At 66.6% G+C, this 55,912-nt stretch carries 52 protein-coding genes (1 of these 52 only partly in view); 34 read left to right on the forward strand and 18 right to left on the reverse strand.

All coding sequences use genetic code 11. From position 1 onward, the window contains the following. The 3 genes from HMPREF2716_RS26300 to HMPREF2716_RS26310 all read right to left on the reverse strand — a co-directional run. On the reverse strand, positions 1-732 hold a 732-nt coding region (locus tag HMPREF2716_RS26300), incomplete at its 3' end, for a lipotoxin F family OmpA-related lipoprotein LptF (protein WP_070622053.1). A 48-nt stretch (positions 733-780) separates the two neighbouring features. Then, a complete protein-coding gene (locus HMPREF2716_RS26305) occupies positions 781-1,185 on the reverse strand; it encodes a DUF4398 domain-containing protein (RefSeq protein WP_003092495.1) in 405 nt (134 codons plus the stop codon). A gap of 379 nt (positions 1,186-1,564) precedes the next feature. Beyond that, a complete protein-coding gene (locus HMPREF2716_RS26310; RefSeq protein ID WP_003117471.1) occupies positions 1,565-3,781 on the reverse strand; it encodes a heavy metal translocating P-type ATPase in 2,217 nt (738 codons plus the stop codon). A 113-nt stretch (positions 3,782-3,894) separates the two neighbouring features. Here HMPREF2716_RS26310 and cadR point away from each other — a divergent pair, with 113 nt between their 5' ends. Then, a complete protein-coding gene (cadR, locus tag HMPREF2716_RS26315; RefSeq protein ID WP_003103716.1) occupies positions 3,895-4,365 on the forward strand; it encodes a Cd(II)/Pb(II)-responsive transcriptional regulator in 471 nt (156 codons plus the stop codon). 8 nt (positions 4,366-4,373) lie between these two features. Here cadR and HMPREF2716_RS26320 read toward each other — a convergent pair whose 3' ends face one another. Further along, positions 4,374-4,718, reverse strand: a complete 345-nt coding sequence (locus HMPREF2716_RS26320; protein WP_003092488.1) for a hypothetical protein — start codon at positions 4,716-4,718, stop codon at positions 4,374-4,376. Positions 4,719-4,924: 206 nt separating this feature from the next. Between HMPREF2716_RS26320 and ppc the strand changes: the two genes are divergently transcribed. The 9 genes from ppc to HMPREF2716_RS26365 all read left to right on the forward strand — a co-directional run bounded on the left by ppc (position 4,925) and on the right by HMPREF2716_RS26365 (position 14,204). Next, positions 4,925-7,561 carry a phosphoenolpyruvate carboxylase gene (ppc, locus tag HMPREF2716_RS26325; protein WP_003103713.1) on the forward strand — a complete coding sequence of 879 codons (2,637 nt, stop codon included), beginning with the start codon at positions 4,925-4,927 and terminating at the stop codon, positions 7,559-7,561. Between the two features lie 161 nt (positions 7,562-7,722). Beyond that, entirely contained in the window at positions 7,723-8,370 is a 648-nt protein-coding gene (gene adk, locus HMPREF2716_RS26330) for an adenylate kinase (protein WP_003092485.1), read from the forward strand. Between the two features lie 103 nt (positions 8,371-8,473). Further along, on the forward strand, positions 8,474-9,154 hold the full coding sequence (gene tsaB, locus HMPREF2716_RS26335; protein WP_003110619.1) for a tRNA (adenosine(37)-N6)-threonylcarbamoyltransferase complex dimerization subunit type 1 TsaB: 681 nt from the start codon (positions 8,474-8,476) through the stop codon (positions 9,152-9,154). 73 nt (positions 9,155-9,227) lie between these two features. Further along, the gene (locus HMPREF2716_RS26340; protein ID WP_003098661.1) at positions 9,228-9,575 is read left to right on the forward strand and encodes a hypothetical protein; all 348 of its coding nucleotides are present in this window, start codon (positions 9,228-9,230) and stop codon (positions 9,573-9,575) included. A gap of 18 nt (positions 9,576-9,593) precedes the next feature. Continuing rightward, positions 9,594-10,460 (forward strand): DUF72 domain-containing protein, encoded by an 867-nt coding sequence (locus tag HMPREF2716_RS26345; protein ID WP_003143219.1) that lies wholly within the window; start codon positions 9,594-9,596, stop codon positions 10,458-10,460. A 72-nt stretch (positions 10,461-10,532) separates the two neighbouring features. Then, positions 10,533-11,357, forward strand: a complete 825-nt coding sequence (locus HMPREF2716_RS26350) for an isocitrate lyase/PEP mutase family protein (protein WP_023088108.1) — start codon at positions 10,533-10,535, stop codon at positions 11,355-11,357. A 4-nt stretch (positions 11,358-11,361) separates the two neighbouring features. Beyond that, entirely contained in the window at positions 11,362-12,057 is a 696-nt protein-coding gene (locus HMPREF2716_RS26355) for an extensin-like domain-containing protein (RefSeq protein ID WP_016263167.1), read from the forward strand. A gap of 55 nt (positions 12,058-12,112) precedes the next feature. Then, positions 12,113-12,898, forward strand: coding sequence for a class I SAM-dependent methyltransferase (locus HMPREF2716_RS26360; RefSeq protein WP_010793368.1), 786 nt, complete (start codon positions 12,113-12,115; stop codon positions 12,896-12,898). A 28-nt stretch (positions 12,899-12,926) separates the two neighbouring features. Beyond that, positions 12,927-14,204 (forward strand): cytochrome P450, encoded by a 1,278-nt coding sequence (locus HMPREF2716_RS26365; RefSeq protein WP_017148395.1) that lies wholly within the window; start codon positions 12,927-12,929, stop codon positions 14,202-14,204. Between the two features lie 6 nt (positions 14,205-14,210). Here the strand turns inward: HMPREF2716_RS26365 and mexL are convergent, their stop codons facing one another. Then, positions 14,211-14,849, reverse strand: coding sequence for an efflux system transcriptional repressor MexL (gene mexL, locus HMPREF2716_RS26370; RefSeq protein ID WP_003092468.1), 639 nt, complete (start codon positions 14,847-14,849; stop codon positions 14,211-14,213). 95 nt (positions 14,850-14,944) lie between these two features. On the opposite strand from mexL, the gene mexJ reads away from it, so the two are divergent. Both mexJ and mexK read left to right on the forward strand, forming a co-directional pair. Beyond that, positions 14,945-16,048 (forward strand): multidrug efflux RND transporter periplasmic adaptor subunit MexJ, encoded by a 1,104-nt coding sequence (mexJ, locus tag HMPREF2716_RS26375; RefSeq protein ID WP_003113855.1) that lies wholly within the window; start codon positions 14,945-14,947, stop codon positions 16,046-16,048. A gap of 4 nt (positions 16,049-16,052) precedes the next feature. Further along, entirely contained in the window at positions 16,053-19,130 is a 3,078-nt protein-coding gene (gene mexK, locus HMPREF2716_RS26380; RefSeq protein WP_003092464.1) for a multidrug efflux RND transporter permease subunit MexK, read from the forward strand. A 40-nt stretch (positions 19,131-19,170) separates the two neighbouring features. On the opposite strand, the gene HMPREF2716_RS26385 is transcribed toward mexK, so the two are convergent. From HMPREF2716_RS26385 to plsB, 3 genes are all read right to left on the reverse strand, one after another. Further along, positions 19,171-19,851, reverse strand: a complete 681-nt coding sequence (locus tag HMPREF2716_RS26385) for a DUF4197 domain-containing protein (protein ID WP_003098644.1) — start codon at positions 19,849-19,851, stop codon at positions 19,171-19,173. Between the two features lie 136 nt (positions 19,852-19,987). Next, complete coding sequence (locus tag HMPREF2716_RS26390) at positions 19,988-20,386, reverse strand: YbaY family lipoprotein (protein ID WP_003092458.1); 399 nt, start codon at positions 20,384-20,386, stop codon at positions 19,988-19,990. 142 nt (positions 20,387-20,528) lie between these two features. Beyond that, a complete protein-coding gene (plsB, locus tag HMPREF2716_RS26395; protein WP_023517932.1) occupies positions 20,529-23,033 on the reverse strand; it encodes a glycerol-3-phosphate 1-O-acyltransferase PlsB in 2,505 nt (834 codons plus the stop codon). Positions 23,034-23,316: 283 nt separating this feature from the next. Here plsB and HMPREF2716_RS26400 point away from each other — a divergent pair, with 283 nt between their 5' ends. From HMPREF2716_RS26400 to HMPREF2716_RS26415, 4 genes are read left to right on the forward strand one after another with little or no spacing between them, the layout of a single operon-like run. Further along, positions 23,317-24,240 (forward strand): ABC transporter ATP-binding protein, encoded by a 924-nt coding sequence (locus tag HMPREF2716_RS26400; protein WP_003138001.1) that lies wholly within the window; start codon positions 23,317-23,319, stop codon positions 24,238-24,240. Next, the gene (locus tag HMPREF2716_RS26405; protein WP_023517931.1) at positions 24,237-24,971 is read left to right on the forward strand and encodes an ABC transporter permease; all 735 of its coding nucleotides are present in this window, start codon (positions 24,237-24,239) and stop codon (positions 24,969-24,971) included. The genes HMPREF2716_RS26400 and HMPREF2716_RS26405 overlap by 4 nt, the downstream gene beginning before the upstream one ends. A 10-nt stretch (positions 24,972-24,981) precedes the next feature. Further along, positions 24,982-26,829: a GldG family protein gene (locus HMPREF2716_RS26410; protein WP_023517930.1), complete on the forward strand. Its 1,848-nt coding sequence runs from the start codon at positions 24,982-24,984 to the stop codon at positions 26,827-26,829. A 3-nt stretch (positions 26,830-26,832) separates the two neighbouring features. Further along, positions 26,833-27,813 carry a DUF4340 domain-containing protein gene (locus HMPREF2716_RS26415; RefSeq protein ID WP_023517929.1) on the forward strand — a complete coding sequence of 327 codons (981 nt, stop codon included), beginning with the start codon at positions 26,833-26,835 and terminating at the stop codon, positions 27,811-27,813. A gap of 6 nt (positions 27,814-27,819) precedes the next feature. Here HMPREF2716_RS26415 and HMPREF2716_RS26420 read toward each other — a convergent pair whose 3' ends face one another. The 5 genes from HMPREF2716_RS26420 to HMPREF2716_RS26440 all read right to left on the reverse strand — a co-directional run bounded on the left by HMPREF2716_RS26420 (position 27,820) and on the right by HMPREF2716_RS26440 (position 31,586). Then, entirely contained in the window at positions 27,820-28,242 is a 423-nt protein-coding gene (locus HMPREF2716_RS26420) for a SufE family protein (protein ID WP_003092439.1), read from the reverse strand. Further along, positions 28,239-29,444, reverse strand: a complete 1,206-nt coding sequence (locus HMPREF2716_RS26425) for a cysteine desulfurase (RefSeq protein ID WP_003098634.1) — start codon at positions 29,442-29,444, stop codon at positions 28,239-28,241. Before HMPREF2716_RS26425 ends, HMPREF2716_RS26420 begins: the two co-directional genes overlap by 4 nt. Before the next feature lie 94 nt (positions 29,445-29,538). Beyond that, positions 29,539-30,573, reverse strand: a complete 1,035-nt coding sequence (gene dapD / locus HMPREF2716_RS26430; RefSeq protein ID WP_070622054.1) for a 2,3,4,5-tetrahydropyridine-2,6-dicarboxylate N-succinyltransferase — start codon at positions 30,571-30,573, stop codon at positions 29,539-29,541. Positions 30,574-30,602: 29 nt separating this feature from the next. After that, positions 30,603-31,226: a LysE family translocator gene (locus tag HMPREF2716_RS26435; protein ID WP_023517928.1), complete on the reverse strand. Its 624-nt coding sequence runs from the start codon at positions 31,224-31,226 to the stop codon at positions 30,603-30,605. A 12-nt stretch (positions 31,227-31,238) separates the two neighbouring features. Then, entirely contained in the window at positions 31,239-31,586 is a 348-nt protein-coding gene (locus HMPREF2716_RS26440; RefSeq protein WP_003098619.1) for an ArsC family reductase, read from the reverse strand. A gap of 302 nt (positions 31,587-31,888) precedes the next feature. Between HMPREF2716_RS26440 and HMPREF2716_RS26445 the strand changes: the two genes are divergently transcribed. Further along, complete coding sequence (locus tag HMPREF2716_RS26445; RefSeq protein ID WP_003098616.1) at positions 31,889-32,242, forward strand: YkgJ family cysteine cluster protein; 354 nt, start codon at positions 31,889-31,891, stop codon at positions 32,240-32,242. Positions 32,243-32,256: 14 nt separating this feature from the next. Here HMPREF2716_RS26445 and HMPREF2716_RS26450 read toward each other — a convergent pair whose 3' ends face one another. Further along, positions 32,257-32,550, reverse strand: a complete 294-nt coding sequence (locus HMPREF2716_RS26450; RefSeq protein WP_003098613.1) for a hypothetical protein — start codon at positions 32,548-32,550, stop codon at positions 32,257-32,259. Positions 32,551-32,871: 321 nt separating this feature from the next. Beyond that, positions 32,872-33,231: a hypothetical protein gene (locus tag HMPREF2716_RS26455; protein WP_003092416.1), complete on the reverse strand. Its 360-nt coding sequence runs from the start codon at positions 33,229-33,231 to the stop codon at positions 32,872-32,874. Positions 33,232-33,468: 237 nt separating this feature from the next. Here HMPREF2716_RS26455 and HMPREF2716_RS26460 point away from each other — a divergent pair, with 237 nt between their 5' ends. Continuing rightward, positions 33,469-35,214, forward strand: a complete 1,746-nt coding sequence (locus HMPREF2716_RS26460; protein ID WP_003119343.1) for a Na+/H+ antiporter — start codon at positions 33,469-33,471, stop codon at positions 35,212-35,214. 50 nt (positions 35,215-35,264) lie between these two features. Here the strand turns inward: HMPREF2716_RS26460 and dapC are convergent, their stop codons facing one another. The 3 genes from dapC to map all read right to left on the reverse strand — a co-directional run bounded on the left by dapC (position 35,265) and on the right by map (position 40,145). Next, positions 35,265-36,473: a succinyldiaminopimelate transaminase gene (gene dapC / locus HMPREF2716_RS26465; RefSeq protein ID WP_003122142.1), complete on the reverse strand. Its 1,209-nt coding sequence runs from the start codon at positions 36,471-36,473 to the stop codon at positions 35,265-35,267. Positions 36,474-36,490: 17 nt separating this feature from the next. Further along, a complete protein-coding gene (locus HMPREF2716_RS26470; RefSeq protein WP_003098610.1) occupies positions 36,491-39,193 on the reverse strand; it encodes a [protein-PII] uridylyltransferase in 2,703 nt (900 codons plus the stop codon). A gap of 166 nt (positions 39,194-39,359) precedes the next feature. Further along, the gene (gene map / locus HMPREF2716_RS26475; RefSeq protein WP_003092395.1) at positions 39,360-40,145 is read right to left on the reverse strand and encodes a type I methionyl aminopeptidase; all 786 of its coding nucleotides are present in this window, start codon (positions 40,143-40,145) and stop codon (positions 39,360-39,362) included. A gap of 264 nt (positions 40,146-40,409) precedes the next feature. Here map and rpsB point away from each other — a divergent pair, with 264 nt between their 5' ends. The 16 genes from rpsB to HMPREF2716_RS26555 form a co-directional block, all read left to right on the forward strand. Then, entirely contained in the window at positions 40,410-41,150 is a 741-nt protein-coding gene (gene rpsB / locus HMPREF2716_RS26480; RefSeq protein WP_003092394.1) for a 30S ribosomal protein S2, read from the forward strand. A gap of 130 nt (positions 41,151-41,280) precedes the next feature. After that, positions 41,281-42,150 carry a translation elongation factor Ts gene (gene tsf, locus HMPREF2716_RS26485; RefSeq protein WP_003092393.1) on the forward strand — a complete coding sequence of 290 codons (870 nt, stop codon included), beginning with the start codon at positions 41,281-41,283 and terminating at the stop codon, positions 42,148-42,150. Between the two features lie 198 nt (positions 42,151-42,348). After that, a complete protein-coding gene (gene pyrH / locus HMPREF2716_RS26490) occupies positions 42,349-43,086 on the forward strand; it encodes a UMP kinase (protein ID WP_003092391.1) in 738 nt (245 codons plus the stop codon). A gap of 2 nt (positions 43,087-43,088) precedes the next feature. Then, a complete protein-coding gene (frr, locus tag HMPREF2716_RS26495) occupies positions 43,089-43,646 on the forward strand; it encodes a ribosome recycling factor (protein WP_003092390.1) in 558 nt (185 codons plus the stop codon). A gap of 15 nt (positions 43,647-43,661) precedes the next feature. Beyond that, positions 43,662-44,417 carry a polyprenyl diphosphate synthase gene (gene uppS / locus HMPREF2716_RS26500; protein ID WP_003129937.1) on the forward strand — a complete coding sequence of 252 codons (756 nt, stop codon included), beginning with the start codon at positions 43,662-43,664 and terminating at the stop codon, positions 44,415-44,417. Beyond that, positions 44,411-45,226: a phosphatidate cytidylyltransferase gene (cdsA, locus tag HMPREF2716_RS26505; protein ID WP_023099294.1), complete on the forward strand. Its 816-nt coding sequence runs from the start codon at positions 44,411-44,413 to the stop codon at positions 45,224-45,226. Before uppS ends, cdsA begins: the two co-directional genes overlap by 7 nt. Continuing rightward, positions 45,223-46,413: a 1-deoxy-D-xylulose-5-phosphate reductoisomerase gene (gene ispC / locus HMPREF2716_RS26510; RefSeq protein ID WP_003113864.1), complete on the forward strand. Its 1,191-nt coding sequence runs from the start codon at positions 45,223-45,225 to the stop codon at positions 46,411-46,413. Before cdsA ends, ispC begins: the two co-directional genes overlap by 4 nt. A 25-nt stretch (positions 46,414-46,438) precedes the next feature. Then, positions 46,439-47,791: a sigma E protease regulator RseP gene (gene rseP / locus HMPREF2716_RS26515; RefSeq protein ID WP_016253077.1), complete on the forward strand. Its 1,353-nt coding sequence runs from the start codon at positions 46,439-46,441 to the stop codon at positions 47,789-47,791. A 70-nt stretch (positions 47,792-47,861) separates the two neighbouring features. After that, positions 47,862-50,246, forward strand: coding sequence for an outer membrane protein assembly factor BamA (gene bamA / locus HMPREF2716_RS26520; RefSeq protein WP_003098590.1), 2,385 nt, complete (start codon positions 47,862-47,864; stop codon positions 50,244-50,246). A 50-nt stretch (positions 50,247-50,296) separates the two neighbouring features. Further along, positions 50,297-50,803: an OmpH/Skp family outer membrane protein gene (locus tag HMPREF2716_RS26525; protein ID WP_070622055.1), complete on the forward strand. Its 507-nt coding sequence runs from the start codon at positions 50,297-50,299 to the stop codon at positions 50,801-50,803. Then, positions 50,803-51,864, forward strand: coding sequence for a UDP-3-O-(3-hydroxymyristoyl)glucosamine N-acyltransferase (gene lpxD / locus HMPREF2716_RS26530; protein ID WP_003098585.1), 1,062 nt, complete (start codon positions 50,803-50,805; stop codon positions 51,862-51,864). The genes HMPREF2716_RS26525 and lpxD overlap by 1 nt, the downstream gene beginning before the upstream one ends. A gap of 45 nt (positions 51,865-51,909) precedes the next feature. Continuing rightward, entirely contained in the window at positions 51,910-52,350 is a 441-nt protein-coding gene (gene fabZ, locus HMPREF2716_RS26535) for a 3-hydroxyacyl-ACP dehydratase FabZ (RefSeq protein ID WP_003092375.1), read from the forward strand. After that, a complete protein-coding gene (gene lpxA, locus HMPREF2716_RS26540; protein ID WP_003092373.1) occupies positions 52,347-53,123 on the forward strand; it encodes an acyl-ACP--UDP-N-acetylglucosamine O-acyltransferase in 777 nt (258 codons plus the stop codon). Before fabZ ends, lpxA begins: the two co-directional genes overlap by 4 nt. 3 nt (positions 53,124-53,126) lie before the next feature. Next, positions 53,127-54,263 carry a lipid-A-disaccharide synthase gene (gene lpxB, locus HMPREF2716_RS26545; RefSeq protein WP_009876918.1) on the forward strand — a complete coding sequence of 379 codons (1,137 nt, stop codon included), beginning with the start codon at positions 53,127-53,129 and terminating at the stop codon, positions 54,261-54,263. Continuing rightward, entirely contained in the window at positions 54,263-54,868 is a 606-nt protein-coding gene (gene rnhB / locus HMPREF2716_RS26550) for a ribonuclease HII (protein ID WP_003098580.1), read from the forward strand. Before lpxB ends, rnhB begins: the two co-directional genes overlap by 1 nt. Positions 54,869-55,084: 216 nt before the next feature. Further along, positions 55,085-55,912, forward strand: partial view of an alanine/glycine:cation symporter family protein gene (locus HMPREF2716_RS26555; protein WP_003092370.1) — the 5' portion only. The gene runs 588 nt beyond the window's last position; the window shows 828 of its 1,416 coding nt (coding positions 1-828); its start codon is at positions 55,085-55,087; its stop codon lies off the right edge, out of view.

Below are 55,912 nucleotides of genomic sequence, written 5' to 3' on the forward strand. Positions count from 1 at the left end.
GACTTCCACCCGACGGTTCATGGCACGGCCGGAGCTGGTGCCGTTGCTGGCCACCGGATATTCCTTGCCGTAGCCACGGGTGGCTACGCGTTCCGGGCTGATGCCGCGGCTGAGCAGGGCCATGCGCACCGAGTCGGCACGACGCTCGGACAGGCGCTGGTTGTAGTTGGCGGAACCGGTGCTATCGGTGTAGCCCTCTACGATCACCTGGCGCTCCGGGTTCTGCTGGAGGAACTCGGCCAGTTGCTGGATGTTGCGCATGGCGCCGGGCTTCAGGTCGGACTTGTCGAGATCGAACAGAACGTCGCCGAAGGTCACCATGGTGCCGCGCGAGGTCTGCTTGGCATTCAGTTGGCTACGCAGCTTGTCCAGTTGCGCGGTGCGCGCGTCGAGGCGGGCCTGGGCGCGCTGGGCGGAGGCGTTCTGCAACTGCGCCTCGGCATTGCGCAGGACGATGGTCTGCTTGGCCAGTTCGATGCGCTGGTTGGTCAGGTAGGCCAGTTGGTCCACGTCGCGCTGGTCTTCGCCATCCTGGTAGGCCTTGTCGGCCTTGGCCAGCCAGTCGCCGGCGTCCTTGGTTTCCAGGGCCGCGACCTTGGTCGCGTCGGGCTGCGACTGCAGCGCGGAGAAGTTGCTGCGGGCCTGTTCCAGGTTGGCGTTCGGCGGCGTGGAGCAGGCGGCCAGCGCCAGGGCCAGCAGGGATACGGCGGGGAGGGCAATGTACTTACGCATAGGGGTCATCCTTAATCACGAATCGACGAAAGAAGGGCGGAATCCGGCTTAGTGCTGCGTATCGCGCATGCCTTCCTCACGCAGTTCCATGACGCCCTGCTGGGCATCCTTCACGGCTTTCTGCGCCTTGGCGGCCTGGGTCTTGCGCTCGGCGACCCGGGCGTCCCACTCGGCCTGCTGCGCCAGGCGCTTGGCCTGGTCGTATTCCTTGTCGTTCATGGCGATGCGCGCCTGGCTCAGCTTGTCCTGAGCGGACTTCATCTCGACCGGGGCATATTCCGGGCCGCCGGCGCTCACCGCGTTATTCACCGCGGATTCGGTCACGGCGAACTGCTCGGTCGGCGGGTTGCCGGCGCAGCCGGCCAGGACCAGGCTGCTGCCTACGGCCAGCAGGGCCAGCTTGAGGCCACGCAGGGAACCGGTGTGTTGCTTGCTCATCGCTTTTTGCTCCATGGGAAATTTCCTCTGACAGGGATGCTGATTCCTTGGCTTTCATCTCTGGCCATTACCGTGGGCGCGTTTCCGGCCCTCCGGTCTTTTCTTCCTGCTCACTGAGCAAGCCTCTGCCAGGCCTCTGTTTCAGGGGCTTGGCGATTGGCCATGTACTTTTAGTGACTCCCCCGCTGGTTCAGGGGTTCAAAAAAAAATCTGAAATTTTCTGACTGAACAGTCGGCTTCCGGCGTGGTCGCAGAACGCCACCTCTGCTCACTAAAGCCCGTCCTACAGGGCTCTAGTCCACGAAACGCACAACTGCCGCAGCGCTCCAGGACGGAACACTCGGGCAGAAAAAAGCCCCACCTGAGTGGGGCTGGAGGAGGCCAGTGGGGCCTTTTAGAAACGCTTGCGCAACAGTCGCAGACCGTTGAACACCACCAGCAGGCTGGCGCCCATGTCGGCGAATACCGCCATCCACAGGGTGCCTTCGCCTGCCAGGGTAAGGGCGAGGAACACCGCCTTGATGCCCAGGGCCAGGGTGATGTTCTGGACCAGGATCGCGTGGGTGGTGCGCGACAGCCGGACGAATTGCGGCAACTTGCGCAGGTCGTCGTCCATCAGCGCGACGCCGGCGGTCTCGATGGCCGTGTCGGTGCCCGCCGCGCCCATGGCGAAGCCGATGTCGGCGCGGGCCAGGGCCGGCGCGTCGTTGATCCCGTCGCCGACCATGCCGACCCGCGAGCCGTCGGCCTGGCGCGCTTCCACTTCACGCAGCTTGTCCTCCGGCAGGAGGTTGCCGCGAGCTGCGTCGATGCCTACCTGGGCAGCGATGGCGGCTGCGGTGTGCGGGTTGTCGCCGGTGAGCATCAGGGTCTTCACGTCCAGCGCGTGCAGCTCGCGGATCGCCTCGCGGCTGCTGTCCTTGACCCCGTCGGCGACGGCGAAGAGGGCCCGCACGCGCTGCGGATCGCACAGCGCGATGACCGTCTTGCCCTGGCGCTCCAGGGCGTCCAGGCGCTCTTCCAGGGCCGGCGAGCAGAGGCCCAGTTCCTCCACCAGGCGATGGTTGCCGAGGTGGTAGAGGACGCCGTCGATGCGTCCGCTGACGCCTCGTCCCGGCAAGGCAGCGAGGTCCTCGACCACGCCCAGGGCAAGGCCGTCCTCTTCCGCTGCGTTGGCCACGGCGCGCGATACCGGGTGGTCGGAACGCGCGGCCAGGCTGGCGGCGAGCAGGCGCGCATCCGTCCCGTCAGCCTCCGCGATCGGCAGGTAGTCGGTCTGTTGCGGTTTGCCATGGGTGATGGTGCCGGTCTTGTCGAGGGCGACCCAGGACAGCTTGCGCCCGAGTTCGAGGAACACCCCGCCCTTGATCAGGATGCCCAGGCGCGCCGCGGCGGAAAGGCCGCTGACGATGGTCACCGGGGTGGAGATCACCAGCGCGCAGGGACAGGCGATCACCAGCAGCACCAGGGCGCGGTAGATCCAGTCCAGCCAGGCGCCGCCGAATAGCAGCGGCGGCAGCACCGCGGTGGCGAGGGCGATGAGGAATACCACCGGGGTGTAGACGCGGGCGAAACTGTCGACGAAACGCTGGGTCGGTGCGCGGGAACCCTGGGCTTCCTCCACGGCGTGGATGATCCGGGCCAGGGTGCTGTCGTCGGCGCGGCGGGTGACGCGGTACTCCAGCGCGCCCTCGCCGTTGATGCTGCCGGCGAACACCGGCTCGCCGACCTCCTTCTCCACCGGCAGGCTTTCGCCGGTGATCGGCGCCTGGTTGACGCTGGAGCGGCCGCTGGTCACCTCGCCGTCGAGGGCGATGCGTTCGCCGGGCTTCACGCGCACGGTGGCTTCCAGTTCCACTTGCTTGGCCGGCAGCTCCTTCCATTCGCCGCCGACCAGTACCGTGGCCTGTTCCGGAGCCAGTTGCAGCAGGCCGCGGATGGCGTTGCGCGCGCGATCCAGGGACTTCGCCTCGATCAACTCGGCGATGGCGAACAGCACGCTGACCATCGCCGCTTCCGGCCACTGGCCGATGAGCACGGCGCCGGTCACGGCGATACTCATCAGGGCGTTGATGTTCAGGTTACGGTTCTTCAGTGCGATCCAGCCCTTGCGGTAGGTCGGCAGGCCGGCGCCGAGGATGGCCAGCAGGGCGAGGCCGGCGACCACCCAGTCCGGCGCCAGGCCGAACCATTCGACGATCTCCGAGGCCAGCGCCATCGCGCCGGCCAGGGCCAGCGGCCACCAGGGCTTCGCCGGCGCTTGCGAGGGGCCGTCGGTATTTTCGCCGGCATCCAGCGGCACCGCCTGCATGCCGAGGCCGGCGATCAGCTTCTGCAGCGGCTCGACGCTGTCGAAGCGATGCTGGACGCGCAGCAGGCGCTGCATCAGGTTGAATTCCAGCGACTCCACTGCCGGCTGGCGACCGAGGGCGTCGCGGATCAGGCGTTCCTCGGTCGGGCAGTCCATCGCTTCGATGCGCAGGTCGCTCCAGCGCAACTCGGCGTTGCCGGCCAGGGTTCCGATGGCGGCCACCGCCGGGCGAGGCGCGTGGCGGTGCCCATGATCATGTCCGTGACCGTGACAGCAAGTGTCGGCGTGTTCGTGGCTCATGGAAACAATTCCCGTTTGACGTGTTGGGTGCGATTGCACACCCTGTAGCAACTACAGAGTCAAGCGGTACTGCCAATTCGGGTAGCCGCGTCGGCGATTGGAGGAGGGTTGGCATGAAGATCGGTGAGCTGGCGAAGAGAACCGGTTGCCCGGTGGAGACCATCCGCTACTACGAGCGCGAAGGCCTGTTGCCCGAGCCCGCGCGTAGCGAAGGCAACTATCGGCAATACACCCTAGCGCATGTCGAGCGCCTGTCGTTCATCCGTCACTGCCGCTCGCTGGACATGACCCAGGAGGAAATCCGTACCCTGCTGGCGTTGCGCGACCGTCCCGAGGCGGATTGCGGCACCGCCAACCGGTTGATCGACGAGCACCTGCATCACGTCGAGGTGCGCATCGCCGAACTCCAGGCATTGCGCGAGCAACTGCGGGATCTCGGTTCGCGCTGTACGGTCGCCGGCAACAGCCAGGCCTGCGGCATCCTCCGCGAACTGGAGCAGCCCGCGCCGCTGTCGCCAATCGCCGAGGAATGCGCCGAGGCCGGGCACATGCACGTCCCCGGCGTGCACCGCCGGCATGGCTGAAGCCGCGCTCAGTGACTGGAGGTGTCCTGTTGCGCGACCAGTTCGTGCAGGTACTTGCGCGAGAGCGACAGGAAGCGTGGGGTAGGGCCGACATCCTCATAGAGCGGATCGCCCTGTTCGTCGGTGGCCACCACCTGACTCCCCTTCACGTAGGGAAAGCTCGCCTCCAGTTCTTCCAGGGCGGCGCCGACCAGCTCGCCCAGTAGTTCCTCGACGCTGCGCCGCGGATACATCTCGTGCAGCGCGGCGAGGCGCGCGGCGCTTTCGACGTCCAGCGGGATGCTGTAGTGGTTGCGGGCCATGCGGCCCTTGGCGGTGTGTTCCCAATGGCGGACAAGCTCACGGATCTTCATGCTGACCTCTTCAGCCCGGTCGTGGCGGGCGTGCTGGGGGGCCCTCGTGGGGCCGTGCCTCGGTGCGGGCACTTCCTTCAGACTAGACCCGATCGGCGCCGGCAGCCTCGCTTCCGGCCCGGCGGCGCCGTACTGGCACCCTGCGGGCTTGTAAGCGCGGGGGCGCCTGAGCCAAGCTGGTTTCCCACCCGCAGTGGAGACAGGTCATGCCGGAGATCGATGCGCGCCTGCGCGAGGACGTCCACCAACTGGGCGAATTGCTCGGCGACACCATCCGCGAGCAGTACGGCCCGCGGTTCCTCGACAAGATCGAGCTGATCCGCAAGGGCGCCAAGGCTGCCCGCCGCGGTTCCGCGGAGGGCGCCCAGCAGCTCACCGCCACCCTCGACGGGCTCGAGGAAGACGAACTGCTGCCGGTGGCGCGGGCCTTCAACCAGTTCCTCAACCTGGCCAATATCGCCGAGCAATACCACCGTATCCGCCGGCGCCGGCCGAACGAGCCGGAACCCTTCGAGAACCTGGTGCTGGAAGAGCTGCTGGGGCGTCTCAAGGACGCCGGGCATGCCCCCGGGCAACTGGCTCGCCAGCTCGCCGGGCTGGAGATCGAACTGGTGCTGACCGCCCATCCCACCGAGGTGGCGCGGCGCACGCTGATCCAGAAATACGATGCGATCACCGCGCAGCTGGCGGCCAAGGACCATGCCGACCTGCTGCCGGAGGAGCGCAGTCGCATCCAGCAGCGCCTGCAGCGGCTGGTGGCCGAGGCCTGGCATACCGACGAGATCCGCAAGGTCCGGCCGACCCCGGTGGACGAGGCGAAATGGGGCTTCGCGGTGATCGAACATTCTCTCTGGCAGGCCTTGCCGAACGTCCTTCGGCACGTCGACGAGGTACTCCTGCGCAGCACCGGCGAACGCCTGCCGTTGACCGCCGCGCCGCTGCGCTTCGCGTCCTGGATGGGGGGCGACCGCGACGGCAATCCCAACGTCACCGCCAGCGTGACCCGCGAGGTCCTGCTGCTGGCGCGCTGGATGGCCGCCGACCTGTACCTGCGCGATATCGACCGACTGGCCGCCGAGCTGTCCATGCAGCAGGCCTCGCCGCAGCTGCTGGCGCGGGTCGGCGATAGCGCCGAGCCCTATCGCGCCCTGCTCAAGCAATTGCGCGAGCGCCTGCGTGTGACCCGCAACTGGACCCACCAGGCCCTGGCCGGCGAGGTGCCGGCCGCGGAGGGCGTCCTGGAGCACAACCGCGACCTGGTCGAGCCGCTGCAACTGTGCCACGAGTCGCTGCACGCCTGCGGCATGGGCGTGATCGCCGATGGCGCGTTGCTCGACTGCCTACGCCGCGCCGCCACCTTCGGCCTGTTCCTGGTACGCCTGGACGTGCGCCAGGACTCGGCCCGCCATGCCGCCGCGCTGAGCGAGATCACCGAGTACCTGGAGCTGGGCAGCTACGACGAGTGGGACGAGAAGACCCGCCTGGAATTCCTTCTCGAGGAACTGAACAGCCGCCGCCCCCTGCTGCCGGCGCACTACCAGCCTTCGGCGGATACCGCCGAGGTGCTCGCCACCTGCCGGGCGATCGCCGCCGCGCCACCGGCGTCGCTGGGTTCCTACGTGATCTCGATGGCCGGCCAGCCGTCCGACGTGCTGGCGGTGCAACTGCTGCTCAAGGAAAGCGGCGTCGACTGGCCGATGCGCGTGGTGCCGCTGTTCGAGACCCTCGACGACCTGGACAACGCCGGCCCCTGCATGGAGCGCCTGCTGACGCTGCCGGGCTACCGTTCGCGGCTCTCCGGGGTGCAGGAAGTGATGATCGGCTACTCCGATTCGGCCAAGGACGCCGGTACTCTCACGGCGGCCTGGGCGCAGTACCGGGCGCAGGAGAAACTGGTGGAGATCTGCCGCCAGCACGAGGTCGAGCTGCTGCTCTTCCATGGCCGCGGCGGCACCGTCGGCCGCGGCGGCGGGCCGGCCCACGCGGCGATCCTGTCGCAGCCACCGGGTTCGGTGGCCGGGCGCTTCCGGGTCACCGAACAGGGCGAGATGATCCGCTTCAAGTTCGGCTTGCCGGACATCGCCGAACAGAACCTCAATCTCTACCTCGCCGCGGTGCTGGAAGCGACCCTGATGCCGCCGCCGGCTCCCGAGCCGGCCTGGCGCGCGCAGATGGACCGCCTGGCGAAGGACGCGCTGCTGGCCTACCGCAGGGTGGTGCGCGACGATCCGCAGTTCGTCGAGTATTTCCGCCTGGCCACGCCCGAGCAGGAACTGGGCCGTCTGCCGCTGGGCAGCCGCCCGGCCAAGCGCCGCGAAGGCGGGGTGGAGAGCCTGCGGGCGATTCCCTGGATCTTCGCCTGGACCCAGACGCGCCTGATGCTGCCGGCATGGCTTGGCTGGGAGACCGCCTTGCTGAACGCCATCGAGCGTGGCGAGGGCGCGCTGCTCGGGCAGATGCGCGAGCGATGGCCGTTCTTCACCACCCGCATCGACATGCTGGAAATGGTCCTGGCCAAGGCCGACGCGGATATCGCGCGGCTCTACGACGAACGTCTAGTGCCGCTCGAGCTGCGTCCGCTGGGGCGTCGTTTACGCGACCTATTGTCGCAGGCGGTGCGCGTGGTGCTGGGACTGACCGGGCAGTCGCTGCTGCTCGCCCACGCCAGCGAGACCCGCGAGTCGATCAGCGTGCGCAACAGCTATCTAGACCCGCTGCACCTGCTCCAGGCTGAGCTTCTGGCCCGTTCGCGGCGCTGCCGGGGCGACGCCTGCGGCGGCCTGGAGCAGGCGCTGCTGGTGACGGTCGCGGGGGTCGCTGCCGGACTGCGCAACACCGGATGAGGGAAGGCGGGGGGCAACTTTCGGTGTCTTGTGCGGTGGGGGGGGCGCTGTGTATCTTGGACAGCCTTTTCGGCGCCATACAGTGCCGTTTCCTGCAAATACGAGATTGGCCCCACGAGGCGGATCCAGACTTTCGCTTACCAATTCTAAGGAGCATATCGATGCGTGTGATTCTGCTCGGGGCACCCGGTGCCGGCAAAGGCACCCAGGCACGGTTCATCACCGAGAAGTTCGGCATTCCGCAGATCTCCACTGGCGACATGCTGCGCGCCGCAGTCAAGGCCGGCAGCCCGCTCGGCCAGCAGGTGAAAGGCGTGATGGACAGCGGCGGCCTGGTATCCGACGACATCATCATCGCCCTGATCAAGGAACGCATCACCGAGGCCGATTGCGCCAAGGGCTTCCTGTTCGACGGCTTCCCGCGGACCATCCCGCAGGCCGAAGCGCTGAAGGACGCCGGTGTGACCATCGACCACGTGGTCGAGATCGCCGTCGACGACGAGGAGATCGTGTCGCGTATCGCTGGTCGTCGCGTGCATCCGGCCTCCGGCCGCGTGTACCACACCGAGCACAACCCGCCGAAGGTCGCCGGCAAGGACGACGTTACCGGCGAAGAGCTGATCCAGCGCGAGGACGACAAGGAAGAGACCGTGCGTCACCGCCTGTCGGTCTATCATTCGCAGACCAAGCCGCTGGTCGACTTCTACCAGAAGCTGTCGGCCGCCGAAGGCACCCCGAAATACCACAGCATCGCCGGCGTCGGCTCGGTCGAGCAGATCACCGCGAAAGTGCTTTCGGCCCTGAGCTGATCCGCAGCGCTGTAGCACCGACGGCCCGCTTGCGGGCCGTCGGCGTTTCCGGGGCGGCGAAGGCTGGTACAATCGGCGTCTTTTTCACCACGCGGAACCGTCGATGTCCACTCTGTTGGCCCTGGATACCTCCACCGAAGCCTGCTCCGTCGCCCTGCTCCACGAGGGGCGGGCGCTCAGTCACTACGAGGTGATCCCGCGCCTGCACGCCCAGCGCCTGCTGCCGATGGTCCGCGACCTGCTCGACGAGGCCGGCGTCGCCCTGTCCGCGGTGGACGCCATCGCCTTCGGGCGCGGTCCGGGCGCCTTCACCGGCGTGCGCATCGCCATCGGCGTGGTCCAGGGCCTGGCCTTCGCCCTGCAGCGCCCGGTACTGGCGGTCTCCGACCTGGCGATCCTGGCCCAGCGGGCCTACCGCGAGCAGGGTGCGGAGCGGGTCGCCGCGGCCATCGACGCGCGGATGGACGAGGTCTACTGGGGTTGCTACCAGTTGCAACAGGGCGAGATGCGCCTGGCCGGCAGCGAAGCGGTACTGCCGCCCGAGCGGGTCGCCGTACCGTGGGACGCCGCTGCCGCGGACTGGTTCGGCGCCGGCACCGGCTGGGGCTACGTCGAGCGCATGCCGCAGCGCCCGGCCGCGCTGGACGCGAGCCTGCTGCCGCATGCCGAGGACTTGCTCAGCCTGGCCGGCTTCGCCTGGGCGCGCGGCGAAGGCGTGGAGGCGGAACAGGCGCTGCCGGTGTACCTGCGCGACAACGTGGCGACGCCGAAAAAAACGCCCTGAAAATGCCGCGCAGCGGTAATTGCCAAGCCTTTCGGGGCTGGCTAGAGTGTGGAGACTTCCCCGGGTTTTGATCATGCGTATCGACGGACTTTCTTCCTCTTCGTTGCCGCTGGAGCGCAGCGCCCGACCGGGCTCCGCGGTCACGCCGTATCGCGACGTGCAGCGCGAGGTCGAGGCGCGGCGCGAGCAGCCGGCGCCGGTTTCCGGCAGCCAGGGCTTCGAGCAGGCGCCGCAGGCGCGCAAGGTCCAGGCCAGTTCGGCGGGCGGCGACAGCCTGCCGGTCAGCGCCCGCGACCTGCTGGCGTTCCAGCGCCCGGTAAGCAGCCATGCGGCGATGGCCCTGGCCAGCTACAACTCCACCGCCAGCCTCAACATCGACGCCGGCGCCGAGGATGTCCTCGGCCTCGACCTCTACGCCTGAGCGGTTCCCTGCGCTGCCGTGGTTTCCCTTCCTTATTTCCTCGGTTGTCCATCCTGGAACGAGGCGGCCTGGCGCGGCAGCTTCTATCCGCGCGAATTGCGTTCCGCCGACTACCTCGGACACTACGGCGGCATCTTCAACGCGGTCGAGGGCAATACCACCTTCTATGCCCGGCCTTCGGCGGAAACCGTGCGGCGCTGGGCCGAGACGATGCCGGCGGGGTTCCGCTTCTGTGCCAAGTTTCCCCGCGATATCAGTCACGAAGGCGACCTGCGCGAACGGCTCGAGGCCGCCGACGACTTCCTCGAACTGCTGGCGCCGCTTGGCGAAAGGGTCAGCCCGCTGTGGCTGCAATTGTCGGCGGCGTTCACCCCGCAGCGCCTGGGCGAACTGCTGTATTTCCTCGATGAGCTGAGTCCGCGACGGATTGCCGTGGAAGTACGCCACCCGGCGTTCTTCGACAAAGGCGAGGACGAGCGCCTGCTCAACCGCCACCTGCGCGAGCGTGGCGTGGAGCGCATCTGCCTGGATTCGCGGGCGCTGTTCAGTTGCCGTTCGGACGATCCGGCGGTGCTCCACGCCCAGTCGAAGAAGCCGCGCCTGCCGATCCGTCCGGCGGCCTTCAGCGATACGCCACAGGTGCGTTTCATCGGCGGTCCCGACCTGCCGGCCAACGAGGTGTTCCTTTTGCCCTGGGTCGACAAGGTGGCCGACTGGATCGAGGCCGGCCTGACTCCATACGTATTCCTGCATACCCCCGACAATCACCTGGCGGCCCAGCAGGCCCAGCGTTTCCATGCGCTGCTGGGCCAGCGCCTGCCAGGCTTGCCGGCGCTACCCGAGCCGATCCCGGCCCCGGAAGTGGAGCAACTGGGCCTGCTCTGAGCGCGGCGCTCGACGCTCCGCCGGCCTGCGCCTAGGCTAGGGAGTCCTTTCCCCGCCACGGAGCCCGCCGCCATGACCAGCCAACGCCAACGCGCCGAACGTTTCCGCGACCTGCACCAGGGGCCCGGCATGCTGGTCCTGCCCAATCCCTGGGATGCCGGTTCGGCGAAGATGCTCGCCAGCCTCGGCTTCGACGCCCTTGCCACCACCAGCGCAGGCCTGGCGTTCTCCCTGGGCCGGCGCGACGCGGAAGGCGCGGTGAGCCGGACTGAGGCGCTGGAAAACGCCCGGGCGATCGTCGCCGCCACCGATCTGCCGGTCGCCGCCGACCTGGAAAACGGCTACGGCGATGCTCCGCAAGACTGCGCCACGACCATCCGCCTGGCCGCCGAGGCCGGTCTGGTCGGTGGTTCCATCGAGGATGCCAGCGGGCGCGCCGGACAGCCCATCTATGAGTTCTCCGCCGCGCTGGAGCGGGTCGCTGCCGCGGTCGAGGCGGCCCGTGCGGTGCCATTTCCGTTCACCCTCTGCGCCCGCGCGGAGAACTTCCTGCATGGTCGCGAGGATCTCGACGACACCCTGCGGCGTCTGCGCGCCTACGCCGATGCCGGCGCCGATGTGCTCTACGCGCCCGGTTTGAACCGCCGCGAACAGATCGTCGCGGTGCTCGAAGCGGTGGCGCCGAAGCCGGTCAACGTGCTGGTCGGTTCGCCGCGCCTGGAGCTGTCGCTGGACGAGCTGGAAGCCCTCGGCGTCAAGCGCGTGAGCCTGGGCTCGAATCTTGCCCGGGTCGCCTTCGGCGCTTTCCATCAGGCGGCGCAGGCGCTGGCGCGGCGCGACCTGGAAGCGACCCGTGCGGCGATGCCTTTCGACCGTATCAACGACCTGTTCCGCTGAACCCGTGCGCCGCCTGGCCTGGTTGCTGCCATTACTGCTGCTGGCGGGGGCCGTCGGCGCCCTGCGCTACCAGTGGCTCGATCTGCCGGCGCGCTGGAATCCCTGGCTGCCGCTGGACGTGCGCGAACCGCCGAACCTGCTGACCCGCTACAAGCTATGGCGGCTGGCCGACGACCGGAGCCTCTGCGACGCCGCCCTGGCCACCTCGCAACTGCGCTACCAGCGGGTAGCCGACGACCCGCCATCGGCTACCTGCCCGTTGAGCAACAGCCTGCGCGTGCGTGGGGCGGCGCTGGAGTTGAGCAGCAGCTTTCTCGCCAGTTGCTCGCTGGCGGTGAGCTATGCGTTGTTCGAGCGGCACGTGCTGCAACCGGCAGCCCTGGACATCTATGGCCAGCCGCTGGCGCGGGTCGAGCATGTTGGCAGCTTCGCCTGCCGCAACGTCTACAACCGCGAGGACGGTCGGCGCAGCCAGCATGCCTCGGCCAATGCCCTGGACATCAGCGGCTTCCGCCTGGCCGACGGGAGGCGGATCCGCCTGGCCACGGACTGGGCCGGCGAGAGCGCCGACGGGCGCTTCCTGCGCCGCGTGCGGGACGGCGCCTGCGCCAGTTTCAATGCGGTGCTGGGGCCCGACTACAACGCCGCCCACCGGGATCACTTCCACCTCGACATGGGCCTATGGAAGGTCTGCCGGTGAGCGCGCGCGGGCCAACTCTGGCAAAATCCGCGCTTTCCCCGACGATTGCCCGACCATGACCGATTCCGCCGCTCCTCGCCTGCATGTCCAAGCCCTGTCCGCCGGTTGCGCCGAGGCTGCGCGGCGCTGGGCGGAGCGGCTCGGCCTGCCGCTGGCGGCGGACGACGAGGCGGAGTTCGCCGTGCAGGTCGGCGAGCAGGGCTTGCAGGTCTTGCAACTGGGGGCGGACTCCCCCGGTCCGGTGCGGGTCGATTTCGTCGAGGGCGCCAGCGCCCATCGGCGCAAGTTCGGCGGCGGCAGCGGACAGATGATCGCCAAGGCGGTCGGCGTCCAGCCAGGCATCCGCCCGCGGGTCCTGGACGCCACGGCCGGCCTGGGCCGGGATGGGTTCGTCCTCGCCAGCCTGGGCTGCGAGGTTACCCTGGTCGAGCGCCAGCCGCTGATCGCCGCCCTGCTCGAGGATGGCCTGGAGCGCGCCCGGCGCGATCCCGACGTGGCGCCGATCGCCGCGCGGATGCGTCTGCTCGGCGGCAACTCGGCGGACCTGATGCGCGCCTGGGATGGCGAGGCGCCGCAGGTGATCTACCTCGACCCGATGTTTCCCCATCGCGACAAGAGCGCATTGGTGAAGAAGGAAATGCGTCTGTTCCGGCCGCTGGTGGGCGACGATCTCGACGCCCCGGCGCTGTTGCAGGCGGCTCTGGCCCTGGCCAGCCACCGGGTGGTGGTGAAGCGCCCGCGCAAGGCGCCGATCATCGAAGGGCCCAAGCCCGGCTATAGCCTGGAAGGCAAGTCCAGCCGCTACGACATCTACCCGAAGAAGGCCCTGGGCAAGGGCTGAGTGTCGACACCGCAGGGAGGCGGCGAGCATGCAGCAGACCATCGATTGTCCGATTCGCCGGCGCCTGGCGCACCTGCCCTGGGCCAACGACGGGCGTGCCGGCGCCCGCCACTGGCTGGAGATGCAGCGCGATCCGCTGGCCTGGTTGCAGAAGATGCACGTCGCGCAGCCGGACCTCGCGGTCGCCCGCATGGGCCCGCAGCGCCTCTGGTGCCTGTTCCATCCGCAGGCGGTGCAGGAATTGATGGTCGATCGCCGCGATGACCTGCAACGCTGGCAGCCGGCGCTGTGCATGCTGAAACAGTGGAACGGGCGCAGCTTCATGATGCGTGAGGGCGCCCCCGCCCAGGCCCGGCGCAAGGAGGTACGGCCGCACCTGGCGCCGCCGCCGGCCAGCGAGGTTCGCCGCCTGGCCGCGGAGTGGGGCGAGCGGGTGGAGGAGGGGCGCGAATACGACCTCGACCTGGAAATGGCTGCGTTCAGCGTCACCCTCAGCGGTCACGCGCTGTTCGACGTCGACCTGCAACCGTCGGCCTATCGGATCGCCAAGGCGGTGCGCCTGCTGTCGCGGGTGGCATTGCTGGAAATGAGCACCGGCCTGCCGCTGGGCCACTGGTTTCCGAGCAAACTGTGTCCGCGCAAGCGCTGGGCGCTGGGCCAGTTGCGCGAGGCGGTGGGTGAGGTGGCGGAGCGCTCGCCGCGGCCGCTGGCGGACCTGCGCGATGAACTCTGCACCCTGCTCATGGCGTCCCACCAGTCCACCGGCGTGACCCTGACCTGGAGCCTGTTGCTGCTGGCCCAGCGTCCCGAGTTGCTCGCGCGGCTACGCGCCGAGCTGGCGCGAGTGAATTGGACGGCGATCCGCTCAGTCGCCGACCTGCGCGATTGCGCGCTGCTCAGGGCGGTCCTGCAGGAGTGCCTGCGCCTGTACCCGCCGGCCTACGGCCTGGCGCCGCGGCAGGTGACGGCGGACATCGAGGTGTTCGGCCAGCGGCTGAAGCGCGGCGACGTGACCATGGTCTCGAGCTGGATCACCCAGCGCGATCCCCGTTGGTTCGAGGCGCCGCTGGAGTTCCGTCCCGAGCGCTTCCTCGAACCGGCGCGCTGGCCGCGCGGCGCCTACTTCCCCTTCGGCCTCGGCGACCGCGCCTGCCCCGGCACCGCGATGGCGATGATCGATCTGGCGGCGGCGCTGGCCTACTGGGTCGAGCACTGGGACATCATGCACGACGGCGACCTGGCGCCGCGCGGCTGGTTTTCGCTGCGTCCGCAGCGAGCGCGGGTGCGTTTCCGCCGTCGCGCCTGAGCTGCCTCAGCCGCCCGCGGCGAAGGCGCGCAGGAACAGCGCCACCACTTCTTCCACGTGCCGCTCGCCTTCGGCCTCGTCCAGCGGTTCGGCGCAGCCGATCAACAGACGGTAATTGGCGCAGCCCTTGACCAGCATGAAGAAGTGTTCGGCGGCGTGGCGCGCGTCCGGGAACGCCAGCTTGCCGCTGCGGCGGGCCTGCTCGAGGAGGCGTTCCATCTCGTCGATCACCTGCTTCGGCCCGGCCTCGAAGAACAGCTCGGAAAGCTTGGGGTTCTGCCCGGCCTGCGCGGCCATCAGGCGGGTCAGGGCGATCGCCTCGTGGCTGTTGATCAGCCGGTGGAAGCCGCGGGCGATATTCAGCAGGACCTTTTCCAGTGGCGCGCCTTCGGCCAGCTGGAAGTACAGGGCGGGAAGCTGCTCGGCGCACTTGGCCTTCACCGCTTCGCTGAACAGGGTTTCCTTGTCGGTGAAGTGGCTGTAGACGGTGAGCTTGGAAACGCCGGCTTCCGAGGCGATGGCTTCCATGCTGCTGCCGTCGTAGCCGTTGCAGAGGAACAGGCGCTTGGCCGCCTCGAGAATGGCTTCCCGTTTGGCCGGGTCCTTGGGCCGGCCGGGACCGACGGAGGAGGTGGATTCTGACATGCGCTTATACAATTGAAATACTGGACTGATGGGTTCTGTATTTTTACTATACCGCCCAGTATAAGAACTCGAACGCAGTTTGCGGAAGGTGTCACATGTACCGCCATATCCCGCTCGTCGCCCTGTCCCTGTTTTCCTCCCTGTTCCTCGCCGCCTGCGGCAACGGCACGCCGCCGCCAGCCGCGGCGCGTCCGGCGATCGTCGTCCAGCCCCAGCCGGCGGGGGAGGTGAGCCAGGCCTTTCCCGGCGAGATCCGCGCCCGCCACGAGCCGGAGCTGGCCTTCCGCATCGGCGGCAAGGTCATCCGCCGGCTGGTGGAAGTCGGCGAGCGGGTAAAGAAGGACCAGCCCCTGGCCGAACTCGATCCCCAGGACGTGCGCCTGCAACTGGAGGCGGCGCGGGCCCAGGTCAGTGCCGCCGAGGCCAACTTGCAGACCGTGCGCGCCGAGTACCGGCGCTACCGCACCTTGCTCGACCGCAACCTGGTCAGCCATTCCCAGTTCGAGAACATCCAGAACAGCTACCGCGCCGGCGAGGCGCGGCTGAAGCAGATCCGCGCCGAATTCAACGTCGCCGACAACCAGGCCGGCTACGCCGTGCTGCGCTCGCCCCAGGATGGCGTGATCGCCAGCCGGCGCGTCGAGGTGGGCCAGGTGGTGGCGGCCGGACAGACGGTCTTCAGCCTGGCCGCCGACGGCGAACGCGAGGTGCTGATCGGCCTGCCGGAACACAGCTTCGAACGTTTCCGCATCGGCCAGCCGGTGTCGGTCGAACTCTGGTCGCAACGCGACAGACGCTTCGCCGGGCATATCCGCGAGCTCTCGCCCGCGGCCGATCCGCAATCGCGTACCTTCGCCGCCCGGGTGGCCTTCGACGACCGCGCGACTCCGGCCGAACTGGGCCAGAGCGCGCGGGTCTACGTCGCCGCCGCCGAGGCGGTGCCGTTATCGGTTCCCTTGTCGGCGCTGACCGCAGAGGCCGGCCAGGCGTTCGTCTGGGTGGTCGAGCCGGGCAGCTCGACCCTGCGCCGGCAGGCGGTGCGCACCGGTCCCTATGCCGAGGACCGGGTGCCGGTGCTCGAAGGCCTGAAGGCTGGCGACTGGGTGGTGGCCACCGGGGTCCAGGTGCTTCGCGAAGGGCAGCAGGTGCGTCCGATCGACCGGGCCAACCGCACGGTGAAACTGGCGGCCAAGGAGTAGTCGCATGTCCTTCAACCTTTCCGCCTGGGCGTTGCAGAATCGCCAGATCGTCCTGTACCTGATGATCCTGCTTGGCGCGGTCGGCGCGCTGTCCTACAGCAAGCTGGGGCAGAGCGAAGACCCGCCGTTCACCTTCAAGGCCATGGTGGTGCAGACCAACTGGCCGGGCGCCAGCGCCGAAGAGGTGGCCCGGCAGGTCACCGAGCGTATCGAGAAGAAGCTGATGGAAACCGGCGACTACGATCGCATCGTGTCCTTCTCCCGCCCCGGCGTCTCGCAGGTGACCTTCATGGCCCGCGAGGACATCCATTCCAGCGAGATCCCCGAACTCTGGTACCAGATCCGCAAGAAGATCAGCGACATTCGCGCCACCTTGCCGCAAAGCATCCAGGGCCCGTTCTTCAACGACGAGTTCGGCACCACCTACGGCAACATCTATGCGCTCACCGGCAAGGGCTTCGACTACGCGGTGATGAAGGACTATGCCGACCGCCTGCAACTGCAATTGCAGCGGATCAGGAACGTCGGCAAGGTCGAGCTGATCGGCCTGCAGGACGAGAAGATCTGGATCGACCTGTCCAACACCAAGCTGGCCACCCTCGGCCTGCCCCTGGCGGCGGTACAGAAGGCGCTGGAGGAACAGAACGCGGTGGCCTCCTCCGGGTTCTTCGAGACCGCCAGCGACCGCGTGCAGTTGCGCGTTTCCGGGCGTTTCGATTCGGTGGAGGAGATCCGCGACTTCCCCATCCGCGTCGGCGACCGCACCTTCCGCATCGGCGACGTGGCCGAGGTTCGCCGCGGCTTCAACGATCCGCCGGCGCCGCGCATGCGCTTCATGGGCGAGGACGCCATCGGCCTGGCGGTAGCGATGAAGCCGGGCGGCGACATCCTGGTGCTGGGCAAGGCCCTGGAAACCGAGTTCGCCCGCCTGCAGCAGTCGCTGCCGGCCGGACTGGAACTGCGCAAGGTGTCCGACCAGCCGGCGGCGGTACGTACCGGGGTCGGCGAGTTCATCCGGGTGCTGGCCGAGGCGCTGGTGATCGTCCTGCTGGTGAGCTTCTTCTCCCTCGGCCTGCGCACCGGCCTGGTGGTGGCGCTGTCGATCCCGCTGGTGCTGGCGATGACCTTCGCCGCCATGCATTACTTCGGCATCGGCCTGCACAAGATCTCCCTCGGCGCCCTGGTGCTGGCGCTGGGATTACTGGTGGACGACGCGATCATCGCGGTGGAGATGATGGCGGTGAAGATGGAGCAGGGCTACGACCGCCTCAAGGCGGCCAGCTTCGCCTGGACCAGCACCGCCTTCCCGATGCTCACCGGCACCCTGATCACCGCCGCCGGCTTCCTGCCGATCGCCACCGCGCAGTCCGGCACTGGCGAATACACCCGCTCGCTGTTCCAGGTGGTGACCATCGCCCTGGTGGTCTCCTGGTTCGCCGCGGTGGTCTTCGTTCCCTACCTGGGGGCCAAGCTGCTGCCGGACCTGGCCAGGTTGCACGCGCAGAAGCACGGCGGCAGCGCCGATGGCTACGATCCCTATGCTACGGCCTTCTACCAGCGCTTCCGGCGTCTGGTGGAGTGGTGCGTGCGCTACCGCAAGACGGTGATCGTCCTGACCCTCGCGGCCTTCGTCGGCGCGCTGCTGCTGTTCCGCCTGGTGCCGCAGCAGTTCTTCCCGCCCTCGGCGCGCCTGGAGCTGCTGCTGGACATCAAGCTGGCGGAGGGCGCCTCACTGCGCTCTACCGGCGAGGAAGTCCAGCGCCTGGAAAAAATGCTGCAGGGCCATGACGGCATCGACAACTACGTGGCCTACGTCGGCACCGGCTCGCCCCGCTTCTACCTGCCGCTGGACCAGCAATTGCCGGCGGCCAGCTTCGCCCAGGTGGTGGTGCTGGCCAAGGACCTGGAGAGCCGCGAGGCGCTGCGCAAGTGGCTGATCGAGCGGATGAACGAGGACTTCCCGCACCTGCGCAGCCGCATCAGTCGCCTGGAGAACGGGCCGCCGGTGGGCTATCCGGTGCAGTTCCGGGTTTCCGGCGAGGACATCCCGCAGGTTCGCGAACTGGCGCGCAAGGTCGCCGACAAGATGCGCGAGAACCCGCACGTGGTGAATGTGCACCTGGATTGGGAAGAGCCGAGCAAGGTGGTGTACCTGAGCATCGACCAGGAGCGCGCCCGTGCCCTGGGGGTGAGCACCGCCAGCCTGTCGCAGTTCCTGCAGAGCGCGCTGACCGGCTCGCACGTGAGCTTCTTCCGCGAAGACAACGAGCTGATCGAGATCCTCCTGCGCGGCACCGAGCAGGAGCGTCGTGACCTGTCGTTGCTGCCGAGCCTGGCGGTGCCGACCGAGAATGGCCGGAGCGTGGCACTGTCGCAGATTGCTACGCTCGAATACGGCTTCGAAGAGGGCATCATCTGGCACCGCAACCGCCTGCCGACGGTCACCGTGCGCGCCGATATCTACGACGATTCGCTGCCGGCGACCCTGGTCGCGCAGATCGCCCCGACCCTGGAACCGATCCGCGCCGAGCTGCCGGACGGCTACCTGCTGGAGGTGGGCGGCACGGTGGAGGACGCGGCGAAGGGCCAGAGTTCGGTGAACGCCGGCGTGCCGCTGTTCATCGTGGTGGTGTTGAGCCTGCTGATGGTGCAGTTGCGCAGCTTCTCGCGGATGGCGATGGTATTCCTCACCGCACCGCTGGGCCTGATCGGCGTGACCCTGTTCCTGCTGCTGTTCCGCCAGCCGTTCGGCTTCGTGGCGATGCTCGGGACCATCGCCCTGGCCGGCATGATCATGCGCAACTCGGTGATCCTGGTGGACCAGATCGAACAGGACATCAGCCATGGACTGGATCGCTGGCACGCCATCATCGAGGCTACCGTGCGGCGTTTCCGGCCCATCGTGCTGACCGCGCTGGCGGCGGTGCTGGCGATGATCCCGCTGTCGCGCAGTGTGTTCTTCGGGCCGATGGCGGTGGCGATCATGGGCGGGCTGATCGTCGCCACCGTGCTCACCCTGCTGTTCCTGCCGGCGCTCTATGCCGCCTGGTTCCGCGTGAAGAAGGACGAGGCGCGGGCCTGACGGGAGAAGGGGACGGGGCGATCGCGCCCCGTCCGTCGGCTCACCTGGCCGCGCCGAAGACCTTCTTGGCCAGGCCGGTGGCGGCAGCCGCCGGGTTCTGGCGGATGCTCTTCTCCTGCCTGGCGATCATCTCGAAGAGCCCGTCGAGGGCCTGCTCGGTGACATAGCCCTCGACGTTGGCGCTCTTCGCATCGACCACCCCAAGGGTCGCCGCCTGGCTGGCGAAGGCGTTGTACTGCTTGACCAGGCCGACCTCGTCGGTGGCCTGCTTGACGATCGGCAGGAACTTCGCGCGCAGCTGTTCGCGGCTGGACTTGTCCAGGTATTCGGTGGCGGCGTCGTCACCGCCCTTGAGGATGCCCTTGGCGTCGGCCACGGTCATCTTCTTCACCGCCTCCACCAGCAGGCCCTGGGCCTGCGGCACGGCAGCCTCGGCGGCGCGGTTCATGCTCGCCTCGAGCTGGTCGACCTGGGCGCCCATGCCGAACTGCTTCATCAGCTTCGCCGCCTTGCCCAGCTTGCCGGGCAGTTCGATGCGCACGTCCGGGTTGTTGTTGAAGCCGCCCGGCTGGCCAAGCTGGCGGACGGCGATCTGCGCGCCCTGGGTCAGGGCGTCCTTCAGGCCGCTGGAGGCGTCGTTCTGCGACAGGTCGGCGAGGGACAGGGCGAGGGCGTTGGCCGAGAGCAGCAGGCCGGCGCAGAGGGCAGTGAGTCGGAACATGACAGCGTCCTTGATGTGGAACGTACGGGGTATCCGGCCGCTCGTCGTGAGGTGGATCGGCAACCGGTAGCGAATAGGAGGTGGAGTGTACTGGAGGGAACCGCCGATTCGCACCGGCGGCTTGCCGCGGTGTGCTTCAGCGCGCCGATTCGACCTGCACGCGATAGGGCTGCGGGTCGCTGCCGTCGAGTTTCACCGAGTGGCGGGTGGTGTTGATGAACAGCAAGCGGCCGTTCAGCTCTATGCGCGCGCTCACCGCGTAGCTGTGGCCCGGCTTGACCTGCTTCGGGTCGTACTCCAGGTGGAACGCCAGCGGCACCTGGCTGGTGATCTCGCGGGTCTGGCTGGCCAACTGCACCGAAGGGGCGTCGGCCAGGGACACGTCTTCCAGGCTCACGCTCAGGCGCGCCGAGGGCGGCAGGGCGATACGCTCGCGGTAGAAGACCTCACCATCGAAGCTGGCGTTCGAAGTCGATTGCTGGGTACCGCAGCCGGCGAGGACGCTGGCGGCGAGCAGCAATGGCAGTTTTTTCATGGGAGCCTCCTTTCAGACGGAACAAAAAACGAGCGGGCCTCTGACCCGGGAAACCAGCATAGGTTGCCGGGCCGGAACAGGGAAAGGTCGCAGGATATTTCAGCGGAGCGGCGCCCGTCCCTCGCAGGGCGGGCGCCGGGTCTCAGTTGGCGGCTGCGTCGTTGCTTTCGGCGGCGGCTTCCTCGGCGGGACGCTCCAGCGCCACCTGGCGGATCGACAGGCGGATCTCCGCCGGCAGCACGCGCTTGGCGGCGCCTTCGGCCAGTTCGCCGAGCAGTTCGTGGTAGCTCAGTTTGCCGGCCTCGTCCTTGCGCAGCACACGCAGGTCGAGAAGGGTCTGGATGAAGTGGCGGAACAGGCTCTTGTCGAAGAACTCCGGGGCGTTCAGGCCATGCAGGATCGACAGGCGCTGGGCCATCACGGTGCAGAGGTTCTCCAGTTCCTCGGCGGTCAGGGCGTTCTGCCCGGCGTTGAGCAGCAGGGCGATGGCCATGTAGAAGCGCTGCAGGGTCTGGGTCACCGAACGAGCGAGGAGGATCAGCAGCACGTATTGCCGCGAGCTTGGCGCCGGGCGGATGAAGGTGTCGTTCTCCTGGCGCAGCAGGCCCTGCTCCACCAGGGCCGCCAGCCACTGGTCGATCACCGCGTCGAGTTCGTCCAGGCTCCAGCGGATGAACAGTTCCGCCTGCAGGTAGGGATAGAGCGCGCGGGCGAAGCGCAGCAACTGTTCGCGGCTGATCCGCGAGTTGCTCTGGAAGAAGCTGGCGATCAGCGCCGGCAGGGCGAAGACGTGGAGGACGTTGTTGCGGTAGTAGGTCGCCAGCACCGCGTTCTGTTCGTCGAGATAGAGGATGCGGCCCAGCGCGTCCTTCTGCTCGGCCAGCAGGTTCATGCTCTTCACGTATTCGATCAGGGCCTGGCCGTCGCCGTCCGGCAGGGTCGCGCTGGGCGAGTAGGGCACCTTGCGCAGCAACGCCAGGTAGAGGTCGAGGATTCGCGCCAGGGCGCTTTCGTCGAGGGCCTGGCGGCTGGTGGAGAGCAGCGCCAGGGCGACCAGGTTGACCGGGTTGATCGCCGCCGCGTCGTTGAGGTGGCGAGCGACGTCCTTGGCCAGCAGGTTGGTGGTCTGCGGCAGCCAGTCGGGGCGGTATTCCGGGCCGAGGTCCTGGTCCTGCCAGTCGGGCTGGTGGCGGTCGAGGAACTGGTCGAGATGGATCGGCTCACCGAAGTTCACCCAGACCTGGCCAAAACGCTGCTTCAGGGCGCCGACCACCTTGAACAGGTCGAAGATCGACTCCTTCTTCTTGGTCGCGCCGCGCAGTTCGCCGAGGTAGGTGCGGCCTTCCAGCACGCGCTCGTAGCCGATGTAGACCGGCACGAAGACGATCGGCCGGCGCGAGTCACGGAGGAAGCTGCGCAGGGTGATGGCGAGCATGCCGGTGCGTGGGTGGAGCATGCGCCCGGTGCGCGAACGGCCGCCCTCGACGAAGTACTCGGTGGAGAAACCGCGGGAGAACAGGGTGTGCAGGTACTCGTTGAACACCGCGGTGTAGAGCTGGTTGCCCTTGAAGCTGCGGCGCATGAAGAAGGCCCCGCCGCGGCGCAGGATCGAGCCGATCACCGGCATGTTCAGGTTGATCCCGGCGGCGATGTGCGGCGGGGTCAGGCCGTTGCGGAACAGCAGGTAGGAGAGCAGCAGGTAGTCGATGTGGCTGCGGTGGCAGGGCACGTAGACGATCTCGTTGCCCTGGGCCACGTCCTGCACCCGCTCGATGTGGTTGACCTTGACCCCTTCGTACAGCTTGTTCCAGAACCAGCTGAGGATGACTTCGAGGAAGCGGATCACCGGATAGGAGAAGTCCGAGGCGATTTCATTGGCGTAGCGCAGCGCGATGCCTTCGGCCTTCTCCTGGGATATCCGTTCGCTCTCGCATTCCTCGTTGATCGCCTGGCGTACCAGCGGCGCGCGCAGCAGGCCCTTGACCAGGTTGCGGCGGTGCGACAGGTCGGGACCAATCACCGCGGTCTTCAGGTTGCGGAAGTGCACCCGGAGGATACGGTTGACCATGCGCAGCGTGCGTTCGTGGCCCTTGCCCTGTTCCACCAGCTCGCGCAGGTGGATCGGCGCGGAGAACTGCACGCGGGTCTTGCGTCCGAGAATCAGGATGCGCGCCAGCTTGCGCAGGCGCCCGGTGACCGCCCAGTTGTCGGCGAACAGCAGCTTCCAGGGGCTCGATTCGCTGTCCGGCGATTGTCCCCAGAACACGCTGACCGGAATGATCTGCGCGTCGTCGAGACCGTTCTGGCCGACCGCGGCGAGCATGCGCACCAGGGTCGGCGAGGCGCCGCGCTTATCCTGGCGGCCGAGCCAGTCGGGTTCGGGCGTCAGGTAGAAGAACGCCGCCGGCTCGATGGCGTCGCCTACCGCTACCGGCATCACCGGACGCGGCAGCCCGGCCTTGCGGCATTCGGCATCCACTACCGCGAGATCGCTGACCGAAGGCTGTTGCAGCACGTAGAGCACCGGCTTGCTGCGGTCGATCTTCAGGGTGAAGGCCGATTGGTTGATGGTTTCCGAGCGTACCCAGAGGTACAGCAGGCGGCGCAGGGCGCCAAAACCAAAGCGGCGGAAAGGGTAGCGGGGCATACGGTGTCTACTGGCAGTTGATCGGGACCCGGCGTGACGGGCGCGGCTAGTTTGCCGCAATCCCCGGAGGGCCGCAAAAGAACGCAACGCGTCCTACGGCGAACGGCGGCGAACAGGTTGCGAATGTAGAACCTTCGGCAAGCGTTCGGGTTCTGTCACGTTTTGCCAAGGTTCTCCCGACGCCCCGTATTGCCAGGCGGCGGGGCGCTTCGGCTATAGTCCCTGCGCGTTTTTCGCGGCCCTGGCCGGACATGGCGGCGGCCGCCGGAACAGGTAGGGGACCATGATCGAAACAAGAAACCTCGGCAAACGCTTCGGCTCGCGGGTGGCGGTGGACGACCTGTCCTTCCAGGTGGCGACGGGGGAGGTACTGGGCTTCCTCGGTCCGAACGGCGCCGGCAAGTCCACCACGATGAAGATGCTCACCGGCTTCCTGGCGCCCAGCGCCGGCACCGCGAGCATCTTCGGCTTCGACATCCGCAGCCGCACGCTGCAGGCGCAGCGGCTGATCGGCTACCTCCCGGAAGGTTCGCCCTGCTACGCGGAAATGACCGTGCAGGGCTTCCTCGATTTCATCGCCGAGATCCGTGGCTACCGTGGTGCCGGCAAGCGCGAGCGGGTCGCCCGGGCACTGGGGCTGCTGGAACTGGATGAGGTGCGCCGGCAGACCATCGAAACCCTCTCCAAGGGCTTCCGCCGGCGTGTCGGCCTGGCCCAGGCGATCCTCCACGAACCGCGGGCGCTGGTGCTCGACGAGCCCACCGACGGGCTCGATCCGAACCAGAAGCACCAGGTCCGCGAACTGATCCGCGGACTCGCGCAGGAGCGCATCGTGATCATCTCCACCCATATCCTCGAGGAAGTCTCGGCGCTGTGCAGCCGCGCCCTGGTGATCGGCGGCGGGCGGCTGCTGGCGGACAGCACGCCGCTGGAGCTGGCCAGCCGCTCGCGCTACCACCAGGCGGTGACGCTCTACAGCGACGACCCCCTGGATACCGTGGCGCTGGCGGTGCTGCCGGGCGTGGCGGGCATCGAGGAGAACCCCGCCGAAGGCAGCCTGACCGTCCTGGCGCAGCCGGGCGCGGTGATCTTTCCCCAGGTCAGCGGGCTGGTCGCCGAGCGCGGCTGGCGGATCCGCGAACTGGACGTGGAGCGCGGCCGGCTCGACGAGGTATTCCGCAACCTGACCCGGGGGACGGAGGCATGAAGCAACTGCCGGTGATCTTCAAGCGCGAGCTGGCGAGTTATTTCGCCACGCCGCTGGCCTATGTGTTCATCGTGATCTTCCTGGTCCTGGCGGGCGTGTTCACCTTCTACCTGGGCAACTTCTACGAACGCAACCAGGCCGACCTGGCCTCCTTCTTCGTCTTCCATCCCTGGCTCTACCTGTTCCTGGTTCCCGCGCTGGCCATGCGCCTGTGGGCGGAGGAGCGCAAGTCCGGCTCGATCGAGCTGCTGATGACCCTGCCGCTGACCCGCTTCGAAGCCGTGGCCGGCAAGTTCCTGGCCGCCTGGGCGTTCGCCGGAATCGCGCTGCTGCTGACCTTCCCCATGGTGCTCACGGTGAACTACCTGGGCGAGCCGGACAACGGTGCGATTCTCGCCGGCTATCTGGGCAGTTGGCTGCTGGCCGGCGGCTACCTGGCCATCGGTTCGTGCATGTCGGCCCTGGCGAAGAACCAGGTGATCGCTTTCATCCTCGCCGTGGCCGCCTGCTTCCTGTTCATGCTCAGCGGCTTTCCGCTGGTGCTCGATGCGTTCAGCCAGTGGGCGCCGCAGTGGTTGCTCGATGCGGTGGCCTCGCTGAGCCTGCTGACCCGCTTCGATGCCGTCAGCAAGGGCGTCATCGACCTGCGCGACCTGCTGTATTTCGTCAGCCTGATCGTCGCCTGGCTGGCCGCCACGGCGGTGGCGGTCGACCTGAAGAAAGCCGAATGAGGGGGAGTCGATGAAACGCGTGTTGTCCTCTGGCGCCGGGCTGTTGCTGATCGCGCTGGCGTTCCTGGCCTTCAACATGGTCTCCGGCCTGCTGTTCAGCGGCGCGCGGCTCGACCTGACCGAGCAGAAGCTCTACACCATCAGCCCCGGCACCAAGCGGATCCTGGCCGGCCTCGACGAGCCGATCAACCTGTACTTCTTCTATTCGGATAGCGGTGCCCGGGAACTGGTGCCGCTGCGCAACTACGCCAGGCGCGTCGAGGAACTGCTGCGCGCCTACGAGCGCGAGGCGAACGGCAGGATTCGCCTGCAGGTGATCGATCCCGAGCCGTTCTCCGAGAACGAGGACAAGGCCACCGAGTTCGGCCTGCAAGGAATTCCCCTGCAGCAGGGCGGCGACAACCTGTACTTCGGCCTGGCCGGCAGCAACGCCCTGGACGGAGTCCAGGTCATACCCTTCTTCCCGCTCGATCAGGAGGAGTTCCTCGAATACGACATCAGCCGCCTGGTGCAGACCCTGGCCCAGCCGCAGCGGCCGGTGGTCGGCCTGATGTCGTCGCTGCCGCTCAATGGCGGCTTCGACATGGCCAGCCGGCAGCCGACCTCGCCGTGGATGGTCATGGAGGAAATCCGCCAGCAATTCGACCTGCGCAGCCTCAAGAGCGATGCCACGGAAATCCCGCCGGAGGTCTCGGTGCTGCTGCTGGTGCATCCCAAGCAGTTACCCGAGCAGACGCTATACGCCATCGACCAGTTCGTCCTGCGCGGGGGCAAGCTGCTGGCGTTCGTCGACCCCTTCAGCGAGGCCGACAGCGGCAGCGATTTCGCCGCTACGCTGGATGGCGACAAGTCGTCCGACCTCGCGCCGCTGTTCGAGGCCTGGGGGCTGCGCCTGCTGCCGGGCAAGGTGCTCGGCGATGGCGCCTATGCGATGTCCATCAGTCTTGGCCGGGACCAGCGTCCGACCCGGCATCCGGCCTGGCTCAGCTTGCCGCGCGAGGCGCTGGACCAGGACGACATCGCCACTGCCGGCCTGGAAAGCCTGACCCTGGCGACGCCCGGCATCCTCGAAAGGCTCCCCGGAGCGAGCACCAGCTTCACGCCTTTGCTGCAAAGCTCGGCCCAGGCGATGCCGTTCGATGCCTCGCGCTTCGGCCTGCTGCGTGACCCCGGCGATCTGATGCGCGAGCTGCGCCCGAGCGGCCGGCGGCATACTCTCGCCGCCCGTATCCAGGGGCCGGCGAAGAGTGCCTTCGCGGAGGGCATCGAGGGGCATCGCGAAGGCCTGAAGGAGGCGCGCAACATCAATGTCATCGTCGTGGCCGATACCGACCTGCTCAGCGATCGCATGTGGGTCCAGGTGCAGGACTTCTTCGGCCAGCGCGTGCCGCAGCCCTGGGCCGACAACGGCGCGCTGGTGGTCAACGCGCTGGACAACCTGTCGGGCACCGACGCGCTGATCAGCGTGCGCTCCCGCGGCCGGTTCAGCCGGCCGTTCGTGGTGGTCGGGCGCCTGCAGCGCGAGGCCGAGACGAGCTTCCGGCAGAAGGAGGAGCAGCTCAAGCAGCGCCTCGCCGATACCGAGCAGCAACTCGCCGCCCTCCAGCAGGGTGCCTACCCGGAGAAGGCCGTCGAACTGACCCCCGAACAGCAGGCCACGGTGCGCCAGTACATGCAGGAGAAGCTGCGCATCCGCAAGGAGCTGCGCGAGGTGCAGTACCAGTTGAACGCCGATATCGACGCACTGGGCCGCACCCTGAAGCTGGTCAATATCGCCCTGGTTCCCTCGTTGCTCACGGTCGGCGTGCTGCTCGGCTGGCTCTGGCGTCGCCGGCGCATGGCCCGGGGAGGGCATTGACGCATGCGGCGCAATACGCTGATCGTCCTGCTGGCGCTGGTGGCGGCGCTGGCCGGAACCTTCGCCTGGCTGCAGCGCGAGCGCGCAGCCGAGGTACCTGCCTTGCCGGCGGCAGAGCGCTGGCTGCCGGAACTGGACAGCGCGACGCTGAGTGGCCTGCACGTGCAGTTTGCCGACGGTTCGCCGGATATCCGGGTCGAGCGGCGTGCGGGCGCGTGGGTCCTGCCGGCCAAGGCCGGCTATCCGGCCGATCGGCTACGCTTGTCGGCGCTGCTCGAGGCACTGGCAGAGGCGCGCAAGGTCGAGGCGAAGAGCGCCAACCCGAAGAACCACGCGCTGCTTGGCCTGGCGGAGCGTGGCGAGGGGCAGGCGCTACGCCTGAGCCTGCAGCGGCAGTCCAGCGAGCCTCTGGTGCTGCTGATAGGCAAGGATGCGCAGCATGGCGGTAGCTTCGTACGACGACTGGGCGATCCGCAGGCCTGGCTGATCGACAAGCGGCTGCCGTTGCCGAACAACGAACTGGAGTGGCTCGACCGGCGGATCGCCACGCTGCCCTTCGCCCGGGTGCGCGAACTGCAACTGCGCTATCCGAAGGGCGAGCGTCTGGATCTCTATCGCGACGACGCCGGGCAGCCGAACCTGCAGGTCCGGCAATTGCCCTCAGGGCGCAAGCTGGCCTATGAGGCAGCGGCCAACGGCGCGGCGGCGCTGTTCGCCGACCTGCGTTTCGCCGATGTAGCGCCGCTGGCGCAGGTGGGATTCAGACAGGCGCCATTGCTCCTGGTGTTCAGCCTGCGGACGTTTTCCGGCGCGCGCCTGGATGGCGAGATTCGGCGCCAGGGCGAGCAATACTGGTTGTTGCCGAAGAGCGTCGAGGGCTTCGCCGAGGGCGAGGTCGCCGCCCATCCTGACTGGGCCTATCGGATCGAAGAGGACCGCTACCGCGCCCTGGCCCGGCACCTGCCGGAACTGCTGGCGCGCTGAGCGGGCTCAGCCGGCGGTCTGGCCGGCCAGTTCGCGCATGCGTTGCAGCACGGCGTTCAGGCCGTTGCTGCGCGAGGGCGACAGTTGGCGGGAAAGACCCAGGCAGGTGAACCAGTCGTTGAGGTCCAGGCGCGCCAGTTCGCGGGTTTCGATGCCGTCGACCCGTGCCAGCAGCACCGCCAGCAGGCCGCGGATCAGGCGCGCGTCGCTGTCGGCACGGAAGCGCCAGTGGCCGTCGCGCTGCTCGCCGAGCAGCCAGACCAGGCTTTCGCAACCGTGCACGCGATGCTCTTCCTGGCGTTCGTGTTCCGCGAGCGGCGCCAGGCGCTCGCCCCATTGCAGCAGCAGACGCGCACGCTGTTCCCAACTGGCGGTGTGACCGAAGGCGTCCAGTGCCTCCTGGGCCTGTTCGGGGAGAACCGGGTTCATCGCAGCAACTCCAGTGAGCGGTCGAGGGCCAGGAAGAAGCGCTCCAGGTCGTCGGCATCGTTGTACAAGCCCAGCGAGACACGCAGGGCGCCGGGTACCTCGAGGCGTTGCAGCAGCGGCATCGCGCAATGGTGGCCGGCGCGCACCGCGATGCCCTGTTCGCCGAGCAGGTGGGCGAGATCTGCGACGTGCACGCCGTCGACGCAGAAGCTGGCCAGCGCCGCCTGCGGTTCGCCGAGCAGGCTGACGCCGTCGCGCGCCAGCAGGCCGGCGAGCAGGCGGGCGTGGAGGGCGCCTTCGTGGGCGGCGACTTCGGCTTCGTCCAGGGTGGCCAGCCAGTCGATGGTCGCGCCCAGGCCGATCGCCGCGGAAACCGCCGGGGTGCCCGCCTCGAAGCCGAGCGGAGCGGCATGGAAGCTGGCTTCGTGGAAGCCGGTGTGGCGTACCATCTCGCCGCCGAACTGCCAGTGCGCCAGTTGCTCCAGGGCCTGTGGGCGACCCCAGAGCACGCCGATGCCGTCGGGGCCGTAGAGCTTGTGGCCGGAGAATGCGTAGAAGTCGCAGCCCAGGCCCGGCAGGTCGTGGCGTCCGTGGACGCTGCCCTGGGCGCCGTCGACCAGGGTCCAGGCACCGCGCTCGCGGGCCAGCTGGATCAACTCCACCACCGGTTGCCAGGTGCCGAGAACGTTGGACAACTGGCTGATCGCCAGCAGGCGGGTACGCTCGCCGATGATATGGCGAGCCTGCTCCAGGTCGATCACCCCGCGCTCGTCCAGCGGCAATACGCGCAGGACCAGGCCGCGGCGCAGGGCCAACTGCTGCCAGGGAAGCAGGTTGGCATGGTGTTCCAGGGCACTGACCAGCAGTTCGTCGCCAGGCCGGAAATGCCGCTCCAGGCCATAGGCCACCAGGTTGATCGCCTCTGTGGTGCCGCGGGTGAACAGTACCTCGGCCGGGTTGCCGGCGTGCAGCCAGTGGGCGACGCGGCTGCGCGCGGCCTCGAAGGCCCGGGTGGCACGCTCGCCGGGGACATGTTGGGCGCGGTGGACGTTGGCGGCGCCGCCGAGGTAGTAGCCGTTCAGGGCGTCGAGTACGGCCTGTGGCTTCTGGGCGGTGGCGGCGCTGTCGAGGTAGGTCAGGCCTTCCGCGGCGAAGGCGGAAAAGGCCGGAAAGTCGGCGCGCCAGGGAGACGGCAGGGACATGGCGGACACTGTGCGAGGACGGTTACAGGGGAAAGGGTAGCGCACCCGGCGGCGCTGGCGAGCACCGTCGGGCGAGCGGGGAGGCGAGCTGGGCTCAGTTGTGCGCGTGCAGCGCTTCGTTCAGCTCGATGGCGGTCTTGTTGGTCTTGCACTCCACCGCACCGTTCTGCGAGTTGCGGCGGAACAGCAGGTCGGGCTGACCGGCCAGGTCGCGGGCCTTGACCACTTTCACCAGGGCGTTCTGCTCGTCGAGCAGGGCGACCTTGGTGCCGGCGGTGATGTACAGGTCGGCCTCGACGATGTTGCGATCGCCCAGCGGGATGCCGATGCCGGCGTTGGCGCCGATCAGGCAGCCTTCGCCGACGCTGATGACGATGTTGCCGCCACCGGAAAGGGTGCCCATGGTCGAGCAGCCGCCGCCCAGGTCCGACCCCTTGCCGACGAACACGCCGGCGGATACGCGGCCTTCGATCATGCCCGGGCCTTCGGTGCCGGCGTTGAAGTTGACGAAACCTTCGTGCATCACCGTGGTGCCTTCACCGATGTAGGCGCCCAGGCGCACGCGGGCGGTGTCGGCGATGCGTACGCCGGCCGGGACCACGTAGTCGGTCATCTTCGGGAACTTGTCGACGGAGAAGACTTCCAGCAGCTTGCCCTTCAGTCGCGCTTCCAGTTGCAGTTCGGCCAGTTCGGCCAGGTCCACCGCGCCGATGTTGGTCCAGGCCACGTTCGGCAGGAGCGGGAAGATGCCGCTCAGGTTCACAGCGTGCGGCTTGACCAGGCGGTGGGAGAGCAGGTGCAGCTTGAGGTAGGCCTCCGGGGTGGAGGACGGCGCGGCGTCTTCCGCCAACAGGGTGGCGACCAGCGGCTTCTGGCTTTCCGCCAGGCGCGAGAGCAGGGCCGACTGAGCGGCGTCGATACCCTTCAGGGCGTCGGCCAACTGGTAGGCCTGCTGCGAAGTGAAGGTCAGCGCCTGGTTGCCGGCTGCGTAGCCAAGGATCGGTGCGACGGCGGCGACGATTTCGCTCGAAGGCTTGAGCAGCGGCAGCGCGTAGAACACTTCCAGCCAGGCTTCCTGGCGGTTCTGGGTGCCGACGCCGAAGGCCAGGCTGAACAGGGATTGCGACATGTGGGTTTCCTCGAAACGGAGTGGAACGGTCAGGCCGGACGGCGGCTGAGCAGCAGGCCCAGTCCCGCGCTGCCGAGCAGCGCGGCGCAACCGCGGTTGAACAGACGCCGGGCCCGCTGGCCGGCGAGCAGCCGGCCGAGGTGGAGCCCGGCATAGGAATAAAGAGCGATGGCCAGCCATTCGAGCAGCAGGAATGCCGCTCCGAGCTGGGCGAACTGGGCGCCCAGCGGTTGGCCGGGATCGACGAACTGCGGCAGGAAGGCGGTGAAGATCAGGATCGCCTTCGGGTTGCCCGCCGCCACCAGGAACTCCTGGCGCCCCAGGCGCCAGAGGCTGGGGCGCGCCGGGCTGGCTTCGTTCGCCAGTGGCTGCGCATCGGTCCGCCACAATTGCACCGCAAGCCACAACAGGTAGGCAGTGCCGAGCACCTTGATCGCCAGGAACAGCCAGGCCGAGGTGTGCAGCACCAGCGCCAGCCCGGAGGCGGCCAGGGCGAGCATGCCGGCGAATGCCAGCAGGCGCCCGCCGCCGGCCAGCGAGGCGGTGGCGAAACCGTGCCGGGCGGCGTTGTTCAGCGACAGCAGGTTGTTCGGCCCCGGCGCCAGGTTGAGGGCGAAGCAGGCGGGTACGAACAGGGCCCAGGCGACACTCATGCGGCCTCCCGCTCAGGCCAGGGCGGCGGCGTAGGCGTCGGGCTTGAAGCCGACCAGCGTCCTGCCGCCCAGCTCCAGCACCGGGCGCTTGATCATCGACGGCTGGGCCAGCATCAGCTCGATCGCCTTGGCTTCGTCGAGATCGGCCTTCTGCGCTTCGTCGAGCTTGCGGAAGGTGGTGCCGGCGCGGTTGAGGACGGTTTGCCAGCCGTGCTCCGCGCACCAGCGCCGCAGGTGTTCGCGGTCGATGCCGACGGCCTTGTAGTCGTGGAAGTCGTAGGCGACCTTGTGCTCGTCGAGCCAGGTCCGAGCCTTCTTCATGGTGTCGCAGGCTTTGATGCCGTAGAGAACGTAGGTCATTGCTTCTCCCGAGGCCCGGGTCTTCCCGGGCCCTGCCGATAGGTCGCCGAAAGGTGATCGCCGGATTATGCCACGTCGTTCCGCCCCTGTGCGGTCTCGGGGCTACCGCGCTCGGGAGCGGCGTGACGGCAGATAGCCGTGGACGGGCGGGCGGACAGGGAGCCGGGCTGTTTCCCTGGCCGGGAACGGAGAGAGCGCAGGTTGAACAGGTCGATTCGGCTCGCTGGAGAGCATCCTTACCGGTACTTTCGGAATGCTCCGGTCCGCGCTGTACAATCCTTCCCCCGCCGAGGAGATTTCCCATGAGTTGCATCGGTCGCCAGATAGACCAATTACGCCTGCAGATACCGGGCTTCGCCTGCAAGCCCGGCTGCCACGATTGCTGCGGGCCGGTTACCGCCTCGTCGGAAGAGATGGCCCGCCTGCCGGTGAAGAGCGAGGCCGAACACGACGCCGCCCTGGCCGAGTGGAACTGCGTCCATCTCGGACCGAACGGCTGCGAGGCCTATGAGGAACGTCCGCTGATCTGCCGGCTGTTCGGCACCACGCCGAACCTGCCCTGCCCGGAGGGGCGGGGGCCCGAAGTGCCGGTGGCGGAGCAGGTGGAGCGACAGGTGCATGCGCTGATCGCCAGCACTCGCCAGGTGCTGGTGTAGCGGCCTGCCCGCCGCTAGGTTTCCGCGGTCTCGGTGGCGCGGGACTGCAGGGCCGGTTCGAAGGCTGGTTCGGGCGGCGTTTCCTCTAGGGGCATCGGCTCGTCCGCAGAGAGTTTCTGGAGAACCGCGGCGATCCGCTCGATGCTCTCTTCGAGCTCGAGCACCCGGTTGACCATGTACAGGATCATCTCCGGCGAACTCAGGTGCGCCAGCCGCATGGTCGCCTGCAAGTCGTCGTGGCGGTTGTCCCGGTCGGCCATCAGTGTCTCAGCCAGGCTCTTCAGCAACAGCATCTCGGCGCGCCTCATGGGCCTCTGCTCCGCGATTCCGCGGTAGGGGAAAAAGCTCGTTCCATCTCGCGACCTACCCGAAACGACTACATCCAAAGGTGTAATTCTACATTGCCATCACTTCGATCGTCGGACAATAGCCGCGTTCCAGACGCCTTGCACAGGTGACGAACGGGACTCGAAGCGGCCTGGTCTGCATGGCCGGGTGATGGGCGAGTTCCTTGATGCGGGGCGGCGGCTGTTTGGCGCAGGACAAAAAAAGCCCCGCCGGGTAGGCGAGGCTCAGGGGGAGAACAGCGTGCGGGGGCTCGCTGTCCGGGATGAATCGTCGTGGTGCGCTTAGCCGCAGGGCTGCTGCGGACCGCCGGTCATGCTCTCGACGCTGTCCAGTACGGCATGGCCCTTGCCGACCTTCTGCACGTCGTCGACGTCGCGCATGATGCTGCCGCCGTCGCTCATCTGGTTGCGGGTCTTGATCAGGTTGGTGGTGATGTCCAGCAGGCTGCGACCGGTAGCGATCAGGTCATTGGTGGCGCTGGGGGTGCAAGGGGTGTTGGCGGAGGCGACCTGGGCCTGGCCGGGTTGCCCGGGCTGGGTGGTGCGGTAGCCCTGGGTCAGTGCGTTCTGCTGGAGGCAGCCGGAGGTGGCGGCGAACATCGAGGCGAGCAGCAGTGCGGAAGTAAGTCCCTTGCTTGTCATGGCGGCATTCCTTTGTCTGAGTGGGCGCTGCACCCCGTACTCCTTCGGGGCGTCGTCCTGGCCGACGCTACGGCGGGCCTGGACTGAAGGGGAGTGTAGGAGCGTCTCGCACCGCTATGAAATAGCTCGGATGTACTAGTGCGGGAACCTTGGCCGGGCGCCCCGGTCGTCGCCGCGGAGGGGGCGGACGCGCGGGGTAGAGCGGCGGGGCTAGGAAAGACCGTACGGATTGTGCGAATGTCGGATAGCTGCCTACCGATCGCGATGGTGCAATCGACGCAGTCGCATCGTCCAGGGACGAAGCCGGAGATCCCCGCCCTCATGCAAACCGTGTACACCGTTCTGACCCTGCTGCTGGTCGTCGGCGCCACCCGCCTGGCTGCCCAGTTGCTGCCCTTGCCGCTACCCCTGATCCAGATCGCCGCCGGGGCCCTGCTGGCCTTGCCGTCCCTCGGACTGCACATTGCCCTCGACCCGGAGCTGTTCCTCTTCCTGTTCATTCCGCCGCTGCTGTTCGTCGACGGCTGGCGTATTCCCAAGCGGGAAGTCTGGCGGATGCGCTGGCCGATCCTGATGATGGCGTTCGGCCTGGTGTTCTTCACCGTGGTCGGCGCCGGCTATTTCATCCACCTGCTGATCCCGGAAATTCCCCTGGCGGCTTCCTTCGCCCTCGCCGCCGTGCTGTCGCCCACGGACGCCCTGGCGGTCTCGGCGATCACCCAGGGGCGGCTGCCCAAGCGCCTGATGCACCTGCTGGAGGGCGAGGCGCTGATGAACGATGCCTCTGGCCTGGTGGCATTCAAGTTCGCCATCGCCGCGGCGATGACCGGCGTATTCTCGCTGGTGGACGCCAGCCTCAACTTCCTCCTGGTCGCGGTCGGCGGCCTGGCCATCGGGGTGTTCCTCAGCTGGTCGCTGGGCCGCATCCGCGCCTGGATGATCTCCCGTGGCTGGGACGACCCGGCGACCCACGTGGTACTGATGCTGTTGCTGCCGTTCGCCTCCTACATGGTGGCGGAACACCTGGGCGTCTCCGGGATTCTCTCGGCGGTGGCGGCCGGCATGATGCAGAGCTGGGTCGACCTGCTGCCGCGGCAGACTTCCACGCGCCTGCTCAACCGCAGCGTCTGGTCGATGCTGGAGTTCGCCTTCAACGGCGTGGTGTTCCTGCTGCTCGGCCTGCAGTTGCCGGACATCATGAAGTCGGTGGCCAACCACCACGGCGACCTGCTCTGGCGTTCCTCGCTGCTGCTGGCCTACGTGGCGGCGATCACCGCCGTGCTGATGCTGATCCGCTACGGCTGGGTCTATGGCTACTGGAAGCTGTCGCTGCGCATCGACCGCTGGCGCGGCAAGAGCCCGCCCGGGCTGAGCGGCATCTCCCTGCGCCGTCTCTCCGCCCTCAGTGCATTGAGCGGCGTGCGTGGTGCGGTGACCCTGGCGGCGGTGCTGTCGGTACCGATGAGCCTGATGGATGGTAGCGCCTTCCCGCAGCGCGACCTGATCATCTTCATCGCCACCAGCGTGATCCTGATTTCCCTGATCGGCGCGACCATCGGCCTGCCGCTGCTGCTGCGCGGGCTGCCGGCGAGCAACAATGGCGCCCACGAGCGCGAGCGGCGCGAGGCCTGGCGCAAGACCGCGGAGGCGGCGATCCGGGCCCTGGAGAGCGAGGAACTGCCGCAGGTGGAAGGCAACGATGCGGCGAATACTTCGCGGGTCGCCGAGGCGCGTGCGCAGATCATGGCCGAATACCGCCAGTCGCTGGATACCGCACCGACCACCGATGAGGCCCGCGACCAGGCCCAAGCCCTGGAGATCGCCGACAAGGCCTTGCGCCTGAAGGCGTTGCGCGCGCAGCGCCTGGAACTGTACCGGCAGCGGCGCAACAACGAGATCGACGACGAGACCCTGGGCGACATCCTGCGCGAGCTGGACCAGCAGGAAAGCTGGCTGACCAATCGCTTCGCCCGCTGGGTGTGAACGAAAAAGGGATCGCCGCGGCGATCCCTTTTCGTTTCTCCGCGCAGGCTTCAGCGCGCCCGCAGGTAGTCGCGGATGCGCTCGGCGGCTTCGACGCACTCGGCCAGTGGTGCCACCAGGGCCATGCGCACGCGGTTGGCGCCGGGGTTCTCGCCGTCCACCTCGCGCGACAGGTAGGAACCCGGCACCACCGTCACGTGCTGCTGCTCGAACAGTTCGCGGGTGAATACGGTGTCGTCCACCGGGGTACGTGCCCACAGGTAGAAACTGCCGTCCGGGCGCTGTACGTCGAGCACGCCGTCGAGGATCGCCAGCACGGCGTCGAATTTCTCGCGGTAGAGGCTGCGGTTGGCGCGCACATGGACCTCGTCGTTCCAGGCGGCGATGCTCGCCAACTGGGTCTGCACCGGCATGGCGCAGCCGTGGTAGGTGCGGTAGAGGAGGAATTTCTTCAGGATCTCCGCGTCGCCGGCGACGAAGCCCGAGCGCAGGCCGGGCAGGTTGGAGCGCTTGGACAGGCTGTGGAACACCACGCAGCGGCTGAAGTCCGTGCGGCCCAGCTCGGCGCAAGCGTTGAGCAGGCCGGGCGGCGGGGCGTTTTCGTCGAAGTAGAGTTCGCTGTAGCACTCGTCGGCGGCGATCACGAAGTCGTAGCGGTCGGCCAGGGCGATCAGCTTCTTCAGGGTCTCCAGCGGTACCAGGGCCCCGGTAGGGTTGCCCGGCGAGCAGAGGAAGAGAATCTGGCAGCGCTGCCAGGTCGCCTCGTCGACCGCGTCGAAATCGGGGTTGAAGCCGTTTTCCTCGCGGCAGGGCAGGTAGTGCGGCACGGCTCCGGCGAGCAGCGCCGCGCCTTCGTAGATCTGGTAGAACGGGTTCGGGCTGACCACCAGGCCGGGCGTCTCGCCGGGCTCGCTGCGGCGGACCACGGTCTGGGTGAAGGCGAACAGCGCCTCGCGGGTACCGTTCACCGGCAGTACGTGGCGCGCCGCATCCAGCCAGCCGGCCGGCACCGAGAAGCGCCGCTCGCACCAGCGCGCGATGGCTTCGCGCAGGGCTGGCAGGCCGAGGGTGGTCGGGTAGACCGCGAGCTGGTCCAGGTTCTCCGCCAGGGTTTCGGCGACGAAGCTCGGCGAGCGGTGCTTGGGCTCGCCGATGGACAGTGCGATCGGCTTCAGCGTCGCGGGCGGCCGGGCGCCGCCGAGCAGGGCGCGGAGCTTCTCGAAGGGGTAGGGTTGGAGGTTGTCGAGTGCGGTATTCATGGCGTTGGCAAGGCTTCTCAGAAGTTTATCCGGGTAGGCAGGGTGTCCCGTCCGTTGTCTTGTGACAGCTGCTCGACCAGGGCGGCCTGCAGGCGTTTGCACAGGTCGGGGTCGGCGAGCGGCTGGTTGCGCGCATCGGTGATGTAGAAGACGTCCTCCACGCGCTCGCCGAGGGTGGCGATCTTGGCGTTCTGCACCGACAGGTCGAAATCCAGGAAGATGCCGCCGATCCGCGCCAGCAGGCCGGGGCGGTCGGGGGCGATGACTTCGAGCACCGAGACCTGGCGCAGCGCGTCGGTGGAGATGGTCACCTGCGGGGCGAAGGCGAAGTGCTTGAGCTGGCGCGGCACCCGGCGCTGGATGATGGTTGGGTAGTCGTCGGGGTTCTTCAATGCGTCGATAAGCCCCTCGCGGATCTCGGCGATGCGCTCCGGGTTGTTGCCGATGGAGTCGCCGTCGGCGTCGAGCACGATATAGGTATCGAGGGTGAACTGGCTGGTGGAGGTGATGATCCGCGCGTCCTGGATGCTCAGGTTGAGCTGGTCCATGGCGGCCACGGTGACCGCGAAGAAATCGTGCTGGTCGGCGGCGTAGATGAAGATCTGCGAACCGCTCTCGAACTCGCGCTGGGTGGTTTCCTTGATCAGCACCAGCGGCGTGCCGTCGTCCGGGTGCTGGAGGATCGCCTCGGTGTGCCAGGCCACGTCGCCGGCGGTGTGGCGCAGGAAGTAGTCGTCGCCGAGCTGGCTCCATAACTGCTCGGCATCGTCCTGGTCGATGCCGTTGCGTACCAGTTGGTCGAGGGCCGCGGTCTGCGTCTGGCGGATCTGCTCCTCGCGGTCCACCGGGTTCTCCAGGCCGCGGCGCAGGGCGCGCTTGGTCTCGGTGTAGAGCTGCCGGAGCAGGCTGGCGCGCCAGGAGTTCCAGAGCGTCGGGTTGGTGGCGTTGATGTCGGCCACGGTGAGCACGTACAGGTAGTCGAGGTGGGTCTGGTCGCCGACCAGTTGGGCGAAATCGAAGATCACCTGCGGGTCGGAGAGGTCCTTGCGTTGCGCGGTGGTCGACATCACCAGGTGGTTCTGCACCAGCCAGGACACCAGTTGGGTGTCCCAGAGCGGCAACTGGTGGCTCTGGCAGAAGGCCTCGGCGTCCACCGCGCCGAGTTCCGAGTGGTCGCCGCCACGGCCCTTGGCGATGTCATGGTAGAGACCGGCGATGTAGATCAGTTCCGGCTTGGGCAGACGATCGATGATCTTGCTCGCCAGCGGATATTTCTCGGCCATCTCCGGCCGATTCAGCTTGCGCAGGTGCTTGATCAGGTTGAGGGTGTGGGCGTCCACCGTATAGATATGGAACAGGTCGTGCTGCATCTGCCCGATGATATGGCCGAACTCCGGCAGGTAGCGGCCGAGGATGCCGTAGCGGTTCATCCGCCGCAGGTTGCGGTGGATACCCTGGCTGCTCTTGAACAGCTCGATGAACAGGCTGGTGTTGCGGATGTCGTGGCGGAACTCGTCGTCGATCAGGTGTCGGCTGTCGCGCAGCAGGCGAATGGTGTCGGCGCGCACGCCCTTGATTTCCGGGTGCTGGGCCATCAGCACGAAGATTTCCAGGAGGGCGAACGGGGTGCGCTTGAAGACGTTCGGGTGCGTCACCTCGATGTAGCCGTCGCGCAACTGGAAGCGACTGTTCAGCGGTTGGATCTGCACCGGCTGCTCGCAGGGCAGGATGACTTCCTCGAAGTGCTGGATGATCAGGTCGTTCAGCTCGGAGATCGCCATCACCACCCGGTAGTACTTCTGCATGAAGCGTTCGACCGCCAGCTTGACGTCGTTGTCTTCGTAGCCGAACAGACGGGCGATGCTGCGCTGGTGATCGAACAGCAGGCGATCCTCGGCGCGCCCGGCGAGCATGTGCAGGGCATAGCGGACCCGCCAGAGGAACTCCTGGCTGGAAGCCAGCATGCTGCACTCGCTTTCCACCAGGAAGCCTTCGCGCACCAGGGCGTGCAGGTTGAGGCTGCCGAACTGGCGGCGGGCCATCCAGAGGATGGTCTGGATGTCGCGCAGGCCGCCGGGGGAGCCCTTGACGTTGGGCTCGAGGTTGTACTCGGTGTCGTTGTACTTGGCGTGGCGGCGCTGCTGTTCGTGGCGTTTGGCCAGGAAGAACTCCTTGCTCGGCCACATGTGCGCGCTGCCGGTAACCCGCAGCATGCGCTGGCGCAGGCTGTCAGGGCCGCAGATGGTGCGGCATTCCATGAGGGTGGTGATCACCGTCAGGTCGGCGCGTGCTTCCTCCGCGCACTGCTGCACCGAGCGCACGCTCTGGCCGACTTCCAGGCCGATGTCCCAGAGCAGGGTGAGGAAGCCTTCGATCGGCTCGCGGAAGCTCTCCTGGTCCTCGCTGTCGAGGAGGATCAGCAGGTCGACGTCGGAGTAGGGGTGGAGTTCGCCGCGGCCGTAGCCGCCCACGGCGACCAGGGCGATGTCGGCGTCGTCTCCCCAGTCGAAGCGCTGCCAGGCCTGTTGCAGGATCTGGTCGACGCACCAGGCGCGATCTTCGATCAGGCGGCGGATGTCGCGGCCGCTGTTGAAGCGGTTGTCGAGCACTTCGCGGAATTGCCGGATGGCCTTCTTGAAGGCGGCGATCGGGCTGGACTTCAAGGCCAGTTCCGCCTGGAACTGCCCGCGATCGAACAATTCGGGATCCACCTGCGGCATGCGGCCTTCCTTTATCTGCTAGCGGTTGGGTTCGATACGCGAGCGCCCCGTCTTGGTGCGTTTTTGCGCTGTATTGGTGCGCGCGTTGCGCCGAATCGGGGCGTCGGCCCCGCCGGAATGGGGCGGGGCGTCGAGGCGCACGGCTGGCAGCAAAAGCCGGGCCGGATCAGGCTGCCGAGGTGCGCGGGAAGGTTTCGTCGTTGCGCAGGGTGAGGATCTCGTAGCCATCGGCGGTGACCAGCACGGTGTGCTCCCATTGCGCGGACAGCTTGCGGTCCTTGGTGATCGCGGTCCAGCCGTCGCCGAGCAGGCGGGTCTCCGGGCGGCCCTGGTTGATCATCGGCTCGATGGTGAAGATCATGCCTTCCTTCAGCTCGATGCCGGTACCCGCACGACCGTAGTGGAGGACCTGCGGCTCCTCGTGGAACACCTTGCCGATGCCATGGCCGCAGTATTCGCGGACCACCGAGAAGCCGTTCTTTTCCGCGTGCTTCTGGATGATTTCGCCGATATCGCCCAGGTGCGCGCCCGGACGCACCACGGAAATGCCCTTGTACATGCATTCCTGGGTGATCTGGCAGAGGCGGTCGGCCCATTCCGGGGTCTTGCCGACCAGGAACATCTTGCTGGTGTCGCCGTGGTAGCCGTCCTTGATGACGGTGATGTCGACGTTGAGGATGTCGCCTTCCTTCAGTGGCTTCTCGTTGGGGATGCCATGGCAGACCACATGGTTGATCGAGGTGCAGATCGACTTGGGAAAGCCCTTGTAGTTCAGCGGGGCGGGAATCGCCTTCTGCTCGTTGACGATATAGTCGTGGCAGATGCGATCCAGCTCCTCGGTGGTCACGCCGGGCTTGATGTGTTCGCCGATCATTTCCAGCACTTCGGCGGCCAGGCGGCCGGCGATGCGCATCTTCTCGATATCGTCGGGCGTCTTGATGGTGACGGTCATGCGAATTCTCTTCGGGCGTGCAAGCACGCATGAATAATAAGGAATACGCGATTCTAGCAGACCTGACCGACCGATCTACTCCCGCCCGGCCATCCGCGGCGGGTTTCACTGCGTCCACGGTTATGGTATAAAGCGCCCCGCTCCGAGGCTGCGGCCTTTTCCGGAGCACAAACCCACACATGCATCGACACGATGGCCTGGGTGCCCGCAAGGGTTGGTCATTGGGATGCGTGGAGGCCTAACCCGACTTATCGAGGAACTATCATGTCCCAAGTCAACATGCGCGATATGCTGAAGGCCGGTGTGCACTTCGGCCACCAGACCCGTTACTGGAACCCGAAAATGGGCAAGTTCATTTTCGGCGCGCGCAACAAGATCCATATCATCAACCTCGAAAAGACCCTGCCGATGTTCAACGAGGCCCTGACCTTCGTTGAGCGCCTGGCCGCTGGCAAGAACAAGATCCTGTTCGTCGGCACCAAGCGTTCCGCCGGCAAGATCGTTCGCGAGGAAGCCGCTCGTTGCGGCATGCCGTACGTCGACCATCGCTGGCTGGGCGGCATGCTCACCAACTACAAGACCATCCGTCAGTCGATCAAGCGCCTGCGCGACCTGGAAACCCAGTCCCAGGACGGCACCTTCGACAAGCTGACCAAGAAAGAAGCCCTGATGCGCAGCCGTGACCTCGAGAAGCTCGAGCGCAGCCTGGGCGGCATCAAGGACATGGGCGGCCTGCCGGACGCTCTGTTCGTGATCGACGTCGACCACGAGCGCATCGCCATCACCGAAGCCAACAAGCTGGGCATCCCGGTCATCGGCGTTGTCGATACCAACAGCAGCCCGGAAGGCGTCGACTATGTAATTCCCGGTAACGATGATGCCATCCGCGCCGTGCAACTCTACCTGAACTCGATGGCCGAAGCGGTAATCCGCGGCAAGCAGGGCGCTGCCACCAGCGCCGACGAGTTCGTCGAGGAAGCGCCGGCCGAATCCGCCGAAGGCTGATTCCGGGACGTTCAGACGTCCGACGGTGCGCAGGAAGGGGGCTAGGCCCCCTTTTTGCCACCTTTGAGTTTCTGTCCGGCAGGCCGGGCACAAAGGTTTTTTGAGAGCTACCACTCAAGAGGATTTCGAAATGGCAGAAATTACTGCAGCCATGGTTAAAGAACTGCGCGAGCGTACCGGCTTGGGCATGATGGAGTGCAAGAAGGCGCTGACCGCCGCTGGCGGCGACATCGAGAAGGCCATCGACGACATGCGCGCTGCCGGTGCGATCAAGGCTGCCAAGAAGGCCGGCAACATTGCCGCCGAAGGCTCGATCGCCGTCAAGATCGCTGCCGACAACAAGGCCGCCGTGATCATCGAAGTCAACTCCCAGACCGACTTCCTGGCCCTTCAGGACGACTTCAAGGGCTTCGTCGCCGAGAGCCTGGAAAAGGCCTTCAACGAGAAGCTGACCGACGCCGCTCCGCTGGTCGAAGCACGTGAGGAAGCTCGTCTGGCCCTGGTCGCCAAGACCGGCGAGAACGTCAACATCCGCCGCCTGACCCGCGTCGAGGGCGACGTGGTCGGCGCCTACCTGCACGGCCACCGCATCGGTGTCGTGGTCAACCTGAAAGGCGGCAACCCGGAACTGGCCAAGGACATCGCCATGCATGTCGCCGCCAGCAACCCGCAGTTCCTGAGCGCTTCGGAAGTTTCCGAAGAAGCGATCGCGAAAGAGAAGGAAATCTTCCTGGCGCTGAACGCCGACAAGATCGCCGGCAAGCCGGAGAACATCGTCGAGAACATGGTCAAGGGCCGCATCAGCAAGTTCCTCGCCGAAGCGAGCCTGGTCGAGCAGCCTTTCGTGAAGAACCCGGAAGTGAAGGTCGGCGACCTGGCCAAGCAGGCCGGCGCCGAAATCGTTTCCTTCGTTCGTTACGAAGTGGGTGAAGGCATCGAGAAGGCCGAAGTGGACTTCGCTGCCGAAGTTGCCGCTCAAGTAGCCGCCACCAAGCAGTAACAAAGACGGTTTCGACTGTCGCCCCGGAAGAGGCTGCCCGCTGATGCGTGCGGCCTCTTCGTCAAATGGGGAAGCGTTCGGGGCAGCTTCCGCGTTGCCGGCCCGCTCGGCGGGCTCGCACGCAACGCAGGCGCAAAGTCGTCTCCGCCCACGACGGCCCGGCCGTCACGTATTTTTATCGCCGCAGGAGAAAAGGTCATGGCTCAGCAACTGAGCGCTCGTCAACCTCGCTATAAACGCATTCTTCTAAAGTTGAGCGGCGAAGCCCTGATGGGCTCGGAGGAGTTCGGCATCGATCCCAAGGTGCTGGACCGCATGGCGCTGGAAATCGGCCAGTTGGTCGGGATCGGCGTGCAGGTCGGCCTGGTCATCGGCGGCGGCAACCTGTTCCGCGGCGCGGCCCTGTCCGCGGCCGGCATGGACCGGGTGACCGGCGACCACATGGGGATGCTGGCCACCGTGATGAACGGCCTGGCGATGCGCGATGCGCTGGAGCGCTCGAACATCCCCGCGCTGGTGATGTCGGCGATCTCCATGGTCGGTGTGACCGACCACTACGACCGCCGCAAGGCCATGCGCCACCTCGGCGGTGGCGAGGTGGTGATCTTCTCCGCCGGTACCGGCAACCCGTTCTTCACCACCGACTCGGCGGCTTGCCTGCGCGCCATCGAGATCGACGCCGACGTGGTCCTTAAGGCTACCAAGGTCGATGGCGTGTACACTGCCGACCCGTTCAAGGACCCGAATGCCGAGAAGTTCGAGCGCCTGACCTATGATGAAGTGCTCGACCGCAAGCTCGGCGTGATGGACCTGACCGCCATCTGCCTGTGCCGTGACCAGAACATGCCGCTGCGGGTGTTCAACATGAACAAGCCGGGCGCATTGCTGAATATTGTTGTTGGTGGTGCCGAAGGCACCCTGATCGAGGAGGGTTGAGAATGATCAACGAGATCAAGAAGGAAGCGCAGGAGCGCATGGGCAAGACCCTGGAAGCGCTGGGCCATGCCTTCGCGAAGATTCGCACCGGTCGCGCGCATCCGAGCATCCTGGATAGCGTGATGGTTTCCTATTACGGTGCCGATACGCCGCTGCGCCAGGTCGCCAACGTCACCGTGGAAGACTCCCGCACCCTGGCCCTGGCCGTGTTCGACAAGAGCATGATCCAGGCGGTCGAGAAGGCCATCATGACCTCCGACCTGGGGCTCAACCCGGCCACCGCCGGCACCACCATCCGCGTACCGATGCCGGCCCTGACCGAGGAGACCCGCAAGGGCTACACCAAGCAGGCGCGTGCCGAGGCCGAGCAGGCGCGGGTTTCCGTGCGCAACATCCGTCGCGATGCGCTGGCCCAGTTGAAGGACCTGCAGAAGGAAAAGGAAATCAGCGAGGACGAAGAGCGCCGCGCCGGCGACGACGTGCAGAAGCTGACCGACAAGTTCATCGGTGAGATCGAGAAGGCACTGGAAGCCAAAGAAGCGGACCTCATGGCTGTCTGAGGCCGGGCTGACGTCATGGAAAAGACCCGGAAGGATGTGTGCGTGCCACGCCACGTGGCCATTATCATGGACGGTAACAATCGCTGGGCGAAGAAGCGTCTTCTGCCCGGCGTCGCCGGCCACAAGGCCGGTGTCGATGCCGTCAGGGCGGTGATCGAGGTCTGCGCCGAGGCAGGGGTCGAGGTCCTCACCCTGTTCGCGTTCTCCAGCGAGAACTGGCAGCGTCCGGCGGACGAAGTCAGCGCGCTGATGGAACTGTTTCTCGTGGCCCTGCGCCGCGAGGTGCGCAAGCTCGACGAGAACGGCATCCGCCTGCGCATCATCGGCGATCGCACGCGTTTCCATCCGGAGTTGCAGGCGGCCATGCGCGAAGCGGAAGCCGCCACTGCCAGCAATACCCGTTTCCTCCTCCAGGTCGCCGCCAACTACGGCGGCCAGTGGGACATCGTCCAGGCCGCACAGCGCCTGGCGCGCGAGGTCCAGGGCGGGCACCTGGCGGCGGACGATATCTCCGCCGAGCTGCTCCAGGGTTGCCTGGTGACCGGCGACCAGCCGCTGCCCGACCTGTGCATCCGCACCGGCGGCGAGCATCGCATCAGCAATTTCCTCCTCTGGCAGCTGGCCTATGCCGAGCTGTATTTCTCCGACCTGTTCTGGCCCGACTTCAAGCACGCGGCGATGCGGGCTGCCCTGGCGGATTTCTCCAAGCGCCAGCGCCGCTTCGGCAAGACCAGCGAGCAAGTCGAGGCCGAGGCCCGTCCGTCATGCTGAAACAACGGATCATCACGGCGCTGGTGCTCCTGCCCATCGCGCTGGGTGGTTTTTTCCTTCTCGAAGGGGCGTTCTTCGCCCTGTTCATCGGCGCGGTGGTGAGCCTGGGGGCCTGGGAATGGGCACGCCTGGCCGGCTATGAACAGCAGTTCGGCCGCGTTGCCTACGCGGCGACGGTCGCCGTGCTGATGGTCGCTCTCTACCATCTGCCGCAGCTTGCCGGAGCCGTGCTGCTGCTGGCGTTGGTCTGGTGGACGCTGGCCACCGTGCTGGTGCTCACCTACCCGGAAAGCGTCGGCTACTGGGGCGGACGCTGGCGCCGTCTGGGCATGGGCCTGCTGATCCTGTTGCCGGCCTGGCAGGGGCTGGTCCTGCTCAAGCAGTGGCCGCTGGCCAATGGCCTGATCATCGCCGTGATGGTGCTGGTCTGGGGCGCGGATATCGGCGCCTACTTCTCCGGCAAGGCCTTCGGCAAGCGCAAGCTGGCGCCGCGGGTCAGCCCCGGCAAGAGCTGGGAAGGCGTTTACGGCGGCCTGGCGGCCAGCCTGGCGATCACCCTGGCGGTCGGTCTCTACCGCGACTGGTCCCTCGGCGCGCTGCTCCTGGCCCTGCTCGGCGCGGCGCTGGTGGTGTTCGTCTCGATCGTTGGCGACCTCACCGAAAGCATGTTCAAGCGCCAGTCCGGAATCAAGGACAGCAGCAACCTGCTGCCCGGCCACGGTGGCGTGCTGGATCGCATCGACAGCCTGACGGCAGCCATCCCGGTATTCGCGGCCCTGCTCTGGGCCGCCGGCTGGGGTGCGCCATGAGTCGACCGCAGCGGATCAGCGTGCTCGGCGCGACCGGCTCGATCGGTCTGAGCACCCTGGACGTCGTCCAGCGTCATCCCGATCGTTACGAAGCCTTCGCCCTGACTGGCTTCAGCCGCCTGGCCGAACTCGAGGCGCTGTGCCTCAGGCACCGCCCCGTCTATGCGGTGGTGCCGGAGCAGGCCGCGGCGATTGCCTTGCAGGGCTCGCTCGCCGCGGCGGGTATCCGCACCCGGGTGCTGTTCGGCGAGCAGGCGTTGTGCGAAGTGGCCAGCGCGCCCGAAGTGGACATGGTAATGGCGGCCATCGTCGGCGCCGCCGGGCTGCCGTCGACCCTGGCGGCCGTCGAGGCCGGCAAGCGCGTACTGCTGGCCAACAAGGAGGCGCTGGTGATGTCCGGCGCGCTGTTCATGCAGGCGGTCAAGCGCAGCGGCGCGGTGCTCCTGCCGATCGACAGCGAGCACAACGCGATCTTCCAGTCGCTGCCGCGCAATTATGCCGATGGCCTGGAGCGGGTCGGCGTGCGCCGGATCCTCTTGACCGCCTCCGGCGGCCCGTTCCGTGAGACGCCGCTGGAGCAGCTCGCTTCGGTGACGCCGGAGCAGGCTTGTGCGCACCCGAACTGGTCGATGGGGCGGAAGATTTCCGTCGATTCCGCCAGCATGATGAACAAGGGGCTCGAACTGATCGAAGCGTGCTGGCTGTTCGACGCCCAGCCGAGCCAGGTCGAGGTGGTGATCCACCCGCAGAGCGTGATCCACTCGATGGTGGACTACGTCGACGGTTCGGTGATCGCCCAGCTCGGCAATCCGGACATGCGCACGCCGATTTCCTATGCCATGGCCTGGCCGGAGCGAATCGATTCCGGCGTTTCGCCGCTGGATATGTTCGCCGTCGGTCGCCTGGATTTCCAGCGCCCCGACGAGCAGCGCTTCCCCTGCCTGCGCCTGGCGAGCCAGGCCGCGGAAACCGGCGGCAGCGCCCCGGCCATGCTGAATGCCGCGAACGAGGTGGCCGTGGCCGCATTTCTCGAGCGGCACATCCGCTTCAGCGACATCGCGGTTATCATCGAGGACGTGCTGAACCGCGAGGCGGTGACCGCAGTCGAATCGCTCGATCAGGTCCTGGCTGCCGATCGCCGCGCGCGTTCGGTCGCCGGGCAATGGTTGACCCGGCACGCCGGCTAGTCTTCGGACGGCCTGGAGGTAGGAGATGAGTGCGCTTTACATGATCGTCGGCACCCTGGTAGCCCTGGGTGTGCTGGTGACGTTCCACGAATTCGGCCACTTCTGGGTCGCGCGACGCTGCGGGGTGAAGGTCCTGCGCTTCTCCGTCGGCTTCGGCACGCCGCTGGTGCGCTGGCACGACCGGCACGGCACCGAGTTCGTGGTGGCGGCCATTCCGCTGGGCGGCTACGTCAAGATGCTCGACGAGCGCGAGGCGGAAGTACCGGCCCATCTGCTCGAACAGTCCTTCAATCGCAAGACGGTCCGTCAGCGGATCGCCATCGTCGCGGCTGGTCCCATCGCCAATTTCCTACTGGCGATTCTGTTCTTCTGGGTCGTCGCCCTGCTCGGTAGCCAGCAGGTACGCCCGGTCATCGGTTCCGTGGCGCCGGAGAGCCTGGCCGCCCAGGCCGGCCTGGAGGCCGGGCAGGAGCTGCTGGCGGTGGATGGCGAGCCCGTCACCGGCTGGAACGGGGTCAACCTGCAGCTGGTTCGCCGTCTCGGCGAGAGCGGTACGCTGGAAGTGCGGGTGCAGGAAAAAGGCTCGAATGTCGATTCCACCCACCAGGTGCGTCTGGATGGCTGGCTGAAGGGCGAGGACAATCCCGATCCCATCGCCTCGCTGGGCATCCGGCCCTGGCGGCCGGCCTTGCCGCCGGTGCTGGCCGAACTCGACCCCAAGGGGCCGGCGCAGGCCGCCGGGCTGAAGCTCGGCGACCGCTTGCAGAGCATCGATGGCATCGCCGTCGACGACTGGCAGCAGGTGGTGGACAGCGTCCGTGCCCGTCCCGGGCAGCGCGTCCAGCTCAAGGTGCTGCGCGACGGCGAAGTGCTGGATGTTGCCCTGGAGCTGGCGGTGCGCGGCGAGGGCAAGGCCCGGAGCGGCTACATGGGGGCGGGGGTCGCCGGTACCGGATGGCCGGCGGAAATGCTCCGCGAAGTGAGCTACGGACCGCTGGAGGCGGTGGGTCAGGCGCTTTCCCGAACCTGGACCATGAGCCTGCTAACGCTCGACTCCATAAAGAAAATGTTGCTCGGCGAGCTCTCGGTAAAAAACTTGAGCGGGCCGATAACCATTGCTAAAGTGGCGGGCGCTTCAGCCCAGTCTGGCGTGGGGGATTTTCTCAATTTCCTGGCCTATCTGAGCATTAGCTTGGGGGTTCTCAACCTGCTGCCGATCCCTGTCCTCGATGGCGGGCATCTGCTGTTCTATCTGGTTGAGTGGGTGCGCGGGCGCCCATTATCCGAACGGGTACAGGCTTGGGGGATGCAGATCGGCATCAGTCTGGTCGTTGGCGTGATGTTGCTCGCTCTGGTCAACGATCTGAGTCGTCTGTAGTCATGTTGAATTCGAATCTGCCGCCCTTTGCGGCAGATTCTCTATTTGTCAGTTGGAAAAAAAGGACTCCATGAAACGCTTTCTGCTACCCGCGCTGCTGTCAGCGCTGATGATCGCCGAGGTTCACGCCGAGTCCTTCACTGTTTCCGATATCCGGGTCAATGGCCTGCAGCGCGTGTCCGCCGGTAGCGTGTTCGCCGCCCTGCCGCTGAACGTCGGCGAGACCATCGACGACCAGGCCCTGGTCCAGGCCACCCGCTCCCTGTTCAAGACCGGCTTCTTCCAGGATATCCAGCTCGGCCGTGATGGCAACGTGCTGGTAGTCACTGTAGTCGAGCGCCCGTCGATCTCCAGCATCGAGATCGAGGGCAACAAGGCGATTTCCAAGGAAGACCTGCTCAAGGGCCTGAAACAGTCCGGCCTGGCCGAGGGCGAGATCTTCCAGCGCGCCACCCTCGAAGGCGTGCGCAACGAGCTGCAACGCCAGTACGTGGCCCAGGGCCGCTACTCGGCCGAGATCAACGCGGAAGTGATCCCGCAGCCGCGCAACCGCGTCGCGCTGAAGATCAACATCAACGAAGGCACGGTCGCCGCGATTTCCCACATCAACGTGGTGGGCAACACCGTCTTCTCCGAAGAAGACCTGACCGACCTGTTCGAACTGAAGACCACCAACTGGCTGTCGTTCTTCAAGAACGACGACAAGTACGCCCGCGAAAAGCTCTCCGGCGACCTCGAGCGCCTGCGCTCCTATTACCTGGACCGCGGCTACATCAACATGGATATCGCCTCCACCCAGGTATCCATCACCCCGGACAAGAAGCACGTCTACATCACCGTCAACATCAACGAGGGTGAGAAGTACACCATCCGCGACGTGAAGCTGACCGGCGACCTGAAGGTGCCGGAAGAGGAAGTGAAGCGCCTGCTGCTGGTACAGAAGGGCCAGGTGTTCTCGCGCAAGGTGATGACCACCACCTCCGACCTGATCACCCGTCGCCTGGGCAACGAGGGCTACACCTTCGCCAACGTCAACGGCGTGCCGGAAGCCCATGACGACGACAAGACCGTCTCGGTGACCTTCGTCGTCGACCCGGGCAAGCGCGCCTACGTCAACCGCATCAACTTCCGCGGCAACACCAAGACCGAAGACGAAGTGCTGCGCCGCGAAATGCGCCAGATGGAAGGCGGCTGGGCCTCCACCTACCTGATCGACCAGTCCAAGGCCCGTCTGGAGCGCCTCGGCTACTTCAAGGAAGTCAACGTCGAGACCCCGGCGGTTCCCGGCACCGACGACCAGGTCGACGTCAACTACAGCGTCGAAGAGCAACCGTCCGGCTCGATCACCGCCAGCGTCGGCTTCGCCCAGAGCGCCGGCCTGATCCTCGGTGGCTCGATCAGCCAGAACAACTTCCTGGGTACCGGCAACAAGGTCAGCATCGGCCTGACCCGCAGCGAATACCAGACCCGCTACAACTTCGGCTTCGTCGACCCCTACTGGACCGTCGACGGCGTCAGCCTTGGCTACAACGCCTTCTACCGGAAGACCGACTACGACGAACTCGACGTCGACGTCGCCAGCTACTCGGTGAACAGCCTGGGCGCCGGCATGAGCATCGGCTACCCGATCAGTGAGACCTCGCGCCTGACCTATGGCCTGAGCGTGCAGCGCGACCAGATCGACACCGGCCGCTACACCGTGGACGAGATCTACGACTTCCTCGACAAGGAAGGCGACAACTTCACCAACTTCAAGGCTTCCATCGGCTGGTCCGAATCGACCCTGAACAAGGGCGTGCTGGCCACCCGTGGTCACTCGCAGAGCCTGACCCTGGAAACCACCCTGCCGGGCAGCGACCTGTCGTTCTACAAGATCGACTACCGCGGGCAGGTCTTCGCCCCGCTGACCGACAACTACACCATGCGCTTCCACACCGAGCTGGGCTATGGCGATGGCTACGGATCCACCGAGCGCCTGCCGTTCTACGAGAACTACTACGCCGGCGGCTTCAACTCGGTGCGGGGCTTCAAGGACAGCACGCTGGGGCCTCGTAGTACCCCCTCTAGGGCTTACAAGGATGGGAAGATCATTCCTGGGCCTGATGAGCGTGGTCGCTACACCGACCCGGACCAGGATCCCGAAGCCTTCGGTGGTAACATCCTGATCACCGGCGGCGCTGAGCTGCTGTTCCCGCTGCCGTTCGTCAAGGACCAGCGCCAGTTGCGTACCGTGCTGTTCTGGGACGTGGGTAGCACCTTCGATACCGACTGCCCGACCAAGACCACCACCAACTGCGACGGCATCAAGACCGACAACCTCGCCAGTTCCGTGGGCGTCGGCCTGACCTGGATCACCGCGCTGGGCCCGCTGAGCTTCAGCCTGGCGACGCCGATCAAGAAGCCGGACAACGCGGAAACCCAGGTCTTCCAGTTCTCCCTGGGCCAGACCTTCTGATTTGTACGTAGTACCGAGTAACGAAACCATGCTTTGTGCAGGAGTGCATCGTGCGTAAGTTCACCCAGTTCGTCCTGATCACCGCAGCCATCATGGCGGCTCCTTCGGCGTTCGCTGAAATGAAGATCGCGGTGCTCAACTACCAGATGGCGCTGCTCGAGTCCGATGCCGCCAAGCAATACGCCGTGGATGCCGAGAAGAAGTTCGGCCCCCAGCTGAACAAGCTGAAGAACCTCGAGCGCGACGCCAAGGCGCTGCAGGACAAGCTGGTTTCCAACGGCAGCAAGATGTCCCGGGGCGATCGCGAGAAGGCCGAGCTGGACTTCAAGCAGAAGGCCCGTGACTTCCAGTTCCAGTCCAAGGAATTGAACGAGTCGAAGGCCGCCGCCGACCGCGACATGCTGAAGAAACTCAAGCCGAAGCTGGACCAGGCCGTCGAGGAGACCATCAAGAAAGGTGGTTACGACATGGTCATCGAACGTGGCGCCGTGGTCGACGTCAAGCCGCAATACGACATCACCCGCCAGGTGATCGAGCGGATGAACCAGCTGCGTTGATGATGAGTACCTTGTCCTACACCCTGGGCCAGCTGGCTGCGCATGTCGGCGCGGAAGTCCGTGGCGACGCGGACCTGCCGATCCAGGGCCTGGCGACCTTGCAGGAGGCCGGACCGGCTCAGCTGAGCTTCCTGGCCAACCCGCAGTATCGCAAGTACCTGCCCGAAAGCCGTGCCGGCGCCGTCCTGCTGACGGCTGCCGACGCCGACGGGTTCGCCGGTACCGCGCTGGTGGTGGCCAACCCCTACCTGGCCTATGCCAGCCTGTCGCACCTGTTCGATCGCAAACCGAAGGCGGCCGCCGGTATCCATCCCACCGCTATCGTCGCGGCGGACGCCGAGGTCGATCCGAGCGCCAGCGTCGGCGCCTATGCGGTGATCGAGAGTGGCGCCCGCATCGGCGCTGGCGTCAGCATCGGCGCGCACTGCGTGATCGGAGCCCGTAGCGTGATCGGCGAAGGCGGCTGGCTGGCGCCGCGGGTCACGCTCTACCACGACGTCACCATCGGCGCGCGGGTGAGTATCCAGTCGGGCGCGGTGATCGGCGGCGAAGGTTTCGGTTTCGCCAACGAGAAGGGCGTCTGGCAGAAGATCGCCCAGATCGGCGGGGTGACCATCGGTGACGACGTCGAGATCGGCGCGAACACCACCATCGACCGTGGAGCACTGTCCGATACGCTGATCGGCAACGGTGTGAAGCTGGACAACCAGATCATGATCGCGCACAACGTGCAGATCGGCGATCATACCGCCATGGCCGCTTGCGTCGGCATTTCCGGCAGCGCCAAGATCGGCAGGCATTGCATGCTCGCCGGCGGCGTTGGCCTGGTCGGCCATATCGAGATCTGCGACAACGTTTTCGTGACCGGCATGACCATGGTGACCCGCTCGATCACCGAGCCGGGATCGTATTCCTCCGGTACCGCCATGCAACCGGCGGCCGAATGGAAAAAAAGCGCCGCGCGCATTCGTCAACTGGACGACATGGCGCGTCGACTTCAGCAGCTGGAAAAACGCCTGGCTGCCGTGACCTCAAGCGGTGACGCTTCATCTGATGCGTAATTGACGTTTTTTGCGTCACCCTTTTCTGAACAGGCTCCCCCTAACATGATGGACATCAACGAGATTCGCGAATACCTGCCTCATCGCTATCCTTTCCTGCTGGTGGATCGGGTGGTAGAGCTGGACATCGAGGGCAAGCGCATTCGCGCCTACAAGAATGTCAGTATCAATGAGCCGTTCTTCAACGGACATTTCCCCGAGCACCCGATCATGCCGGGCGTGCTGATCATCGAGGCGATGGCCCAGGCGGCCGGTATCCTCGGTTTCAAGATGCTCGACGTGAAGCCCGCCGACGGCACCCTTTACTACTTCGTCGGTTCGGACAAGCTGCGCTTCCGCCAGCCGGTCCTGCCGGGCGACCAACTGCAACTGCACGCCAAGTTCATCAGCGTGAAGCGCAGCATCTGGAAATTCGACTGCCACGCTACCGTCGACGACAAGCCGGTATGCTCGGCTGAAATCATCTGTGCGGAACGCAAACTATGAGTTTGATCGATCCTCGCGCCATCATCGATCCGAGCGCCAGGCTGGCGGCTGACGTCCAGGTGGGCCCGTGGTCCATCGTCGGGGCGGAAGTGGAGATCGGTGAAGGGACGGTGATCGGTCCGCACGTGGTGCTCAAGGGCCCCACGAAGATCGGCAAGCACAACCGCATCTACCAGTTTTCCAGCGTCGGCGAGGATACTCCCGACCTGAAATACAAGGGCGAGCCGACGCGCCTGGTGATCGGTGACCACAACGTGATCCGCGAAGGCGTGACCATCCATCGCGGAACCGTCCAGGATCGCGCGGAAACCACCATTGGCGACCACAACCTGATCATGGCCTATGCGCACATCGGCCATGACAGCGTGATCGGCAACCATTGCATCCTGGTGAACAACACGGCGCTGGCCGGGCATGTCCACGTGGACGACTGGGCGATCCTGTCCGGCTACACCCTGGTGCACCAGTACTGCCGGATCGGCGCGCACAGCTTTTCCGGCATGGGCAGCGCCATCGGCAAGGACGTCCCGGCCTACGTGACGGTCTTCGGCAACCCGGCCGAAGCCCGCAGTATGAACTTCGAAGGCATGCGTCGGCGCGGCTTCAGCAGCGAGGCCATCCATGCCCTGCGGCGTGCCTACAAGGTGGTCTATCGCCAGGGACATACCGTCGAGGAAGCCCTGGCCGAGCTGGCCGAAAGCGCTGCCCAGTTCCCCGAGGTCGCGGTGTTCCGTGATTCCATCCAGAGCGCAACCCGCGGCATCACCCGCTGAGCCATGGCTGACGGATTACGCGTAGCCCTGGTCGCCGGCGAGGCCTCCGGCGACATCCTCGGGTCCGGACTGATGCAGGCGCTGCGGGCGCGGCACCCGGATATCGAGTTCATCGGCGTCGGTGGGCCGCGCATGGAGGCCGAAGGGCTGTCCAGCTATTTCCCCATGGAGCGCCTGTCGGTGATGGGCCTGGTCGAAGTGCTGGGCAGGCTGCCGGAGTTGTTGCGACGGCGCAAGCGCCTGATCCGCACGCTCATCGAGGCCCGGCCGGATGTGATGATCGGCATCGATGCTCCCGACTTCACCCTCGGCGTCGAACACAAGCTGCGCCAGGCTGGCCTGCGCACCGTGCATTACGTCAGCCCTTCGGTATGGGCCTGGCGGCAGAAGCGGGTGCTGAAGATTCGCGAAGCCTGCGACCTGATGCTGGCATTGTTCCCCTTCGAAGCACGTTTCTACGAAGAGCATGGGGTGCCTGTGCGTTTCGTCGGCCACCCCCTGGCCAACACCATTCCCCTGCAGGCGGATCGCGCTGCGGCCCGCGCGCGGCTCGGATTGCCGGCGGACGGACAGGTGCTGGCGCTGATGCCGGGCAGTCGCGGCGGCGAGGTCGGCAAGCTCGGCGCCTTGTTCCTCGACACCGCCCAGCGTCTGCTCGTCGAACGGCCGGGCTTGCGTTTCGTGCTGCCCTGCGCCAGCGCTGCACGGCGCGAACAGATCGAGCAGATGCTCCAGGGCCGCGAGCCTCTGCCGCTGACGCTGCTCGACGGTGCGTCCCATGAAGCGCTTGCCGCCTGCGATGCGGTGCTGATCGCCTCCGGCACCGCGACTCTCGAGGCGCTGCTCTACAAGCGGCCGATGGTGGTGGCTTATCGGGTCGCCGGGTTGACGTATCGGATTCTCAAGCGCCTGGTGAAAAGCCCGTACATCTCCCTGCCGAACCTGTTGGCCGGACGCCTGTTGGTGCCGGAGCTGATCCAGGACGCCGCGACTCCGCAAGCGCTGGCCGCAACCCTCTTGCCGCTGCTGGACGACGGCTCACAGCAGGTGGAATTCTTCGATGCCATCCATCGGGCCTTGCGCCAGGATGCCTCCGCACAGGCGGCGGAAGCCGTCCTGCAACTGGTGGAGCGCCGCTGATGCAACTGGGTCTGGATTTCAATCTGGTGGAGGATCTGGTCGCGGGCGTCGACGAGGTCGGTCGCGGTCCGTTGTGCGGCCCGGTGGTCACCGCCGCGGTGATTCTCGACCCGAGCCGCCCGATCCTCGGCCTGAACGACTCGAAGAAGCTCAGCGAAGCCCGCCGCGAGGCGCTGTTCGAAGAGATCCGCGAGAAGGCCCTGGCCTGGTGCATCGCCCGCGCCGAGGTCGAGGAGATCGACCGGCTGAACATTCTGCATGCCACCATGCTCGCCATGCAGCGCGCGGTCGAAGGCCTCAGCGTGACTCCGCGGCTGGCCCTGATCGACGGCAATCGTTGTCCGAAACTGGCGGTGCCCTGCGCGCCGGTGGTCAAGGGCGACAGCCAGGTGCCGGCGATCGCTGCGGCGTCGATCCTGGCCAAGGTCAGTCGCGACCGGGAAATGGTCGAGCTGGACCGGGTCTATCCGGGCTATGGCATGGCCGGGCACAAGGGATATCCGACCGCGGTCCATCTCGAGGCGCTTTCCCGCCTCGGCCCGACGCCGATCCATCGACGCTCGTTTGCGCCGGTTCGCGAATTGCTGGACGTCTCTGTTCAATAATTGAACGGATGTCGCGTGACTGACCGTATCTGTCGCCTGGTGACAAGCGGCGAGCGACGTCAATAGCGGAAAGTCCTGCCCCTTCCTGCCAAGTGCCATTCACAGCGAAATTTCCTTCGGCTCGCACGTCATTCCGTGTGTGTCCGAAACACGCGGCCTTCTACCCGGGAGGTCGGCTGACAACAATCCGCCACAAGCGGAACAGGGGAGTTATCCATGCAAGAATTCGCCACTCAGGTCGTCGACCTGCTCAACGGCCTTATCTGGGGCAAGATCCTCATCTGGCTGCTGGTCGGTTGCGGCCTGTACTTCACCGTGCGCCTGGGGCTGATCCAGTTCCGCCACTTCGGTCATACCTTCAGCGTGCTCAAGGGCAGCCGCCAGTCGGACGACTCGGGAATCTCCTCGTTCCAGGCGCTCTGCACCTCTCTGGCGGCGCGGGTCGGTACCGGCAACGTCGCCGGCGTGGCGGTAGCGATCACGCTCGGCGGTCCCGGCGCGGTGTTCTGGATGTGGGCGATCGCCCTGGTGGGGATGGCGACCGGCTTCGTCGAGGCGACCCTGGCCCAGTTGTTCAAGATTCGCGACGACAAGGGCCAGTTCCGTGGCGGCCCGGCCTACTACATGGAGAAGGGCCTGGGCGCGCGCTGGATGGGCATCCTGTTCTCGATCTTCCTGATCATCGCCTTCGGTTTCGTCTTCAACTCGGTGCAGGCCAATACCATCACCGGTGCCATGCAGGGCGCCTTCGGCGTGCCGACCTGGATCAGCGGCATCGCCGTGGTGATCCTCACCGCGTTGATCATCTTCGGCGGCCTGCGTTCCATCGCGCGCTTCTCCGAACTGGCGGTACCCTTCATGGCGGTGGCCTACCTGCTGCTGGCGGTGGGCATCATCCTGTTCAACCTCAGCGAACTGCCGGGCGTCCTGGCGATGGTGGTGAAGAGTGCCTTCGGCTGGCACGAGGCCGCCGCCGGCGGCATCGGCGCGGCGATCCTCAACGGCTTCAAGCGCGGCCTGTTCTCCAACGAAGCAGGCATGGGC

Origin of the sequence: Pseudomonas sp. HMSC076A11 (genome assembly GCF_001810205.1) — a bacterium.
GTDB lineage: Bacteria > Pseudomonadota > Gammaproteobacteria > Pseudomonadales > Pseudomonadaceae > Pseudomonas > Pseudomonas aeruginosa.

Excerpts from the sequence above, each read along its gene's own strand:
- HMPREF2716_RS26305 (WP_003092495.1), bottom strand. The coding sequence starts at position 1,185 with ATGGAGCAAAAAGCGATGAGCAAGCAACACACCGGTTCCCTGCGTGGC.
- HMPREF2716_RS26310 (WP_003117471.1), bottom strand. The coding sequence starts at position 3,781 with ATGAGCCACGAACACGCCGACACTTGCTGTCACGGTCACGGACATGAT.
- cadR (WP_003103716.1), top strand. The coding sequence starts at position 3,895 with ATGAAGATCGGTGAGCTGGCGAAGAGAACCGGTTGCCCGGTGGAGACC.
- HMPREF2716_RS26320 (WP_003092488.1), bottom strand. The coding sequence starts at position 4,718 with ATGAAGATCCGTGAGCTTGTCCGCCATTGGGAACACACCGCCAAGGGC.
- ppc (WP_003103713.1), top strand. The coding sequence starts at position 4,925 with ATGCCGGAGATCGATGCGCGCCTGCGCGAGGACGTCCACCAACTGGGC.
- adk (WP_003092485.1), top strand. The coding sequence starts at position 7,723 with ATGCGTGTGATTCTGCTCGGGGCACCCGGTGCCGGCAAAGGCACCCAG.
- tsaB (WP_003110619.1), top strand. The coding sequence starts at position 8,474 with ATGTCCACTCTGTTGGCCCTGGATACCTCCACCGAAGCCTGCTCCGTC.
- HMPREF2716_RS26340 (WP_003098661.1), top strand. The coding sequence starts at position 9,228 with ATGCGTATCGACGGACTTTCTTCCTCTTCGTTGCCGCTGGAGCGCAGC.
- HMPREF2716_RS26350 (WP_023088108.1), top strand. The coding sequence starts at position 10,533 with ATGACCAGCCAACGCCAACGCGCCGAACGTTTCCGCGACCTGCACCAG.
- HMPREF2716_RS26360 (WP_010793368.1), top strand. The coding sequence starts at position 12,113 with ATGACCGATTCCGCCGCTCCTCGCCTGCATGTCCAAGCCCTGTCCGCC.
- HMPREF2716_RS26365 (WP_017148395.1), top strand. The coding sequence starts at position 12,927 with ATGCAGCAGACCATCGATTGTCCGATTCGCCGGCGCCTGGCGCACCTG.
- mexL (WP_003092468.1), bottom strand. The coding sequence starts at position 14,849 with ATGTCAGAATCCACCTCCTCCGTCGGTCCCGGCCGGCCCAAGGACCCG.
- mexJ (WP_003113855.1), top strand. The coding sequence starts at position 14,945 with ATGTACCGCCATATCCCGCTCGTCGCCCTGTCCCTGTTTTCCTCCCTG.
- mexK (WP_003092464.1), top strand. The coding sequence starts at position 16,053 with ATGTCCTTCAACCTTTCCGCCTGGGCGTTGCAGAATCGCCAGATCGTC.
- HMPREF2716_RS26385 (WP_003098644.1), bottom strand. The coding sequence starts at position 19,851 with ATGTTCCGACTCACTGCCCTCTGCGCCGGCCTGCTGCTCTCGGCCAAC.
- HMPREF2716_RS26390 (WP_003092458.1), bottom strand. The coding sequence starts at position 20,386 with ATGAAAAAACTGCCATTGCTGCTCGCCGCCAGCGTCCTCGCCGGCTGC.
- plsB (WP_023517932.1), bottom strand. The coding sequence starts at position 23,033 with ATGCCCCGCTACCCTTTCCGCCGCTTTGGTTTTGGCGCCCTGCGCCGC.
- HMPREF2716_RS26400 (WP_003138001.1), top strand. The coding sequence starts at position 23,317 with ATGATCGAAACAAGAAACCTCGGCAAACGCTTCGGCTCGCGGGTGGCG.
- HMPREF2716_RS26405 (WP_023517931.1), top strand. The coding sequence starts at position 24,237 with ATGAAGCAACTGCCGGTGATCTTCAAGCGCGAGCTGGCGAGTTATTTC.
- HMPREF2716_RS26410 (WP_023517930.1), top strand. The coding sequence starts at position 24,982 with ATGAAACGCGTGTTGTCCTCTGGCGCCGGGCTGTTGCTGATCGCGCTG.
- HMPREF2716_RS26415 (WP_023517929.1), top strand. The coding sequence starts at position 26,833 with ATGCGGCGCAATACGCTGATCGTCCTGCTGGCGCTGGTGGCGGCGCTG.
- HMPREF2716_RS26420 (WP_003092439.1), bottom strand. The coding sequence starts at position 28,242 with ATGAACCCGGTTCTCCCCGAACAGGCCCAGGAGGCACTGGACGCCTTC.
- HMPREF2716_RS26425 (WP_003098634.1), bottom strand. The coding sequence starts at position 29,444 with ATGTCCCTGCCGTCTCCCTGGCGCGCCGACTTTCCGGCCTTTTCCGCC.
- dapD (WP_070622054.1), bottom strand. The coding sequence starts at position 30,573 with ATGTCGCAATCCCTGTTCAGCCTGGCCTTCGGCGTCGGCACCCAGAAC.
- HMPREF2716_RS26435 (WP_023517928.1), bottom strand. The coding sequence starts at position 31,226 with ATGAGTGTCGCCTGGGCCCTGTTCGTACCCGCCTGCTTCGCCCTCAAC.
- HMPREF2716_RS26440 (WP_003098619.1), bottom strand. The coding sequence starts at position 31,586 with ATGACCTACGTTCTCTACGGCATCAAAGCCTGCGACACCATGAAGAAG.
- HMPREF2716_RS26445 (WP_003098616.1), top strand. The coding sequence starts at position 31,889 with ATGAGTTGCATCGGTCGCCAGATAGACCAATTACGCCTGCAGATACCG.
- HMPREF2716_RS26450 (WP_003098613.1), bottom strand. The coding sequence starts at position 32,550 with ATGAGGCGCGCCGAGATGCTGTTGCTGAAGAGCCTGGCTGAGACACTG.
- HMPREF2716_RS26455 (WP_003092416.1), bottom strand. The coding sequence starts at position 33,231 with ATGACAAGCAAGGGACTTACTTCCGCACTGCTGCTCGCCTCGATGTTC.
- HMPREF2716_RS26460 (WP_003119343.1), top strand. The coding sequence starts at position 33,469 with ATGTCGGATAGCTGCCTACCGATCGCGATGGTGCAATCGACGCAGTCG.
- dapC (WP_003122142.1), bottom strand. The coding sequence starts at position 36,473 with ATGAATACCGCACTCGACAACCTCCAACCCTACCCCTTCGAGAAGCTC.
- HMPREF2716_RS26470 (WP_003098610.1), bottom strand. The coding sequence starts at position 39,193 with ATGCCGCAGGTGGATCCCGAATTGTTCGATCGCGGGCAGTTCCAGGCG.
- map (WP_003092395.1), bottom strand. The coding sequence starts at position 40,145 with ATGACCGTCACCATCAAGACGCCCGACGATATCGAGAAGATGCGCATC.
- rpsB (WP_003092394.1), top strand. The coding sequence starts at position 40,410 with ATGTCCCAAGTCAACATGCGCGATATGCTGAAGGCCGGTGTGCACTTC.
- tsf (WP_003092393.1), top strand. The coding sequence starts at position 41,281 with ATGGCAGAAATTACTGCAGCCATGGTTAAAGAACTGCGCGAGCGTACC.
- pyrH (WP_003092391.1), top strand. The coding sequence starts at position 42,349 with ATGGCTCAGCAACTGAGCGCTCGTCAACCTCGCTATAAACGCATTCTT.
- frr (WP_003092390.1), top strand. The coding sequence starts at position 43,089 with ATGATCAACGAGATCAAGAAGGAAGCGCAGGAGCGCATGGGCAAGACC.
- uppS (WP_003129937.1), top strand. The coding sequence starts at position 43,662 with ATGGAAAAGACCCGGAAGGATGTGTGCGTGCCACGCCACGTGGCCATT.
- cdsA (WP_023099294.1), top strand. The coding sequence starts at position 44,411 with ATGCTGAAACAACGGATCATCACGGCGCTGGTGCTCCTGCCCATCGCG.
- ispC (WP_003113864.1), top strand. The coding sequence starts at position 45,223 with ATGAGTCGACCGCAGCGGATCAGCGTGCTCGGCGCGACCGGCTCGATC.
- rseP (WP_016253077.1), top strand. The coding sequence starts at position 46,439 with ATGAGTGCGCTTTACATGATCGTCGGCACCCTGGTAGCCCTGGGTGTG.
- bamA (WP_003098590.1), top strand. The coding sequence starts at position 47,862 with ATGAAACGCTTTCTGCTACCCGCGCTGCTGTCAGCGCTGATGATCGCC.
- lpxD (WP_003098585.1), top strand. The coding sequence starts at position 50,803 with ATGATGAGTACCTTGTCCTACACCCTGGGCCAGCTGGCTGCGCATGTC.
- fabZ (WP_003092375.1), top strand. The coding sequence starts at position 51,910 with ATGATGGACATCAACGAGATTCGCGAATACCTGCCTCATCGCTATCCT.
- lpxA (WP_003092373.1), top strand. The coding sequence starts at position 52,347 with ATGAGTTTGATCGATCCTCGCGCCATCATCGATCCGAGCGCCAGGCTG.
- lpxB (WP_009876918.1), top strand. The coding sequence starts at position 53,127 with ATGGCTGACGGATTACGCGTAGCCCTGGTCGCCGGCGAGGCCTCCGGC.
- rnhB (WP_003098580.1), top strand. The coding sequence starts at position 54,263 with ATGCAACTGGGTCTGGATTTCAATCTGGTGGAGGATCTGGTCGCGGGC.